General features: G+C 71.6%; 52 protein-coding genes (1 of these 52 cut by a window edge). 25 read left to right on the forward strand and 27 right to left on the reverse strand.

The annotated features are described in order from the left end of the window. Positions 1-105 precede the first annotated feature (105 nt). The 3 genes from ACGF3J_RS05875 (at position 106) to ACGF3J_RS05885 (ending at position 3,719) form a co-directional block, all read left to right on the forward strand. Positions 106-1,350: an Ig-like domain-containing protein gene (locus tag ACGF3J_RS05875; RefSeq protein WP_161329392.1), complete on the forward strand. Its 1,245-nt coding sequence runs from the start codon at positions 106-108 to the stop codon at positions 1,348-1,350. A 171-nt stretch (positions 1,351-1,521) separates the two neighbouring features. Beyond that, on the forward strand, positions 1,522-3,003 hold the full coding sequence (locus ACGF3J_RS05880) for an ABC transporter permease (protein ID WP_393853520.1): 1,482 nt from the start codon (positions 1,522-1,524) through the stop codon (positions 3,001-3,003). 32 nt (positions 3,004-3,035) lie between these two features. After that, positions 3,036-3,719 (forward strand): ABC transporter ATP-binding protein, encoded by a 684-nt coding sequence (locus tag ACGF3J_RS05885; protein WP_393853521.1) that lies wholly within the window; start codon positions 3,036-3,038, stop codon positions 3,717-3,719. Between the two features lie 36 nt (positions 3,720-3,755). Here the strand turns inward: ACGF3J_RS05885 and ACGF3J_RS05890 are convergent, their stop codons facing one another. Next, complete coding sequence (locus tag ACGF3J_RS05890) at positions 3,756-4,637, reverse strand: helix-turn-helix domain-containing protein (RefSeq protein ID WP_161329389.1); 882 nt, start codon at positions 4,635-4,637, stop codon at positions 3,756-3,758. A 168-nt stretch (positions 4,638-4,805) separates the two neighbouring features. Here ACGF3J_RS05890 and ACGF3J_RS05895 point away from each other — a divergent pair, with 168 nt between their 5' ends. Together ACGF3J_RS05895 and ACGF3J_RS05900 are read left to right on the forward strand one after the other, a co-directional pair. Further along, a complete protein-coding gene (locus ACGF3J_RS05895) occupies positions 4,806-5,846 on the forward strand; it encodes an NAD(P)-dependent alcohol dehydrogenase (protein ID WP_161329388.1) in 1,041 nt (346 codons plus the stop codon). Between the two features lie 116 nt (positions 5,847-5,962). Then, positions 5,963-6,790, forward strand: coding sequence for an SDR family oxidoreductase (locus tag ACGF3J_RS05900; RefSeq protein ID WP_393853522.1), 828 nt, complete (start codon positions 5,963-5,965; stop codon positions 6,788-6,790). 29 nt (positions 6,791-6,819) lie between these two features. On the opposite strand, the gene ACGF3J_RS05905 is transcribed toward ACGF3J_RS05900, so the two are convergent. After that, positions 6,820-7,839 (reverse strand): aldo/keto reductase, encoded by a 1,020-nt coding sequence (locus ACGF3J_RS05905; RefSeq protein WP_393853523.1) that lies wholly within the window; start codon positions 7,837-7,839, stop codon positions 6,820-6,822. A gap of 158 nt (positions 7,840-7,997) precedes the next feature. On the opposite strand from ACGF3J_RS05905, the gene ACGF3J_RS05910 reads away from it, so the two are divergent. Continuing rightward, on the forward strand, positions 7,998-8,609 hold the full coding sequence (locus tag ACGF3J_RS05910; RefSeq protein WP_161330639.1) for a TetR/AcrR family transcriptional regulator: 612 nt from the start codon (positions 7,998-8,000) through the stop codon (positions 8,607-8,609). A 39-nt stretch (positions 8,610-8,648) separates the two neighbouring features. On the opposite strand, the gene ACGF3J_RS05915 is transcribed toward ACGF3J_RS05910, so the two are convergent. Both ACGF3J_RS05915 and ACGF3J_RS05920 read right to left on the reverse strand, forming a co-directional pair. Beyond that, a complete protein-coding gene (locus ACGF3J_RS05915) occupies positions 8,649-9,926 on the reverse strand; it encodes a hypothetical protein (protein WP_393853524.1) in 1,278 nt (425 codons plus the stop codon). Positions 9,927-10,010: 84 nt separating this feature from the next. After that, entirely contained in the window at positions 10,011-10,679 is a 669-nt protein-coding gene (locus tag ACGF3J_RS05920) for a hypothetical protein (protein WP_393853698.1), read from the reverse strand. Between the two features lie 139 nt (positions 10,680-10,818). On the opposite strand from ACGF3J_RS05920, the gene msrA reads away from it, so the two are divergent. Next, positions 10,819-11,331: a peptide-methionine (S)-S-oxide reductase MsrA gene (gene msrA, locus ACGF3J_RS05925; protein WP_161330637.1), complete on the forward strand. Its 513-nt coding sequence runs from the start codon at positions 10,819-10,821 to the stop codon at positions 11,329-11,331. Positions 11,332-11,390: 59 nt separating this feature from the next. Here the strand turns inward: msrA and ACGF3J_RS05930 are convergent, their stop codons facing one another. After that, on the reverse strand, positions 11,391-12,509 hold the full coding sequence (locus ACGF3J_RS05930; protein ID WP_161330636.1) for a hypothetical protein: 1,119 nt from the start codon (positions 12,507-12,509) through the stop codon (positions 11,391-11,393). Positions 12,510-12,605: 96 nt separating this feature from the next. Here ACGF3J_RS05930 and ACGF3J_RS05935 point away from each other — a divergent pair, with 96 nt between their 5' ends. Further along, positions 12,606-13,760 (forward strand): cystathionine gamma-synthase, encoded by a 1,155-nt coding sequence (locus ACGF3J_RS05935; RefSeq protein WP_393853525.1) that lies wholly within the window; start codon positions 12,606-12,608, stop codon positions 13,758-13,760. Positions 13,761-13,775: 15 nt separating this feature from the next. Here ACGF3J_RS05935 and ACGF3J_RS05940 read toward each other — a convergent pair whose 3' ends face one another. The 3 genes from ACGF3J_RS05940 to ACGF3J_RS05950 form a co-directional block, all read right to left on the reverse strand. Then, entirely contained in the window at positions 13,776-14,033 is a 258-nt protein-coding gene (locus tag ACGF3J_RS05940; protein WP_386932319.1) for a hypothetical protein, read from the reverse strand. A 271-nt stretch (positions 14,034-14,304) separates the two neighbouring features. Then, positions 14,305-14,811 (reverse strand): sigma factor-like helix-turn-helix DNA-binding protein, encoded by a 507-nt coding sequence (locus tag ACGF3J_RS05945; RefSeq protein ID WP_161330633.1) that lies wholly within the window; start codon positions 14,809-14,811, stop codon positions 14,305-14,307. A 110-nt stretch (positions 14,812-14,921) separates the two neighbouring features. Further along, positions 14,922-15,428 (reverse strand): MarR family winged helix-turn-helix transcriptional regulator, encoded by a 507-nt coding sequence (locus tag ACGF3J_RS05950; protein ID WP_161330644.1) that lies wholly within the window; start codon positions 15,426-15,428, stop codon positions 14,922-14,924. Between the two features lie 162 nt (positions 15,429-15,590). On the opposite strand from ACGF3J_RS05950, the gene ilvA reads away from it, so the two are divergent. From ilvA to ACGF3J_RS05965, 3 genes are all read left to right on the forward strand, one after another. Next, the gene (gene ilvA / locus ACGF3J_RS05955; RefSeq protein ID WP_161330632.1) at positions 15,591-16,820 is read left to right on the forward strand and encodes a threonine ammonia-lyase; all 1,230 of its coding nucleotides are present in this window, start codon (positions 15,591-15,593) and stop codon (positions 16,818-16,820) included. 201 nt (positions 16,821-17,021) lie between these two features. Further along, positions 17,022-18,041 carry an ATP-binding cassette domain-containing protein gene (locus tag ACGF3J_RS05960; protein WP_393853526.1) on the forward strand — a complete coding sequence of 340 codons (1,020 nt, stop codon included), beginning with the start codon at positions 17,022-17,024 and terminating at the stop codon, positions 18,039-18,041. Next, positions 18,038-18,895, forward strand: coding sequence for an ABC transporter permease (locus tag ACGF3J_RS05965; protein ID WP_161330630.1), 858 nt, complete (start codon positions 18,038-18,040; stop codon positions 18,893-18,895). The genes ACGF3J_RS05960 and ACGF3J_RS05965 overlap by 4 nt, the downstream gene beginning before the upstream one ends. A gap of 55 nt (positions 18,896-18,950) precedes the next feature. Here the strand turns inward: ACGF3J_RS05965 and greA are convergent, their stop codons facing one another. Continuing rightward, positions 18,951-19,448 (reverse strand): transcription elongation factor GreA, encoded by a 498-nt coding sequence (greA, locus tag ACGF3J_RS05970; protein WP_125492249.1) that lies wholly within the window; start codon positions 19,446-19,448, stop codon positions 18,951-18,953. 180 nt (positions 19,449-19,628) lie between these two features. Then, positions 19,629-20,027 (reverse strand): DUF4307 domain-containing protein, encoded by a 399-nt coding sequence (locus tag ACGF3J_RS05975; protein WP_161330629.1) that lies wholly within the window; start codon positions 20,025-20,027, stop codon positions 19,629-19,631. 146 nt (positions 20,028-20,173) lie between these two features. Here ACGF3J_RS05975 and mca point away from each other — a divergent pair, with 146 nt between their 5' ends. Next, the gene (mca, locus tag ACGF3J_RS05980) at positions 20,174-21,034 is read left to right on the forward strand and encodes a mycothiol conjugate amidase Mca (protein WP_161330642.1); all 861 of its coding nucleotides are present in this window, start codon (positions 20,174-20,176) and stop codon (positions 21,032-21,034) included. 1 nt (position 21,035) lies between these two features. Beyond that, on the forward strand, positions 21,036-21,266 hold the full coding sequence (locus tag ACGF3J_RS05985) for a hypothetical protein (protein WP_393853527.1): 231 nt from the start codon (positions 21,036-21,038) through the stop codon (positions 21,264-21,266). A 26-nt stretch (positions 21,267-21,292) separates the two neighbouring features. On the opposite strand, the gene ACGF3J_RS05990 is transcribed toward ACGF3J_RS05985, so the two are convergent. Next, positions 21,293-24,502, reverse strand: coding sequence for a tetratricopeptide repeat protein (locus ACGF3J_RS05990; protein WP_393853528.1), 3,210 nt, complete (start codon positions 24,500-24,502; stop codon positions 21,293-21,295). Between the two features lie 197 nt (positions 24,503-24,699). Then, a complete protein-coding gene (locus ACGF3J_RS05995; RefSeq protein WP_161330627.1) occupies positions 24,700-25,182 on the reverse strand; it encodes a hypothetical protein in 483 nt (160 codons plus the stop codon). A 352-nt stretch (positions 25,183-25,534) separates the two neighbouring features. On the opposite strand from ACGF3J_RS05995, the gene ACGF3J_RS06000 reads away from it, so the two are divergent. Then, the gene (locus tag ACGF3J_RS06000) at positions 25,535-26,098 is read left to right on the forward strand and encodes a 2'-5' RNA ligase family protein (RefSeq protein ID WP_161330626.1); all 564 of its coding nucleotides are present in this window, start codon (positions 25,535-25,537) and stop codon (positions 26,096-26,098) included. A 133-nt stretch (positions 26,099-26,231) separates the two neighbouring features. Here the strand turns inward: ACGF3J_RS06000 and ACGF3J_RS06005 are convergent, their stop codons facing one another. Beyond that, the gene (locus ACGF3J_RS06005; RefSeq protein ID WP_161330625.1) at positions 26,232-27,410 is read right to left on the reverse strand and encodes a glutamate--cysteine ligase; all 1,179 of its coding nucleotides are present in this window, start codon (positions 27,408-27,410) and stop codon (positions 26,232-26,234) included. Between the two features lie 70 nt (positions 27,411-27,480). Here ACGF3J_RS06005 and ACGF3J_RS06010 point away from each other — a divergent pair, with 70 nt between their 5' ends. The 3 genes from ACGF3J_RS06010 to ACGF3J_RS06020 all read left to right on the forward strand — a co-directional run bounded on the left by ACGF3J_RS06010 (position 27,481) and on the right by ACGF3J_RS06020 (position 32,385). After that, the gene (locus ACGF3J_RS06010) at positions 27,481-28,866 is read left to right on the forward strand and encodes a tryptophan 7-halogenase (RefSeq protein WP_161330624.1); all 1,386 of its coding nucleotides are present in this window, start codon (positions 27,481-27,483) and stop codon (positions 28,864-28,866) included. Positions 28,867-28,986: 120 nt separating this feature from the next. Beyond that, positions 28,987-31,014: a thioredoxin domain-containing protein gene (locus ACGF3J_RS06015; protein WP_393853529.1), complete on the forward strand. Its 2,028-nt coding sequence runs from the start codon at positions 28,987-28,989 to the stop codon at positions 31,012-31,014. A 177-nt stretch (positions 31,015-31,191) separates the two neighbouring features. Further along, complete coding sequence (locus tag ACGF3J_RS06020) at positions 31,192-32,385, forward strand: glycosyltransferase (RefSeq protein ID WP_393853530.1); 1,194 nt, start codon at positions 31,192-31,194, stop codon at positions 32,383-32,385. Here the strand turns inward: ACGF3J_RS06020 and ACGF3J_RS06025 are convergent. Together ACGF3J_RS06025 and ACGF3J_RS06030 are read right to left on the reverse strand one after the other, a co-directional pair. Further along, complete coding sequence (locus ACGF3J_RS06025; RefSeq protein WP_393853531.1) at positions 32,382-33,116, reverse strand: Mut7-C RNAse domain-containing protein; 735 nt, start codon at positions 33,114-33,116, stop codon at positions 32,382-32,384. The genes ACGF3J_RS06020 and ACGF3J_RS06025 overlap by 4 nt on opposite strands. 29 nt (positions 33,117-33,145) lie before the next feature. Next, the gene (locus ACGF3J_RS06030; protein WP_161330620.1) at positions 33,146-33,850 is read right to left on the reverse strand and encodes a hemolysin III family protein; all 705 of its coding nucleotides are present in this window, start codon (positions 33,848-33,850) and stop codon (positions 33,146-33,148) included. A gap of 286 nt (positions 33,851-34,136) precedes the next feature. On the opposite strand from ACGF3J_RS06030, the gene ACGF3J_RS06035 reads away from it, so the two are divergent. After that, complete coding sequence (locus ACGF3J_RS06035) at positions 34,137-35,957, forward strand: phosphoenolpyruvate carboxykinase (GTP) (RefSeq protein WP_161330619.1); 1,821 nt, start codon at positions 34,137-34,139, stop codon at positions 35,955-35,957. A gap of 193 nt (positions 35,958-36,150) precedes the next feature. Here the strand turns inward: ACGF3J_RS06035 and ACGF3J_RS06040 are convergent, their stop codons facing one another. The 8 genes from ACGF3J_RS06040 to ACGF3J_RS06075 form a co-directional block, all read right to left on the reverse strand. After that, the gene (locus ACGF3J_RS06040; protein WP_161330618.1) at positions 36,151-36,768 is read right to left on the reverse strand and encodes a hypothetical protein; all 618 of its coding nucleotides are present in this window, start codon (positions 36,766-36,768) and stop codon (positions 36,151-36,153) included. Then, positions 36,755-38,314: a VWA domain-containing protein gene (locus tag ACGF3J_RS06045; protein WP_161330617.1), complete on the reverse strand. Its 1,560-nt coding sequence runs from the start codon at positions 38,312-38,314 to the stop codon at positions 36,755-36,757. The genes ACGF3J_RS06040 and ACGF3J_RS06045 overlap by 14 nt, the downstream gene beginning before the upstream one ends. Further along, positions 38,311-39,531 carry a toxic anion resistance protein gene (locus ACGF3J_RS06050; RefSeq protein ID WP_161330616.1) on the reverse strand — a complete coding sequence of 407 codons (1,221 nt, stop codon included), beginning with the start codon at positions 39,529-39,531 and terminating at the stop codon, positions 38,311-38,313. Before ACGF3J_RS06050 ends, ACGF3J_RS06045 begins: the two co-directional genes overlap by 4 nt. Next, positions 39,528-40,607, reverse strand: coding sequence for a hypothetical protein (locus ACGF3J_RS06055; protein WP_393853532.1), 1,080 nt, complete (start codon positions 40,605-40,607; stop codon positions 39,528-39,530). The genes ACGF3J_RS06050 and ACGF3J_RS06055 overlap by 4 nt, the downstream gene beginning before the upstream one ends. A 180-nt stretch (positions 40,608-40,787) precedes the next feature. Further along, positions 40,788-41,210 carry a hypothetical protein gene (locus ACGF3J_RS06060; RefSeq protein ID WP_393853533.1) on the reverse strand — a complete coding sequence of 141 codons (423 nt, stop codon included), beginning with the start codon at positions 41,208-41,210 and terminating at the stop codon, positions 40,788-40,790. Positions 41,211-41,317: 107 nt separating this feature from the next. Then, positions 41,318-42,529 carry a pyridoxal phosphate-dependent aminotransferase gene (locus ACGF3J_RS06065; RefSeq protein ID WP_386932302.1) on the reverse strand — a complete coding sequence of 404 codons (1,212 nt, stop codon included), beginning with the start codon at positions 42,527-42,529 and terminating at the stop codon, positions 41,318-41,320. Between the two features lie 83 nt (positions 42,530-42,612). Then, the gene (locus ACGF3J_RS06070; RefSeq protein ID WP_393853534.1) at positions 42,613-44,223 is read right to left on the reverse strand and encodes an amidohydrolase family protein; all 1,611 of its coding nucleotides are present in this window, start codon (positions 44,221-44,223) and stop codon (positions 42,613-42,615) included. Between the two features lie 30 nt (positions 44,224-44,253). Next, positions 44,254-45,549 carry an amino acid deaminase gene (locus tag ACGF3J_RS06075; protein WP_393853535.1) on the reverse strand — a complete coding sequence of 432 codons (1,296 nt, stop codon included), beginning with the start codon at positions 45,547-45,549 and terminating at the stop codon, positions 44,254-44,256. 173 nt (positions 45,550-45,722) lie between these two features. On the opposite strand from ACGF3J_RS06075, the gene ACGF3J_RS06080 reads away from it, so the two are divergent. The 7 genes from ACGF3J_RS06080 (at position 45,723) to ACGF3J_RS06110 (ending at position 52,680) form a co-directional block, all read left to right on the forward strand. Further along, positions 45,723-46,772: a sugar kinase gene (locus ACGF3J_RS06080; protein WP_393853536.1), complete on the forward strand. Its 1,050-nt coding sequence runs from the start codon at positions 45,723-45,725 to the stop codon at positions 46,770-46,772. Next, a complete protein-coding gene (locus tag ACGF3J_RS06085) occupies positions 46,769-47,533 on the forward strand; it encodes an IclR family transcriptional regulator (protein ID WP_161330593.1) in 765 nt (254 codons plus the stop codon). The genes ACGF3J_RS06080 and ACGF3J_RS06085 overlap by 4 nt, the downstream gene beginning before the upstream one ends. Next, positions 47,530-47,940 carry a RidA family protein gene (locus ACGF3J_RS06090; RefSeq protein ID WP_064729579.1) on the forward strand — a complete coding sequence of 137 codons (411 nt, stop codon included), beginning with the start codon at positions 47,530-47,532 and terminating at the stop codon, positions 47,938-47,940. The genes ACGF3J_RS06085 and ACGF3J_RS06090 overlap by 4 nt, the downstream gene beginning before the upstream one ends. Positions 47,941-48,072: 132 nt before the next feature. After that, a complete protein-coding gene (locus ACGF3J_RS06095; RefSeq protein ID WP_393853537.1) occupies positions 48,073-49,551 on the forward strand; it encodes a GntP family permease in 1,479 nt (492 codons plus the stop codon). Positions 49,552-49,627: 76 nt separating this feature from the next. Beyond that, the gene (locus ACGF3J_RS06100) at positions 49,628-50,287 is read left to right on the forward strand and encodes a hypothetical protein (RefSeq protein WP_346346307.1); all 660 of its coding nucleotides are present in this window, start codon (positions 49,628-49,630) and stop codon (positions 50,285-50,287) included. Between the two features lie 67 nt (positions 50,288-50,354). Further along, positions 50,355-51,677 (forward strand): Nramp family divalent metal transporter, encoded by a 1,323-nt coding sequence (locus ACGF3J_RS06105; RefSeq protein ID WP_161332064.1) that lies wholly within the window; start codon positions 50,355-50,357, stop codon positions 51,675-51,677. 271 nt (positions 51,678-51,948) lie between these two features. After that, on the forward strand, positions 51,949-52,680 hold the full coding sequence (locus ACGF3J_RS06110; protein WP_161332063.1) for a hypothetical protein: 732 nt from the start codon (positions 51,949-51,951) through the stop codon (positions 52,678-52,680). Positions 52,681-52,721: 41 nt separating this feature from the next. Here the strand turns inward: ACGF3J_RS06110 and ACGF3J_RS06115 are convergent, their stop codons facing one another. The 4 genes from ACGF3J_RS06115 to ACGF3J_RS06130 form a co-directional block, all read right to left on the reverse strand. Continuing rightward, the gene (locus ACGF3J_RS06115) at positions 52,722-53,723 is read right to left on the reverse strand and encodes a hypothetical protein (protein WP_161332062.1); all 1,002 of its coding nucleotides are present in this window, start codon (positions 53,721-53,723) and stop codon (positions 52,722-52,724) included. Positions 53,724-54,023: 300 nt separating this feature from the next. Continuing rightward, positions 54,024-55,274: a hypothetical protein gene (locus tag ACGF3J_RS06120; RefSeq protein ID WP_393853538.1), complete on the reverse strand. Its 1,251-nt coding sequence runs from the start codon at positions 55,272-55,274 to the stop codon at positions 54,024-54,026. A 56-nt stretch (positions 55,275-55,330) separates the two neighbouring features. Then, positions 55,331-55,840 (reverse strand): SigE family RNA polymerase sigma factor, encoded by a 510-nt coding sequence (locus ACGF3J_RS06125; protein WP_161332145.1) that lies wholly within the window; start codon positions 55,838-55,840, stop codon positions 55,331-55,333. Between the two features lie 188 nt (positions 55,841-56,028). Beyond that, positions 56,029-56,148, reverse strand: the 3' end of a protein-coding gene (locus ACGF3J_RS06130; RefSeq protein WP_161332144.1) for a glycosyl hydrolase family 18 protein. It continues 1,596 nt past the right edge of the window; only the last 120 of its 1,716 coding nucleotides appear in the window; the start codon falls outside the window, past its right edge — the gene reads right to left on this strand; it ends in the stop codon at positions 56,029-56,031.

Consider the following 56,148-nt stretch of genomic DNA (forward strand, 5'->3'; position numbering starts at 1 on the left):
CACACCCGCGAGCGATGTGGAACGGGACGAACCGGTCGTAGCGTTGAAAGTTATTGACGGGGTATCTCGGGGTTTCGGGAATCGGCAACGATGGAGAAGCGTGTGATGACGGACGGTAAGCGGCGCAAGGGCCTGGCGGCCGCGTCCGCACTGCTCGGCGGTGTGCTGGTGCTCTCTGCATGTTCCAGCGGCGACGCCGACACCTCCGGTGGGGACGGGAAGACCTCGCAGGCCGAGGTGGACGAGGCGGCGGCCAAGAAGACGTCCGAGGCCCAGATCAAGATCACCCCGAAGGGCGGCTCGGACGGCGCCTCCATCAACAACGGCACCGGCGTCACCGTGAGCAAGGGCACGCTCACGGAGGTGAAGATGACCGCCTCCGACGGCACCGCCGTCGAGGGCGCGATATCCGCCGACAAGACCAGCTGGAAGCCCAGCGGTCAGCTGGAGCGGGCCACCAAGTACCAGATCACGGCGACCGCCGAGGACTCCGACGGCCGCGCCGCCCACGAGAACGCCTCGTTCACCACGGTCTCCCCGGAGAACAGCTTCATCGGCACCTTCACGCCGGACGACGGCAAGACCGTCGGCGTCGGGATGCCCGTGTCGATCAACTTCGACAAGGAGATCACCGACAAGGCCGCCGTCCAGAAGGGCATCACGGTCAACAGCAGCAGCGGCCAGGAGGTCGCCTGCCACTGGTTCAGCACCCAGCGCATGGACTGCCGCCCGGAGAAGTACTGGACGGAGAACTCGACCGTCACCCTCAAGCTGGCGCTCGACGGGGTCGAGGGCGCCGACGGCGTCTACGGCGTGCAGCAGAAGACGGTCACCTTCAAGATCGGCCGCAACCAGGTCTCGTACGTCGACGCCAAGACCAAGCAGATGAAGGTCACGCAGGACGGCAAGACCGTCAAGACCATCCCGATCTCCGCCGGTTCGCCCGACAACAAGACCTACGAGGGCGAGATGGTGATCTCCGAGAAGTTCAAGGAGACCCGGATGGACGGCTCGACCGTCGGCTTCACCGACGACGACGGCAAGGGCGAGTACGACATCAAGGACGTGCCCCACGCCATGCGGCTTAGCACCTCCGGCACCTTCATCCACGGCAACTACTGGGGCAAGGGCATCTTCGGCCAGGCCAACACCAGCCACGGCTGCGTGGGTCTGGAGGACGCCAAGGGCGCCAACGACCCGAACACGCCGGGCTCGTGGTTCTTCAACAACTCGATCATCGGTGACGTGGTCGTCGTCCAGAACACCGGCGACAAGACCGTCGCCCCGGACAACGGCCTCAACGGCTGGAACATGGACTGGGCCCAGTGGAAGGCCGGTTCGGCCGTCTGACCCGAGCCCGTCCGGCCGGACCAGCCCAACGCGGCGCGGTCCACCACCACTTCACCCAGGCGCCCGTCGCCCCCTCACCGGGGCGGCGGGCGTCCGGCGTCTCCCCGGCTTCTCATCCTCCTCTTACGCGGGCCTTATCCCTTCATCACGAGCCGTCCCTACTTTGCGGCCATGTTCTTCACCTACCTGAGGCGCGAGCTGCGCCGCCGCAGAAAGGCGGCCCTCGTCGTCGCCTCCGGCCTGGCGCTGGGCATCGCGCTGGTCATCGTCGTCGACTCCGTCTCCTCCGGCATGGGCCGGGCCCAGGACAAGGTCCTGCAGTCCCTGTACGGGCTGGGCACGGACATGACGGTCACCAAGGCCGCGGAGCCCTCGTCCGGCACCACCGCGGAACGCCCCCGCTTCCGCTTCGACGCCCAGGAGGACGGCTCCGAGGAGGAGCAGAGCACCGACCGCGTCATGGTGCAGGGGTTCCAGACGCTGGCGGACTCCACCGTCGGCAAGGTCGCCGGCCAGAGCGGTGTCGCCGACGCCGTGGGCGGACTGAGCCTCCAGGTCGTCAAGGTGAGCGGCGAGTTCACCCGGGGCCAGTTCCAGCAGGAGGGCGGCTCCGGCGGCCAGGGCCAGGGTGAGGGCCAAGGGCAGGGCGGCGGTCCGGGCGGCGGGCAGTCCCCGCAGGGCCGGGTCCAGGGCGGCGGCGCCGACTTCGACGTCAACAGCTACTCCGTCTACGGCACCGACGTCACCGAGCCCGCCCTCGGACCGCTGACCTCCTCCACCATCACCAGCGGCCGCACCTTCAAGGAGTCGGAGACCGACGCCGCGGTCGCCGTCGCCGACTCCGCCTACGCCAAGGAGAAGAAGCTCAAGACCGGCAGCACGGTCACCGTGAAGGGCGTGAAGTTCGAGGTCGTCGGGATCGCCACCGCCGACAGCGGCGACGCCGCGGCCAACCTCTACGTACCGCTCCAGCGGGCGCAGACCCTGGGCGACGCCGAGGACAAGGTCACCACGATCTACGTCCAGGCGGCCGACTCGCAGAAGATCGACGGCGTCAAGTCCGCCATCCAGAAGAACGTCCCGGACACCACCGTCACCACCTCCGCCGACCTCGCCGACACCGTCTCCGGCTCCCTGTCCACGGCCTCCTCCCTCGCCGCCGGTGTCGGCAAGTGGCTGTCGATCGTGGTGCTGGCCGCCGCCTTCCTCGTCGCCGGCCTGCTCACCTCCTCGGCGGTCTCCCGCCGGGTCTGCGAGTTCGGCACGCTGAAGGCGCTGGGGTGGCGCTCGGGCCGGGTCACCCGGCAGGTGGTCGGCGAGGCCGTCGTCAACGGCCTGGTCGGCGGCGTCCTCGGCATCGCGCTGGGCCTCGCGGGCGCGTACGCCGTGACGGCCGTCAGCCCGACGCTCCAGGCCCAGCTCGGCGGCGGCGGGGGCGCGGGCGGTCCCGGCGGCTTCGGCGGCGGCATGGGCGGTCCCGCCCGGCAGAGCGCCGCGAAGACCCTGGACATCGCGCTCACCGCACCCGTCAGCGTGACCACCATCGCCCTCGCGGTCGCCCTCGCCGTGGCGGGCGGCCTGGTCGCCGGTGGCTTCGGCGGCTGGCGTGCCTCCCGGCTGCGCCCGGCGGACGCGCTGCGCCGCGTCGAGTAGCTCCACCTTCCCCGTACTCCAGGAGTCCCACCATGTACGAACTCACCGGCGTCACCAAGCGCTACACCCGCGGCAAGGACGCCGTGACCGCCCTCGACGGCGTCGACCTGACCATCGCCGACGGCGACCGCCTGGTCATCCAGGGCCCCACCGGGGGCGGCAAGTCCACCCTGCTCCAGATGCTGGGCGCCCTCGACCGGCCCAGCTCCGGCCGGGTCGTCCTCGAAGGCACCGACCTGGCCGCGCTGCCCGAGGCCCGGCTGACCCGGGTGCGCAGCGAGAGCATCGGCTTCGTCTTCCAGTCCTTCAACCTGATCCCGACCCTCACCGCGCAGGAGAACGTCGAGACCGCGCTGGTCCCGCTCGGCGTCAAGGCCAAGGAGCGGCGCGAGCAGGCCGCCGAGGCGCTGGCCTCCGTCGGCCTCGGCGAACGGCTCGCCCACCTCCCCGGCGAGATGTCCGGCGGCCAGCAGCAGCGCGTCGCCATCGCCCGCGCGCTGGTGAAGCAGCCGAAGGTGCTCCTCGCCGACGAACCCACCGGAAACCTCGACGAGTCGACGCGCGACGAGATCATGGACGTACTCGACCGCATGTGGAAGGAGCTGGGCCTGACCTTCGTGATGGTCACCCACGACACGGCGATCGCGAAGAAGGCCCCACGGGTGGCGACGATCCGCAAGGGCCGGATCACCGTGCGGGAGAACGCCTCGGCGTGACGGGAGGGGCGTACGGCGGGCGGTTCGGAGCGGTGGTCACGTCCGGACCGACGCCGCCGCGTCCGTCCCCCAGCTCGCGAGCAGCCGCAGCGCGTCCGCCGAGGGGGAGCCCGGTTCGGCGTGGTACGTGACGAAGGCCTGTTCGTCGTCGTCGACCAGGCGGAAGGTCTCGAAGGACAGGGTGAGGTCACCGACCAGCGGGTGCCGCATCCGCTTGACGCCGTAGCTCTTCTCCTTGACGTCGTGCGTGGCCCACAGCCGCCGGAACTCCTCGCTCTTCACGGACAACTCGCCCACCAGCGCGGACAGCCGCGGGTCGTCCGGGTGCCGGCCCGCGTCCATGCGCAGGAAGCTGACCATGTCGTACGCCTTCTGGTCCCAGTCCACGAACAGCTCGCGGTACTCCGGGTTCAGGAAGACCAGCCGCGCCCAGTTCCGCTCCGGGGCCGGCAGCTTGCCCCAGTCGCCGAAGAGAGCGGCGGCCATCCGGTTCCAGGCGAGGATCTCGGAGCGGCGGCCCGACACGTACGCCGGTACCGCCTCGATCGACTCGAGGAGCTGGAGCAGCGCCACCCGCACCGGGGCCTGCTGTGCACGCGCCGCCGTCGACGCCCGCCTGCGCTGCTGCTTCGGCTTCGCGAGGTGCGTCAGGTGGGCCTGCTCGGCATCGGTCAGCCGCAGCGCCCGGGCGATCGCGTCCAGGACCTCCGACGACACGTTCTGGCCGTTGCCCTGCTCGAGACGGGTGTAGTACGCCACCGACACCCCGGCCAGCTGCGCCAGCTCCTCCCGACGCAGGCCGGGGACCCGGCGGTGCCTGCCGAACGACTCCAGGCCCACGTCCTCCGGCTTCAGCCGGGCCCGCCGGGTGCGCAGGAACTCGCTCAGTTCGGCTCGCCGGTCAAGCTGTCCATCCATGGTGTCCAGTATCGCCCGACGTATTCCCGGTCGTACGCCCATGAGCCTGTCCCCGTCAGTGGTACGCACGCTGGACGTACGCAAAAGCGTGGTCTGGGTGACTGCGCGGGCCGCAGGCAGGGTGGAGGTATCACCAGACGAAGACGAGAGAATCCCGGAGAACCCGGCATGACCACTGTCGCCGCGTACGCAGCACCCGCCGCCAAGGCCCCGCTGGAGCGCACCACCATCGAGCGGCGCGAGGTGCGGGAACACGACGTCCTGATCGACATCAAGTTCGCCGGCATCTGCCACTCCGACATCCACCAGGTCCAGGAGGGCTGGGGCGAGGCCATCTTTCCGATGGTCCCCGGCCATGAGATCGCGGGCGTCGTCTCCGAGGTCGGCCCCGGCGTCACGAAGTTCGCCGTCGGCGACCGGGTGGGCGTCGGCTGCATGGTCGACTCCTGCCGCGAGTGCGAGAACTGCAAGGCCGGCCGCGAGCAGTACTGCACGGGCGGCAACGTGATGACGTACAACGGCATCGGCAAGGACGGCGAGGTCACCTACGGTGGCTACTCGCAGAAGGTCGTCGTCGACGAGAACTTCGTCCTCGGCATCCCCGAGGGCATCTCCCTGGACGAGGCCGCGCCCCTGCTGTGCGCCGGCATCACCACGTACTCGCCGCTCAGGCGCTGGAACGCGGGCCCCGGCAAGAAGGTCGCCGTCGTCGGACTGGGCGGTCTCGGCCACATGGCCGTCAAGCTCGCGCACGCCCTGGGCGCCGAGGTGACCGTGCTGTCCCAGTCGCTGCGCAAGAAGGACGACGGCCTGAAGCTGGGCGCCGACCACTACTACGCCACCAGCGACCCGGCCACCTTCGAGGAACTGGCCGGCAGCTTCGACCTGATCGTCTCCACCGTCTCCGCCCCGCTCGACCTCGGCGCCTACCTGGGCCTGCTGAAGACGGAGGGCACGCTGGCCAACGTCGGCGCGCCCGAGGAGCCGGTCTCCCTCAACCTGTTCGCGCTGCTCGGCGGCGGCAAGTCCCTCTCCGGGTCCATGATCGGCGGCATCGCCGAGACGCAGGAGATGCTGGACTTCTGCGCGGCGCACAGCATCGGCGCGGAGATCGAGCTGATCGCCGCGTCCGAGGTCAACGAGGCGTACGAGCGGGTGCAGTCGAGTGACGTGCGGTACCGGTTCGTGATCGACACGGCGACCATCTGACCGGTCAGCCGATGCATTGACAGGGCCGGGGAAGATTTCTTCCCCGGCCCTGTCACATCTTTGTCCCGCCCCGGGTCATAGCGCCACGACACCCAAGGCAGACCCCGGGAGCAGACATGACGTACCCCTCAGCCCCGTCCCCCTCCACCCCCGCGAACCCCACCACCCCCATCCTGGTCACCGGCGGTACCGGCACCCTCGGCGGGCACGTCGTCCCGCTGCTGCGGGCAGCCGGTCACCAGGTGCGGATCCTCACCCGGCGGCCCCCCTCCGCCGCGGACGACGGCGTCGAGTACGTCACCGGCGACCTCCTGACCGGTGCGGGCGTCGACGCCGCGGTCGGCGGTGTGCACACCGTCCTGCACCTGGCGGGCGGCCCGAAGGGCGACGACGAGGCGACCCGCACCCTGGTGCGCGCCGCGGCGCGGGCCGGCGTACGGCACCTCGTGTACATCTCGGTCGTGGGCGCCGACACCGTGCCGCTGGCCTGGCTGCGCACCAAGCTGGAGTCGGAGCGGGCGATCGCCGGCTCGGGCATCGGCTGGACGGTGCTGCGGGCGGCCCAGTTCCACGAGCTGACCCTGACGATGGTCGAGAAGATGTCCAGGCTGCCGGTGCTCCCGGCCCCGGGCGGACTGCGCCTCCAGCCCGTCGCCGCCCGCGAGGTCGCCGAACGCCTGGCGGAACTGACCCTGGCGGAGCCGTCCGGCCGGGTCCCCGACATGACCGGCCCCGAGGTCCACGACCTGGCCTCGCTGGCGGGCTCCTACCGCGAGGTCCACGGCCGCCGTCGGCGCCCGAGGCTGCCGGTGCGCATTCCCGGCAAGGCGGGGCGCGCGTACCGCTCCGGCGCCAACCTCACCTTGGCGGGGGCCCTGGTGTCCAAGCTGACCTGGGCGGAGTTCCTGACGGAACGGGCGGAACCGGTCGGCCGCGGCCGGTGACGGCTCCCCGGCGCCGCTCGCCTCGCCGGTCAGCGGCGCCGCAGCGAGGAGTCGAGGAGCGCGGGCGTGGCGTCGAACTTCTCGTGCGCCGCCAGATCCGTGCCGGGCGCGACGATCTCGTCGATCGCGTCGAGGACGTCGTCGGAGAGCACGGTGTCCGCGGCGGCGAGCTGCGCGCGCAGGTGGTCCAGGGTCCGGGGCCCGACGAGCGCGGCGGTGACGGCCGGATGGGCGGTCACGAAACCGAGCGCGAGCTGGATCATGGTGAGTCCGGCCTCGTCCGCGACCGCGGCCAGCTTCTCGACGGCGTCGATGCGGGCCCGGTTGGCGGGCAGCGAGGTGTCGAACCGCTCCGGCAGGACCGACGAACGGTGCGTCGCGATCTCCCGTCCCGCCCGGACCGCCCCCGACAGCCATCCCGAGGCCAGCGGGCTCCACACCAGCACCCCGAGCCCGTACCGCTCGGTCACGGGCAGCACGTGGCTCTCGACCCCGCGCTGGAGGACGGAGTAACTGGGCTGCTCGGTGACGTACCGGCCCAGGTGGTGCTCGCGGGCGGCCCACTGCGCCTCGACGATGCGGTACGCGGGGAAGGTCGAGGAGCCGAAGTAGCGGATCTTCCCCGCGCGCTGGAGGTCGGTGAGGGCGGACAGCGTCTCCTCGTCGCTGGTGGCCGGGTCCCAGCGGTGTATCTGGTAGAGGTCGACGTGGTCGACGCCGAGCCGGCGCAGGCTGTTGTCCAGCTCGGTGACCAGCCAGCGGCGCGAGGCGCCCTTGTGGTTGGGTTCGTCGCTCATCGGCATGTACGCCTTCGTGGCCAGCACGATGTCCTCACGGCGGCCGGCGATGGCCTTGCCGACCATCTCCTCCGACTCGCCGCCGCTGTACCAGTCGGCGGTGTCGATGAGGTTGATCCCCGCCTCCAGGGCGGCGTCGACGAGGGCGGTGGCGTCCACCTGGGTGGTGCGTCCGATGCTGCCGAAGTTCATGGCGCCGAGCGCGAGCGAGCTGACCTGCACGCCGGTGCGGCCCAAGGTGCGGTACTGCATGACGAATTTCCTCCGGACGGGGAGATCGGGGCATGACTTGGTGGCGGGTCCGCTGCTCTGGCATCATGGATAGCCAAGTGGAACCCTGTCCCGTTTAACGATACGGAACGGTGTCCCGTTTAGCAACGCCGTTCGGCGTCGGCGGAGGGAATGGCACGGTGAAGGACGGCCAAGAGGCCACGAGGGACGGCTCGGGCGCCGCGGGGAACGCGGCCCGCCCCAAGCGTGCGGACGCGCGGCGCAACGAGAAGACGCTGCTCGACGCGGCCGCCGCGGTGTTCGTCCGGGCGGGCGTGGAGGCCCCCGTCCGCGACATCGCGGCCGAGGCCGGCGTCGGAACGGCCACGATCTACCGCCACTTCCCGACCCGGGCCGACCTGATCATCGGCGTCTACCGGCACCAGGTGGAGGCGTGCGCCGAGGCGGGCCCCGCCCTGCTGGCGAGCGCCCCGACGGCGTACGACGCGCTCGCGCGCTGGATCGACCTCTTCGTCGACTTCCTGGTCACCAAACACGGCCTGGCCGGGGTCCTCCAGTCCGACAACGCGGGTTTCGAGGCCCTGCACACGTACTTCCTCGATCGCCTGGTCCCGGTGTGCACCGACCTCCTGGCCGCCGCGACCGCCGCCGGAGAGATCCACTCCGACGTACGCGCCCTCGCCCTCATGCGCGGCGTCGGCAACCTCTGCATCGGCGCGGAGAACGACCCGCGCTACGACGCGCGACAGCTGGTGGGGCTGCTGATCGGGGGGTTGCGGGGGCGGGGCTGAGGCGGGGGCTTCGGCGGGGCGGCACGGCGACGTGTCCGATCAGCCGAGCAGGTCGACGACGTCGCAGTAGTCGTCGTAGGCCTCGCCGTACTGTTTGGCCGCGACAAGGAACATGGAACGGTCGGTCAAGGCTCGTCCTACCTCCGCCAAGCTCTCCTCCCCACCTGCCACGTCGGCCAAGCGGCGCGCGAAGGCCACGCCCTCGTTGAAGAGCGGGCGGAGCGGCTTCAGGATGTCCTGGTTGTGCTGCTCGCAGTAAAGGGCTGAGCGAATGGTGAACCTGCGGTGCAAGAACAACAAGGCGGCAAGATGTTCGCGCGAATCTGTCGTGGCGGCCGTTTTCAGATCGGCGACCTCGGCTTCGAGGCCTGGCAGACCGTCGAAGTACGCTTTCTTGACGTCGGGTGACCAGTCGAGCAACGAAAAGCCGAACGGCGGTGCCGGCGCACTCGGACGCGGCACGGGCTCCGCCGAGCGGCCCGACAGTGCGTACAGAGTGGTCCACCACGACAGGATGTTGCTCCAGGTCTTGCGTTCCCCGGTTCTGTCCAGCTCGTAGAGGACGGCAAGAACCTCTCGCCGGATTCGATGCGCCTCGACGTGGTGCCCCGCCGCACCCAGCATGCCTGCCTGGTGGACCAACTGCCAGGCCAGGATGGCCAGGGCACTGCTGTCCTGGTCGACTTCGAGACGAGTGGTGTCCACTGTGTCCGCGAACGCTTCCAGTGCTCTGTCGTGCTGTCCGGCGGCATTTAGTTCGGCCGCCCATTCCAGCATGGTCCAGAACGAGACCTCCTCCGAGCCCTCCGGGCGAGTGGCCCGCATCAAGTCGCCGTAGAGCGCTGCGGCCTCCTGGTGCCTCCCGCTCTCGGCCAGTGCGATGGCGAGCGGCCCGTGCCCGTACAGAGGACTGAGCACTTGACCGTGCTCGAAACCCCACCGCCCGGCCGCGGCCATCTCCTCGCAGATGCCGAACACCTCGGCCCGCCGTCCAACGGCATACAACGCGGTCCGGTACGCGGACAGGGCTCTTACAAGCAGCTCGGTCCTTCTGGGTTCGCCCGCATCGATACGTCGTGCGGCGGCGGCCGCCTCCTCGTGGTGCGCCAACCGCGCCTCCGGTCGGCTTCGTACCTCTGGCGCATATCCATACGAAAGCAGCGCCTGGGTCAGCTTCGGCAGATAGGCCAGCGGACTTACCGACGCAAGAATCCGATAGGCCTCGACCTGTTTCCCGAACCCCGGTGTGCTCGATCCCAGCAGGAGCGCGCGCGCCCGCAGCACCGCATTCTCATCGACCGTTTCCACGTGATCCATGACGGGAATTGTGAGAGCCGGTAATGAAGTCGGACAAGGCTGCTGACCTGTGCCCTTGCTCCTACGAAAGCGGCCGTTGGGCTGTCATGATGGAGACGGCGTCGGGACGATGCCGTCGCTGTGTTCAGCACCGCGGGTCCACAGCGACACGTCACTGCTCGTCGCGACCGCGATGGTCTCCCCCGAGGGAGAGAAGCCGAAGGCTCGCAGTTCGGAGTAGTCGGAGTGGAAAATGTGCCACCACTGCTCTCCGTGCGGGCCGGAGTGCGGAAGCCCGCCGTCGGCGGAGAGCAGCACACGGTCGTTGGGCCATGCAGGGGCGACGGCCTCCAGGGTCCAGCCGTCCTCGGTCGTGGTGTGGAGCCCTCCGCCGAAGAGTCCTGCGATGTGTACGCGGCTGTCGGCGATCGGTCCCAGTCCGGGGCAGGTCAGGTCGGCCGCCTCGTCGGGTGTGTCGTGCTCGGGGTCGCGGTCCCTGGCGATCTTCTCGCCGGTGACGGCGTCGAAGAGACCGTGCCCGTCCCGTGAGACGACCATGACCAGGTCATGGCCACTCTCGGGATGAGACGCGAAGCCGATGCCGAGCAGCCCACCGACTGGGACTCCGTACGCGTACTCGAAGACGGGCCGCCAGGGCGCGGGCGCGGGAACGACAGGGGCGGCGAGCAGGCGGTCTCGCAGCGCCCGCTGGTAGGCGGAGAGCCCCGGTTCACTGTCTGGCTGCTCCACTGGACTCGCCTTCTTGATCCGCATCGTCACGCGTTCATGATCTCGCTCCCGGCGACTGCGGAATCGCTGGGTGCCCTAAGGCGTTGCACTGGTAGGGCAAGGGTGGCCTGTGTGTGAGCCGGGTGGCCCGAGTGATCTAGATGACTGGTATTGGAGGGCCACCATGGCTGCGCAGACACAGAGGGCCGTGCTCGCGGGCGGATGCTTCTGGGGGATGGAGGAGCTGATCCGCCGGCTTCCCGGCGTCACCGGCACCCGGGTCGGCTACACCGGGGGAGACGTTCCGAACGCGACGTATCGCAACCACGGCACCCACGCCGAGGCCATCGAGATCCTCTACGACCCGGAGCAGACCGACTACCGCGCGCTGCTGGAGTTCTTCTTCCAGATCCACGACCCGAGCACCAAGAACCGTCAGGGCAACGACATCGGTCTCAGCTACCGCTCGGCGATCTACTACGTCGACGACGAGCAGAAGCGGATCGCCGAGGACACGATCGCGGACGTGGACGCCTCCGGCCTGTGGCCCGGCAAGGTCGTCACCGAGGTGGAGCCGGTCGGGCCCTTCTGGGAGGCCGAGCCGGAGCACCAGGACTACCTCCAGCGGTACCCGGAGGGGTACACCTGCCACTTCCCGCGGCCGGGCTGGAAGCTGCCGGTGCGTGCCGACCAGTGACCTGATCGCGACCGGATGAACGCCCGGCCCCCGACGACGTCGGGGGCCGGGCGCGCCCGTCACTGGGGGAGGGTCGCCGGGCTGCCGCCGTTCGCCTCGTAACCCGCCACCGCGAGTGCGCGGTAGACCGCGAACTCCGCCGCCGGGTCGCTGGACAGGGTCCAGGGCAGGGCGCCGACGTGGCCGTCGATCACTATCAGCTGGTTCATGGCCTCGGCCCAGCGCTCACCGCGGACCAGGAAGAAGACCAGCAGGTGGCGGACGTGAGCCTGCATCGGGTCGTCCGGGCGGGCCGAGTGCACCGCGTGCAGGGCGCCGTGGACGGCCTTGGTGACGACCTCGCTCTGGTAGAAACCGCTGACCAGGTTGACCTCGGGCATGTGCTCGAAGACCGCGAAGAGCGGCATCGCCGCCAGGAGGGAACCGCGCGGGGCGCGGGCCGCGGCCGCCTCCGCGAAGGAGTACGCCAGGTCGCGCGAGCCGTGCCACTTCTCGCACCAGTAGTGCAGGGCCGCCAGGTGCGCGCCCATGTGGTTCGGGGCGCGGTCGAGGATCTTCAGCCAGAGCTGTTCGAAGTCCTCGCGCGAATAGCCGAGGCCACGGGCCACCGACAGCTCGACGATGTACGGGATCGGGTCCCCGGGGGCCAGCAGCGCCGCCTCCGAGCAGGCCGACTTCGCCTCCTCCATGATGATCCGGAAGTCGTCCGTGCCCGGCGTCGCCGTCCGCCAGGCCTGCTGCACCAGGAACTCGGCGTGCACCGCCGCCCCGCCCGCGTCCTTCGGCGCCTCGGCCCGCCACACCCGCAGCCACTGCCCGCCCGGCGTGTCCCCGACACCGCCCGGCCGCTGCCGCAGCTCCAGCGACGCGGCACCCGCGAAGGCCTGCACCCGCTGCCAGCGCCGCTCGCTCTCCGCCTCCGTGCCCGCGAGGAGCTGCTGCGCCCCCCGGTAGTCCTGTGTGCGCTGCACCAGGTCCAGGACTTCCAGCAGGTCCTGGTCGGGTCCCGGCATGCGGATGTCCAGCTCCTCCTCCAGGGCGAAGCCGTAGTTCGCGGGGTCCGCGGCGTCCGGGTGGCCGGGGGACACCAGACCGACCGCGCCTCGCCGGCGCCGCAGAACGGGGAGCAGCACCACGCACAGCATGGCCAGTGCCATCAGGACCCAGAGAATCTCCATGTCTCAAGCGAACCAGACGCCGCCGACAATTGGCCAACCTGTCCCCCGCCCTGTGGAAAACGCGCGAAGCCCGTCGCGCCGCTACCCTCGGTGCCCATGAGCGACAGGCACATCAGTCAGCACTTCGAGACGCTCGCGATTCACGCGGGCAACACCGCCGATCCCCTGACGGGCGCGGTCGTCCCGCCGATCTATCAGGTGTCGACCTACAAGCAGGACGGCGTCGGCGGACTGCGCGGCGGCTACGAGTACAGCCGCAGCGCCAACCCGACCCGTACGGCCCTGGAGGAGAACCTCGCGGCCCTGGAGGGCGGCCGCCGCGGTCTCGCTTTCGCGTCCGGACTGGCGGCCGAGGACTGCCTGTTGCGCGCGCTGCTGCGGCCCGGCGACCACGTGGTGATCCCGAACGACGCGTACGGCGGCACGTTCCGGCTCTTCGCCAAGGTCGCCACCCGGTGGGGCGTGGAATGGTCCGTGGCCGACACCAGCGACCCCGCCGCCGTGCGGGCCGCGATCACCCCGAAGACCAAGGCCGTGTGGGTGGAGACGCCCTCCAACCCGCTGCTCGGAATCACCGACATCGCCGCCGTCGCCCAGGTCGCCCGCGACGCCGGCGCCCGCCTCGTCGTCGACAACACCTTCGCCACGCCGTACCTCCAGCAGCCGCTGGCGCTCGGCGCGGACGTCGTCGTGCACTCGCTGACCAAGTACATGGGCGGCCACTCGGACGTCGTCGGCGGCGCGCTGATCGTCGACGACCCGGAGCTCGGCGAGGAGCTGGCGTTCCACCAGAACGCGATGGGCGCGGTCGCCGGGCCCTTCGACTCCTGGCTGGTGCTGCGCGGCACCAAGACCCTCGCCGTACGCATGGACCGGCACAGCGAGAACGCGGTCAAGGTCGCCGACATGCTCTCCCGGCACGGGCGCGTGACGAGCGTCCTGTACCCGGGCCTCCCGGAGCACCCGGGACACGAGATCGCCGCCAAGCAGATGAAGGCGTTCGGCGGCATGGTGTCGTTCCGCGTCGAGGGCGGCGAGCAGGCGGCCGTCGAGGTCTGCGACCGCGCGAAGGTGTTCACGCTCGGCGAGTCCCTGGGCGGCGTCGAGTCGCTGATCGAGCACCCCGGCCGGATGACGCACGCCTCCGCCGCGGGCTCGGCCCTGGAGGTGCCCGCCGACCTGGTGCGGCTGTCGGTCGGCATCGAGAACGTCGACGATCTGCTGGCGGACCTCCAGCAGGCCCTGGGCTAGTCCTGGTCCAGGGGCTCACCAGCCCTCCCAGCCCGTCACGGGTGGGGTCGTCTCCGACGGCGGCTCCACCCAGGGCTGCACGGTCAGCGCCCACACGGTGAACGCCACGACCGCGGCGCACAGCAGCAGCCACATCGCGCGGCGGGCGACGGCCCGGCGCCGCAGCATGCGGCCACCGCGCCGCACGGCGTCCGCGTACAGCTCCGGCGGCACGCGCGGCGGCGACTGCTCCATGATCCGCCGGGCGGCGTCCTCCCGCCGCGCGCGGTTCACCGCCCCCTCCTGACGCACCACACGCGCGTACCGGTGGCGGTCCCGCCGGACGCGTGGCACCCGCCAGGCCCGCCGGATGCCCCCCGCCCGCCGGATGGGCAGGCCGCGCTCGATCCGCCAGCCGCGCCCGATCCGCCGGTCACGCCGGACCCGCGGGAAGAGGCGGACGCACCCGGTCCACCCGCCCCGTTGGACCACCCTGCCCCGCCGGGCTCGCAGGCGGTTCCCGCCCCGCCGGGCTCGCACGCTGTTCCCGCCCCGCCACCGCCCCTCACGGCGTGACTGCCTTCGCCTTCGCCCCCACCGGGCGGGCCGGCGCGGCGGGCGGACGCAGCAGGGTGGCCGTCGCCCGGTCGCAGATGGTGCGTACGCGCTCCACGGGCAGGCCGAGCAGCGCCGCCGCCTGTTCCTCGGCGACACCCTCGTACAGCCGGAGGACCAGGATCAGGCGTTCCTGAGGGGTGAGCGCGCCCAGCGGGCCCACGGGTCGCCGCCGGGGCCGGACCAGGCCGCCGTGCCGGTGCCAGGCACCGCGGGCGAAGCGGGCCGCCAGATACTGCCGGGCCCGGTCGTACGGGTCCTCGCCGTGCAGCCGGTCCCAGGACGCGTACGTGTGGGCGAGGGACAGCGACAGCAGCCGCCGCGCGCGCGGGTTGGCGTCCGGTGCCTCCGCCGTCAGCAGGGTGGCGGCATGCAGCAGCCGCCCCGCCGCGCCCGCGACGAACGCCTCGAACTCCCGGGCCCGGCGGGCACCGTGGGACGCATGCCGTTCTCGCACCGCGCCTCCCGCCCAGACGGCGACGACCCCTGAGGTCTCATATCAGGCCAGGGATGCCCCGTCGGTCAAGAGTTCGGTCCGAACCGCGCGGTAAAGCCGTGGAAGGCGCCTCAGGAGCCCGACGGCGAGTCCTGCCCCGCCACGCCCGAAGGGGCCATACGGGCGGACAGGGCGCCGTTGAAGCGCGCGAGGAGCGCGCAGAACGCCTCGCGCTCCTCCGGGGCCCAGTCGTGGGTCAGCTCGGCCATCAGCTGACGCCGGGAGGAGCGGACCTCCTCCAGCCGAGACTCGCCGCGCGGGGACAGCTGGAGTACCACCGCGCGTCCGTCCTCGGGGTGGGACGTCCTCTTGACCAGGCCCGTGTCCACGAGCGGAGCCACCTGACGGGTGACCGTGGAGGAGTCGATCCCCATGCTCGCGGCCAGTGCCTTCACGCCCATCGGGCCCTCTTTGTCGAGGCGGTTGAGCAGCAGGTAGGCGGCGCGGTCCATGGAGTTGCGGACCTGCCCGACCCCGCCGAGCCGGGTCTGTTCGGCACGACGGGCGAAGAGCGCGACCTCGTGCTGGAGCGTCTCGAGAAGACCGGGGTCACCGGCGGTCGTCATGTCCATCGACATTTCAGGTGTTGTGGGCATGGCCGGGGGCTCACTTCGTGGAGGGCTGCTAATTGGGGGACAGGGTACGCGGCCGGGGGGCAGGGCGTACCGGCGCTGGGCAAAGCGGGTCTCGGAGGTTGGTCACAACGGCCTCGGGCCCCTGTGAACTGCGATGCTGGAGGCATGAGCTACAGCACGGCCGCCCTCGTCGGACCCGTCACCCTCGACGACGTGCGCGGAGCGCAGAAGATGCTCTCGGGTGTGGCGCGGGTGACGGCGATGGAGGGCAGCAGGCACCTGTCCCAGCTCGTCGGCTCGCCGGTGCACCTCAAGTGCGAGAACCTCCAGCGGACGGGCTCGTTCAAACTGCGCGGCGCCTACGTCCGGATCGCCGGGCTGCTCCCCGAGCAGCGGGCCGCCGGGGTCGTCGCGGCGAGCGCCGGGAACCACGCGCAGGGCGTGGCCCTGGCGTCGTCGCTGCTCGGGGTGCGTTCGACGGTGTTCATGCCGAAGGGCGCCCCGCTGCCGAAGATCAGCGCGACCCGGGACTACGGCGCCGAGGTGCGGCTGCACGGCCAGGTGGTCGACGAGACGCTGGCGGCGGCGCAGGAGTACGCGGAGCGGACCGGCGCGGTGTTCATCCACCCCTTCGACCACCCCGACGTCATCGCGGGCCAGGGGACGGTCGGGCTGGAGATCCTGGAGCAGTGCCCCGAGGTGCGGACCGTCGTGGTCGGGATCGGCGGGGGAGGGCTGGTGGCCGGCATCGCGGTCGCGGTGAAGGCGCTGCGGCCGGACGTGCGGATCGTGGGCGTGCAGGCGGAGGGCGCGGCGGCGTATCCGCCCTCGCTGGCCGCCGGGCGCCCGGTGGCGGTCGACCATCCGGTGACGATGGCCGACGGCATCAAGGTGGGGCGGCCCGGCGACGTGCCGTTCGGCATCGTCGGCGAGCTGGTGGACGAGGTCCGCACGGTCTCGGAGGACGAGCTGTCCACGGCTCTGCTGCTCTGCCTGGAGCGGGCCAAGCTCGTGGTGGAGCCGGCCGGGGCGAGTCCGGTGGCGGCGCTGCTCAGCGATCCCGGGTCGTTCGAGGGCCCCGTCGTGGCGGTGCTGTCCGGGGGCAACGTGGACCCCGTGCTGATGCAGGGCGTGCTGCGGCACGGCATGGCCGCGCAGGGCCGCTACCTGGCGGTCCGGCTGCGGCTGACGGACCGTCCCGGCGCCCTGGCCACGCTTCTCGGGGTGTTGTCAGTGGTCGACGCTAACGTCCTCGATGTGAGTCACGTACGGACCGATCCACGGCTCGGGCTCACGGAGGCGGAGGTCGAGCTGCACCTGGAGACGAAGGGCCCGGAGCACTGCGCCGAGGTCGGCGAGGCGCTGCGGGAGGCCGGCTACCCCGTCATCGGCTGAGGCGGATGCCGGGACTGGGGGATCCGAGGATCCCGGAACCGGGGATCCGTAGGGGTCGGCCAGCACTTCGTCACTCGTTCGTGTAAGCAGATTGTGAGACGCGATACATCGCGTTATGGTGTGTCGTAATTCGCTCGCCGAGTGCGGCGAAATCCATGAACCTAGGCTTTCCGAAGCATCCCCGACGACGTGGAGACTCATATGCCAGGCGCCATCTATGCCGAAGGCCTGGTCAAGACTTTCGGTGACGTAAGGGCTCTGGACGGCGTCGACCTGGACGTTCCCGAGGGCACGGTCCTGGGCCTGCTCGGGCCCAACGGCGCGGGCAAGACCACCGCCGTCCGCTGCCTCACGACGCTGCTGCGCCCCGACAGCGGCAGGGCCGTCGTCGCGGGCATCGACGTGCTCAAGCACCCCAACGACGTCCGGCGTTCCATCGGCCTCTCCGGCCAGTTCGCCGCGGTCGACGAGTACCTGACCGGCCGGGAGAACCTCCAGATGGTCGGGCAGCTCTACCAGATGCGGTCCAAGGCCGCGAAGGCCAGGGCCGTCGAGCTGCTGGAGCAGTTCCACCTGACGGACGCCGCCGACCGTCCCACGAAGACCTACTCCGGGGGCATGCGCCGCCGGCTCGACCTGGCGGCGGCCCTGGTGGTCTCCCCGCCCGTCATGTTCATGGACGAGCCGACCACCGGCCTCGACCCACGCAACCGCCAGGAGCTGTGGGAGGTCATCAAGCAGCTGGTCTCCGGCGGTACGACCCTGCTGCTGACCACGCAGTATCTGGAGGAGGCCGACCACCTCGCGCACGACATCGCGGTGGTCGACCACGGCCGCGTCATCGCCCGCGGCACCTCCGACCAGCTCAAGGCCTGCACCGGCGGAGAGCGCGTCGAGGTCGTCGTCCACGAGCGCGACCACATGGGGACGGCCGCCGAGGTGCTCGCCGGATTCGGCAAGGGCTCGACCACCGTCGAGGAGCACACCCGCAAGCTCACCGTCCCCGTCACCGGCGGCGCGAAGCTGCTCGCCGAGGTCATCCGCGAACTCGACGTCCGCGGCATCGAGATCGACGACATCGGCCTGCGCCGCCCCACCCTGGACGACGTCTTCCTCTCCCTCACCGGCCACGTGGCCGAGGTCGAGGCCGAGGACGAGGGCGGCGACCAGGACCCGACGGCCGACGCCGGCCACAAGGACAAGAAGGAGGCCGCCAAGTGAGCGCCGCCACCGAAGCCGCGCCGGCCGGGGCAAGCACCAACCCCGTCGGGGCATCCATCAGGGACTCCCTGGTCATCGCCCGGAGAAACCTGATCCGGATGACCCGGATCCCGGAGATGGTCCTTTTCGGGGTCATCCAGCCGGTGATGTTCGTGGTCCTCTTCACGTACGTCTTCGGCGGCTCCCTGCAGATCGGGAACACCACCGACGCGGGCGTCTACAAGGACTTCCTGATGGCCGGCATCTTCGCGCAGACCGTCACCTTCGCCACGGCGGGATCGGCCGCGGGCATCGCCGACGACATGCAGAAGGGGCTGGTCGACCGCTTCCGCTCCCTGCCGATGGCCCGCGGCGCGGTGCTCACCGGCCGGACCGTAGCCGACCTGGTGCAGACGGCGATCACCCTGCTCGTCCTCGCGATCGTCGCGCTGATCGTGGGCTGGCGCACCGGGTCCGCCGAGCCGACCAACGCCGGGCGGATCCTCGCGGGCTTCGGCCTGCTCCTGCTCCTGGGATACGCCTTCACCTGGATCGGAGCGCTGATCGGGCTCTCCGTACGCACCCCGGAGGCGGCGACCTCGGGCGGGATCATCTGGCTCTTCCCCGTGACGTTCGTGTCGAACGCCTTCGTGGATTCCAGCCAGATGACCCCCTGGCTCCGGCACATCGCCGAGTGGAACCCGTTCAGCGCCACCGTGCAGGCCTGCCGCGAACTGTTCGGCAACCCCGGCGTCGTCCAGTCGGACGCCTGGCCCATGCAGCATCCCGTCTGGGCGTCGGTGATGTGGTCCGTCCTGATCATCGCGGTCTTCCGGACCCTGTCGGTGCGCAAGTACCGCTCGGCCGCCTCATGACAAGGAGCCCCCGGCGTCACCAGGACACCGGGGGCTCGCCAGAAGGCAAGGCGGATCAGCCGTCGTACGGCTCGGCCTTGAGGATCTTCACGGAGGCCGGCTTGCCGTTGGGCAGCTCGTACTGCGCGTCCTCGCCGACCTTGTGGCCGATGACGCCCGAGCCCAGCGGGGACTGCGGCGAGTAGGTCTCGATGTCCGAGCTCGCGTACTCGCGCGAAGCGAGCAGGAAGGTCAGCGTGTCGTCCTCGTCGCCGTCGAACGCGATCGTGACGACCATGCCGGGGGCCACCGCGCCGTTCGCGGCCGGGGCCTCGCCCACCTTGGCGCTTTCGAGCAGCTGGGTCAGCTGGCGCACGCGGAGCTCCTGCTTGCCCTGCTCCTCCTTCGCCGCGTGGTACCCGCCGTTCTCACGGAGGTCACCCTCCTCACGGGCCGCGGCGATCTTGGCAGAGATCTCGGTGCGCGCAGGACCAGTAAGGTATTCAAGCTCCTCCTTGAGCTTGTTGTACGCCTCCTGGGTCAGCCAGGTGACGTTCTCGCTGGTCTGGGTCACGGGTGCTCCTCGTTGGTACTGGGAATACAAATCAACGCCCTACCCAGAAGGATGTTCCTTCACGGAAGGGCGAAACCACGAGCCTAACAATTCAGTGGCCAAAGGGGGAGGACATAAGCCGCTAGAATCCCGTCATCGCAGGTGGGAGCCCATGGATTCGCGCTGGCGTTCGCCGTCGGGTCACTCCGGGTGGCAGCCGAGCAGCTCGGCCGTCGTGCCCGCGGCCTTGGTCCGCAGCGTGACGACCTTGTCGATGCGGGTGGCGTCCCCGTCGAAGCGGAAGTCGGCGCGACCGACCTCGTCGCCGTCCTCCGCCTGGGAGCGCACCGTGCAGTAGCCGGTGACACCGGCGTCCTTGCGGACCTCCAGGTGCACCTGCACCGAGTCCTCGGCGAGCTCGAAGCCGATCAGCTCGCCACTGATCTTGTTCTGACCGACGTAGTGGTAGCCGAACCAGCCGATCACGGCGAGCAGGACGGCACCGAGCACCGCGCCGACGACCTTGAGCGTGCGGTCGGCCCGCTCGTCCGAGGAACGGCCGTAGCGGCCCTCGGGCCTTCGCGTCGTGGCCGTGCTCATGATCGTCCTCTCGGCAGGAGCCGGTCTTCCCGGGCCCCGGAATTATTCGGCTCCCGATTCGGTCACTATAGAAGCCTCCGATTGCGCCGATGCACACGGGCGCCGACTGACCCGAGGATTGAGTCTTGACTGACCAGCTGCGACTGATGGCCGTCCACGCCCACCCCGACGACGAGTCGAGCAAGGGCGCGGCCACCATGGCGAAGTACGTGTCCGAGGGGGTGGACGTGCTGGTGGTGACCTGCACGGGCGGGGAACGCGGCTCCATCCTCAACCCCAAGCTCCAGGGCGACCCGTACATCGAGGAGAACATCCACGAGGTGCGCCGGAAGGAGATGGACGAGGCCCGGGAGATCCTGGGCGTCAAGCAGGAGTGGCTCGGCTTCGTCGACTCCGGGCTGCCCGAGGGCGACCCGCTGCCGCCGCTGCCGGACGGCTGCTTCGCCCTGGAGGACGTCGACAAGGCGGCCGGTGAGCTGGTGCGGAAGATCCGCTCCTTCCGGCCCCAGGTGATCACCACCTACGACGAGAACGGCGGGTACCCGCACCCCGACCACATCATGACCCACAAGATCACGATGGTGGCGTTCGAGGGCGCGGCCGACACCGAGAAGTACCCGGAGGCCGAGTACGGCACGGCGTACCAGCCGGTGAAGGTGTACTACAACCAGGGCTTCAACCGCCCCCGCACCGAGGCGTTGCACCACGCGCTGCTGGACCGCGGTCTCGAGTCGCCCTACGGGGACTGGCTCAAGCGGTGGTCGGAGTTCGAGCGCAAGGAGCGCACGCTCACCACGCACGTGCCCTGCGCGGACTTCTTCGAGATCCGAGACAAGGCGCTGATCGCCCACGCCACGCAGATCGACCCCGACGGGGGCTGGTTCCGGGTGCCGATGGAGCTCCAGAGGGAGGTCTGGCCCACGGAGGAGTACGAGCTGGCGAAGTCCCTCGTCGATACCTCCCTCCCCGAGGACGACCTCTTCGCGGGCGTCCGGGACAATGCCTGACATGAGTGCAAGCGCAAGCCTGGCAATGACGCACCTCGTCACCCTCGCCGAACTCGACGAGGACAAGGTCACCCCCGGTGTCCTCGGCTTCATCGTCTTCGCGGTGATGGCCCTGGCGGTGTGGGCCCTGATGAAGTCCATGACCCGTCACATGGGCAAGGTCGACTTCAAGGAGGCCCCGGACCCCGAGACCCGGGCCGCCGACGGCGAGCAGGCGAAGCCCAGGCCCTAGCGACGGCCGGGGGGCGGCACCCCCGGTCACGAGCGGGCCGTCACCGCCACTCCCATGACCTCCCGGGCCTGGCGGTTCGGGACCATGCCCAGGCGCCAGGCCTGCCAGCCGGACTCCAGCTGGACGCCGCGTTCCAGGAGCAGCTGGTACGCGTCGACGTACTCGTCGAGCTTCGTGTCCCGTGCCGGGTGCCCGGCGCGGGACAGCTGGGCCAGCTCCTCCTGCGCCACCGCCGTGCCGATCTCCACCCCGCCCGGGGCCGCGTACGGCAGCAGCGTGCAGCGCAGGAAGCGGGCCCAGTCCTCGCCCCGCCGGTCGCCGTACGCGGCGAACAGGGCGGCGGCCTCGTCGCACAGCCCCAGTGCCTGCGGCGTACGGGCGTTGCCCGCGTCCACCACCGCCAGCTCCAGGCAGGTCCACGCCTCGCCGTGGCCGACGCCGATGCGCTGGAAGTCGGCGCGCGCGTCCACCAGGAGCTGCCGGGCGAAGCCGGAGTTGCGCAGCGAGCCGGTCTGCGCCGCGCGCTGGTCGCGGGTGACCCGCGCCGAGTGGTGCCGCGCGCAGGCCAGGCCGTACACGTCCCGCATCCGGGAGAACATGGTGCGCGAGCGTTCCAGCTCGCGCACCGACTGGTCCAGGTCGCCGGTCTCCTCCAGCGCCTGGCCCACGTAGTAGACCGTCCACGCCTCGCCGCGGGCGTCCTCGTTGTCCCGGTGCCGGGCCGCCGCGCGCCGCAGCTCGTCGACCGCCTCCCAGGCCTCCCCGTCCACCAGCCGGGCCCGCGCCAGCTGGGTCAGCGCCCAGGCCTCGCCGCGGGCGTCCTGGGTCCGGCCGTACAGCTCCAGGGCCGCACGCAGGTCCGACTCCGCGTGCGGCACGTCGCCCATGCGCAGGTGCAGCTGCCCGAGCTGGAAGTGGGCCCACGCCTGCCCGTGCAGCGACTCGCCCGCCCGGTGCAGCACCAGTGACTCGGTGAGCAGGTCCAGGGCCTCCGCGAGCCGGGCCCGGTCGCGCTGCACCGCCGCCAGCGCGTGCAGCGTCCACGCCCGGTCCGTGTCCAGCTCGGGCGGGGCCTGGAGGTCGAGGGCCTCCCGCAGCTTCGCCGCCGCGTCGGTCAGGTTGCCCTGGTGGTGCAGCGTGATGCCGAGCGAGCACAGGGCACGGGCCGCGCCCGCGTCGTGATGCGCCTCCCGGTACAGGTCGACCACGGAGGCCAGCGTGGTGCGCGCCTTGTCCAGCTCGCCGAGCTGCCGGGCCGCGATGCCGGTGCGCCACTGCACCGAGCGCACCAGCAGCCCCTGGTCCACGGACTGCGCCAGCTCGCTGATCTCGCCGAGCCGGTAGAGGTCGCCGCGCAGCAGGCAGTAGTCGCACAGCGCGCCCAGCAGGTTCAGCACCGCGCCCTGGTCGACGCCCTCCGCGTGCCTGAGCGCCACCGTGATGAAGCTCGACTCGTCGTCCAGCCAGCGCAGCGCCTCGTCCAGGGACGTGAAGCCGTACTGCCCGAACTGGTTGGAGCGGGTCGACATGTTGCCGTCGACCAGGCGCAGCACCGAGTCGGCCAGCTCGCCGTAGTTGGCGATCAGCCGCTCCTGCGCCGCCGTCCGCTCGCCGGGCTCCTCCTCGTCGGCGAGCCGGGCGCGGGCGAAGGCACGGACGACGTCGTGCAGCCGGTAGCGGCTGCCCCGGACGTGGTCGAGCAGGCCCGCCCGGGACAGCGCCGTCAGCTGCTTGGTCGCCTCGGTCTCGTCCGTGGCCAGTAGCGCGGCGGCGGCCGCGGCCCCCATCGAGGTGCGGCCCGCGAGCGCCAGCCGGCGCAGCAGCCGCCGGGCCTGCTCCGGCTGGTCGGTGTAGCGCAGCCACAGCGCGCGCTCGACCGGCTCCACCGGTCCGTACGCGCCCAGGTCGGCCGCCAGGGCGCGCGGCGAGCGCGGGCCGATCGACGACCCGGCGACCCGCAGCGCCAGCGGCAGCCCGCCGCACAGCTCCCGGATCCGGTCGCTGGAGTCGGCGTCGTACGGCCCCGTGGAGTCCTGTGCGGCGGCGCTCAGCAGTTCCTCGGCGCCCGCCGCGTCCAGCGCCTCGACGGGCAGCGCGTAGACGTGCGCGGGCAGGTCGGGCGGCAGCGCCAGCGGCTTCCGCGAGGTGACCAGCACCAGGCTGTCGGACCGCTCCGGCACCAGGGTGCGCACCTGCTCGGGGTCCGCGGCGTCGTCCAGGACCACGGTGACCGGTACGCCCGTCAGATGCTGGTGGTACAGCTCGCTCAGCCGCTTGACCTGCTGGTCCGCGGAGGAACGCTCGCGGAAGAGCAGCTGTTCGCGCGGCGCCCCGAGCCGGTTGAGCAGATGCAGCAGGGCGTCCCGGGTGTTGAGCGGCGCCTCGCCCCCCGACGCGGCGCCGTCGCCGCGCAGGTCGACCAGGCAGGCCCCGCGGAAGTAGTCGCGCAGGTCGTGGACGGCGCGCACCGCGAGCGTCGTTCGGCCGCTGCCGGGCGCCCCGTGCAGCACCACCACCGTCGGCTTCGTCTCGGTGCTCGCGCGGGCCGCCTGCACCCACTGCCGCAGCTGGGCCATCTCCCGGCGGCGGCCGGCGAACGCCTCGTCCGGCTCCGGCAGTTGACCGAACGACTGCTCCAGCGCGCTGCGCCCCCGGGCCGCCGCGCTCTTGTCGGCGCCCCGCAGTTTCGGGCCGGTCTTGGCCGGAGCGGTGGACGCGGCGAGCATCCGCTGCTGGTCCAGGAAGGGCCGGATGCCGCGCACCTCCAGGGCGGTGAGCCACTGCAGCCGCAACTGTTCGGGCCCGCCGGGCTGGCTGACGGCCCCGGCACGGTGGTGGGCGGCCGGCAGGTGGGACCCGACCACCTTCAGCACGGTCGCCGCGGCGCCGACGACGCCGACGGCCACGCCCGCGCCCACCGCGGTGCCGGTGCCGGTGCCGAGCGCCACGTCGGCCACCACCGCGGCGACCGCCGCGACGGCGGCGACCAGCAGGGGAGTGCCGGCGCCCTCACGGGCGTACCGCTGCCGGAACGTGAGCTGCCCGGCCGCCGCCTCGTCGAGGGCCTGGGTGTAGGCGTCGTACTCCTCGGCGGACGTGCCCGCCATCGCGTCCAGTGCCGCGCGGGCCCGGGAGAGCAGGACGTTCCCGTCCGTGCGTCCGCCCGAGCGGCGTACCTCCTCCTCCACGGCCCGCCTCAGCAGCCCCTCGGCCTCTGCACGATGACTGTCCCGCATGTCGCGCCCCCTCCGGCGGCATCCGCGTCCTCCCGGGTGCCCCGGCGACCCCAGGAGCCCCAGGGACCTCCCGGCCCCATCCCCGGGTCCTTCCCCGGTTGTGCGTGGGTCAAGTGTGCTGCGTTGGGGAGAGCCTGGGGAGGGGGCGGTTCGGGAGCGGGCCGCCGCCCGGCTTCCGGGCGGCGGCTTCCGGGCCGTCAGTCCGAGGTGACGGAGTAGAGGAACAGCCGCTCACCGTAGAGGTCGTGAAGCCAGAGGCGACGGTTCTCCTGTGCCTTGCGCAGACGCAGGTTGTCGAACCGGGAATCCTCGCCGGTGGCCGAACGGACGCTGACCTTGACGCGCTCGACGCACCAGGGCGGATTGCTGCCGGCCTTGGCGAAGCGGATGTAAGCGGGGGCGAGTTCGAGGTCCTCGGTGTCGAGCTGGGGCTTGCGGGGGTCGTTCCACTCCGCGTCCGACACGGGGACGTTGGTGAAGCCCGGTTCGCCGTCGTCGGAGCCGCCCTGTTCCCCGAGGACGAAGCAGGTCTTCGCTCCTTGGGCGAAGTAGTCGTTCCCGCTGCCGGGATCGAGGCAGAACTCACGGCCTGCGATGGACAGGTAGATCCAGCTGTCCGTACCGGCGCCCTGGACGTTGGCGGTCTCGATCCATACGCGGATCTGGGTGATGTCACTCATGGGTACTGCTCTTCCTGTTCGGGGACGGGGTGCCGCCCCGGTCGTTGAGGACGGGGTGTGTCCTCGCGGACGCCCGGTTGTGGAGGGCGTTCCGTACGGACGGTATCGCCGCAATCGCGATGAGTAATCGGACGAGTGCGGGGTGTGATGGTGTGCGGTGCCGGTGAGGTCGTACGACCGTCGTGCGCGTCCCGAGCCGTACGCGGGCGCGCGAGCGGCGTCCTCGTGGCGGGTCCCTGAACGCGCGGGCGGTGCGCTTCCTCGTTCGGGTGAAGCGACCCCCGGGTGCCGCATCGCGCGCCGCCCGGGAGGGCAGCCGGGACGGAGGTGAACCCGGCTACAAGGAGCAGCGATGGCGAACGATCGGGCGGTCAACGCGTTTCTCAGTCTCCGGCTCCCCCCACCCCTGGTCGACGCCCTCGTCGCCCTTCAGGAGGCGCAGCGGGAACGCGTCGATCCGCAGGACCCGGACCGGATGCACGTCACCCTGGGCTTCCTGCACGACGCCGACGCCGGACGGCTGGCCGACGCGGCCGCGCTGTTGAGCGACGGCGACTGGGCCGCCCCGCGCGTCCGGCTGACCGGCGAGGTGCGGCACGGGAGCTGGCGGCTGCAGAAGGACCCCGCGTACCGCTACGACGCCCGCTCCGTCCAGCGTCAGGAGCAGGTGCGGCTGGGGATCGAGCACACGCCGGAGCTGGCCACCCTGTACACCGGCACCGTGCGGCGTCTGGGCATCGAGGAGGACGACTTCTGGCCGCATCTCACCCTGGGGCTTGCGAAGTACGACTTCCCGACGGAGGAGGCCGAGTCCATGAACCTGCCCTCCGTGACGGGAGCGGCCTCCGGTGTCGAACTGCAGCAGGAGATGTCCGTCACCGAGTTCAGGGTCCTCGTCGCCAAGCCCTTGGTGTGAACGGCTGGGCGTACGCCCGCGCCGGCAGCGGCATGACCGGCCGCTCGCTCACGCCGTCCCGAACCGACCGGGCGACAGCCCGCCACCTTCCGCACCCACCTGGAGTGTGCCTGGGCCCGGGTGGACCCGGAGCTCACGTGGTCGGAGCAGAGGTGGCGGACTCGATCAGATGGTCCACGACGTCGGTGATCCTGTGTCGCTCCCGGTAGGCCCGCCGCTGCCGGTCGGCGCCGTTCCCACCCGTGTCCAGGCGGGTGCGCGCGTCTCTCAGGAGCATCGACTCCGCTCCGTCCAGGGTGGGCAGGACCGTTTCCCAGAGCCGGTCGAGATGGGATGCGGTGGGCTCCAGGCGGTTCGTGCGCAGGTCGAGGCTGTGGCCGGCCAGGCCGTCACGGGCCGCACGCCAGCATGCCGCCCGCAGCACCTCCGGCTCGGGACGTTGCGCCTCCTGGTCGCGTCCCGGCCCGGACAGCCAGTGGATGGCCAGTCCCCTGACGGCCGCGGCGAGCAGCAGGGTGTCGTGGACGGTGTGGCAGGCGTCGGCGACCCGGATCTCGAGGGTCGGCACGTGGTGGGAGGGGCGGATGTCCCAGTACAGGCCGCCGCGGTCCATCACCGATCCGGTGGCCATCAGGTTGCCGACGAGGTCCTCGAAATGGCCCGGCGACTCGAGGTACGGGGGTGGTCCGGCCACCGGCCAGCGCCACCGGGTCAGGGTGCGCCAGCTGGCGTATCCGGTGTCCTGGGCGTCCCAGTAGGGCGAGTTGGCGGTCAGGGCGATGAGCGCGGGCAGCCGGCAGCGCAGTTGGTTGCTCAGGCGGAGCGCGGTCGCCAGGTCGGGCACTCCGATGTGCACGTGGCACGCGCACGCGGTCTGCTCGTGGTCCAGGGCGCGGAAGGTGGCGGAGCTCCGGGCGTAGCGAGGGCCCGGGGTCAGCGGCGGAGGGGTGTGCTGGCCCAGGACGGGGGTGCCGCTGGAGACGGCGCGCAGGCCGAGCCTTCTCGCCGCCTCCGCCACCGCACGGCGCGCGGCGGACAGCTGATCGCCGAGATCGGTCAGGCTGGTGTGCGGGTCGGTACGGATCTCGACCTGGTAGCGCGTGAGTTCGGTGGTGACCCGGTCGCCCAGTTCGGCGGCCGTCAACGCGACGACCTTGTCGGCCCTCGCGCTCAGGTGCCGGGTGACCGGGTCGACCAGCAGATACTCCTCCTCGACCCCGACGGTCAGCGGTAGCGGTCCGTGCGCGCCCCGAGGGCGGGCGGCGCCGGCGGTCGCCCGAGCGGTGCCCTGTGGCCACTTGTCGCTCTTCATGGTGAACAGCCTGACACGTAGAGTGAGCTGAGACTCCGTTGATCGCCCATCGATCCGTCTGGGGGAGTGCGTGCGGGAGGAAACCCAGGTACTCGTCGTCGGCGGCGGACCAGCGGGATCGACCGCCGCCTCCTTCCTGGCCCGGCAGGGCATCGCGGTCACCCTGCTCGAGAAGGACCGATTCCCCCGTTACCACGTCGGCGAGTCCCTGCTGCCCTCCCTGTTGCCGCTGTTGGACGCCATGGGGGCACGCGAGGCCGTCGAACAGCACGGCTTCGTCCGCAAGACGGGGGCCTTCTACGGCTGGGGCGGCCAGCAGTGGTCGCTGGGGTTCGACGAGCCCGGCCGGCCCGCCCCCTACAGCTTCCAGGTCGTCCGTTCGCAGTTCGACGAGCTTCTGCTGCGGCACGCGCAGCGGCAGGGAGCCGACGTCCGCGAGGCCACCTCCGTACGGCGCGTCCATCTCACGGACGACACGGCGCGGTCGGCCACCTGGACCACCGCCGACGGACACCGCGGCGAGATCGCCTTCCAGCACCTCGTCGACGCCTCCGGCCGCGCCGGACTACTGGCCACCCGCCACCTCCGCAGTCGCCGGTTCCACGACGTCTTCCGCAACGTGGCGGCGTGGGGCTACTGGCGGGACGCCCCGCCCCTTCCCGAGGCGCCCCAGGGGGCGATCGGTGTCTTCTCCCTGCCGGACCACGGCTGGTTGTGGGCCATCCCGCTGCACGACGGCACCCTCAGCGTCGGCCTGGTCACCGACAAGCACTCCTTCAAGGAGGCACGACGGCACACCGGCTCCACCGAAGCGGCCTACCACCAGGCCCTCACCCAGTCCCCCCTGCTCGCCCGCGTCCTGCGCGGGGCACGCCTGGTCTCGGACCTGAAGGTCGAAAGCGACTACTCCTACGTCGCCCAGCGATTCAGCGGCCCCGGCTACTTCCTCGCCGGTGATGCCGCCTGCTTCCTGGATCCGCTGCTGTCGACCGGGGTCCACCTGGCCATGTACAGCGCCACCCTCAGTGCCGCCTGCACCGCCGGACTGCTGCGCGGAGACGTCGGGAGCGATGCCGCCCACACCTTCTACGACACCGCCTACCGCCACGCCTACGAACGCCTCCTCATCCTGGTCAGCGCCTTCTACCGCATCCACGACGGCCGCAACGCCTACTTCCAGCGGGCGCAGACCCTCAGCCACCGCGACCAGGACCGACTGCGGCTGCACGAGTCGTTCCTGAACATCGTCACCGGCCTCGACGACCTGCACGACGCACAGCAGGGCGCCGCCTCCCTGCTGCAGCGGCGACTCGCCCGGCCGCGCACCGGACGGCAGCACGGACTGGCGGGCCACGGCACCAGCGACATGATGCCCCTGCCCACCACCGCCGACCACGCCGCGGGAGGCCTCTACCTGGCTCTCGACCCCCACCCCCGACTCCTGTCCGCGCACTGACCGTTCACAGTGTGCCGACCCCGCCCCGACCGCTCGTGGCCGCCACGACCGAACGGTGCCTCCGCGGAAGTCGATCTCGCATGCTGGGCCAGACTCCCCGATCATGCGACGATGCCGGGTATGAATCGCCTGGCTGATTCCCAGTCGCCCTATCTGCTCCAGCACGCCGACAACCCGGTGGACTGGTGGCCATGGGGAGAGGAGGCGATGGCGGAGGCAAGACGGCGGGACGTGCCGGTGCTGCTGAGCGTCGGCTACTCCGCGTGCCACTGGTGCCACGTGATGGCGCACGAGTCCTTCGAGGACGAGGCCACCGCCGCGTACCTCAACTCGCACTTCGTCAGCGTCAAGGTCGACCGCGAGGAGCGGCCCGACGTGGACGCCGTCTACATGGAGGCCGTGCAGGCGGCGACCGGGCAGGGCGGCTGGCCCATGACCGTCTTCCTCACGCCGGACGCGGAGCCCTTCTACTTCGGCACCTACTTCCCGCCCGAGCCACGGCACGGCATGCCGTCCTTCCGCCAGGTGCTCCAGGGTGTCCAGCAGGCCTGGGCGGAGCGGCGGGACGAGGTCACCGAGGTCGCCGGGAAGATCGTGCGGGACCTCGCGGGACGGGAGATCTCCTACGGCGACGCGCAGGCGCCCGGCGAGGAGCAGCTCGGGCAGGCGCTGCTCGGGCTGACCCGGGAGTACGACGAGCAGCGCGGCGGCTTCGGCGGGGCGCCGAAGTTCCCGCCGTCCATGGCCGTCGAGTTCCTGCTGCGCCACCACGCCCGCACCGGCGCCGAGGGCGCGCTGCAGATGGCGCGGGACACCTGCGAGCGGATGGCCCGCGGCGGCATCTACGACCAGTTGGGCGGCGGCTTCGCCCGCTACTCCGTGGACCGCGAGTGGGTCGTGCCGCACTTCGAGAAGATGCTCTACGACAACGCGCTGCTGTGCCGCGTCTACGCCCACCTCTGGCGCGCCACCGGGTCCGACCTCGCCCGCCGGGTCGCCCTGGAGACCGCTGACTTCATGGTGCGCGAACTGCGCACCGCGGAGGGGGGATTCGCCTCGGCGCTCGACGCCGACAGCGACGACGGGACGGGCCGGCACATCGAGGGCGCGTACTACGTGTGGACGCCCGCGCAGCTCACCGAGGTGCTCGGCGCCGAGGACGCCGAACTCGCCGCCCAGTACTTCGGCGTGACCGACGAGGGCACCTTCGAGCATGGTGCGTCCGTGCTGCAACTGCCGCAGCAGGAGGGCGTCTTCGACGCCGCGCGGATCGCCTCGGTGCGGGCACGGCTGCTGGCCGCGCGGGACGGCCGGGCCGCCCCCGGCCGGGACGACAAGGTGGTCGCCGCCTGGAACGGCCTCGCGATCGCCGCGCTCGCCGAGACCGGCGCCTACTTCGAGCGCCCCGACCTGGTGGAGGCCGCCGTGGCCGCCGCCGACCTGCTGGTCCGGCTCCACTTCGACGAGCAGGTCAGGCTCACCCGCACCAGCAAGGACGGCCGGGCCGGCGCCAACGCCGGGGTGCTGGAGGACTACGCCGACGTGGCGGAGGGCTTCCTCGCGCTGGCCTCGGTCACCGGGGAGGGCGTCTGGCTGGACTTCGCCGGGTTCCTGCTGGACCACGTCCTGACCCGCTTCACGGACGCCACGGGCTCCCTGTACGACACCGCCTCCGACGCGGAGCACCTGATCCGCCGCCCGCAGGACCCCACCGACAACGCGACGCCGTCGGGCTGGAGCGCCGCCGCGAACGCCCTGCTCTCCTACGCCGCCCACACCGGTTCCGAGCCGCACCGCACCGCCGCCGAGCACGCCCTCGGCGTGGTGAAGGCGCTCGGCCCGCGGGTCCCGCGCTTCGTCGGCTGGGGGCTCGCCGCCGCCGAGGCACTGCTGGACGGGCCGCGCGAGGTCGCCGTCGTCGCACCGGACGCCGCCGATGCCGCCGCGCGCGGACTGCACCGTACGGCGCTGCTGGGCACGGCACCGGGCGCGGTCGTCGCCTTCGGCGCGGAGGGGAGCGACGAGTTCCCGCTGCTGGCCGATCGGCCGCTGGTCGGCGGGGCGGCGGCCGCGTACGTCTGCCGGAACTTCACCTGTGACGCGCCGACGACCGATCCGGAGCGGCTGCGGGCCGCGCTGAACGGCTGAGGCGGCCCGTGCGGGGGTAGACGAAGGGTGGCGGGCGGACGCGTGCGGGCCCGCGGCGGGGCGGGCCGATCCGCCCGACGTCGCGTCCGCCATGAACCTTTCGGCTCCGGCCGCCGTCTTCGGCATCGGTGCGGACCGCATGGAGATCCGCCGAACCCAGCCCTCCGGAGCCGCCCGATGAGCCACGAGTCCACCGTCCCCGGCGCGTTGGGCCGTCCGGCCGTACGTCCCGCGGAGCCGCCCGCGGTGCCGCCCGAGCCGGCCGCCGTCACCATCGTCGTACCGACCTTCAACGAGTCGGGGAACATACGGCAGCTGCTGCGGCGGACGGCCGAGTCGGTGCCGGCCCGGCTGCCCTGCGAGGTGGTCTTCGTGGACGACTCCACCGACGACACCCCGGACGTGATCCGCGCGGCGGCGCCCGACTGCCCCTTCCCGGTCACCGTGCTGCACCGGGACGAGCCGGTCGGCGGGCTCGGCGGCGCCGTGGTCGAGGGCATGCGGGCGGCCGGGGCGGACTGGATCGTCGTCATGGACGGCGACTGCCAGCACCCGCCCTCGCTCGTGCCGGAACTGGTCGCCACCGGCGAGCGGACGAAGGCCGGGCTCGTCGTCGCCTCCCGCTACACGCCGGGCGGCAGCCGCGCGGGCCTGGCCGGCGGCTACCGGGTGGCGGTCTCACGGGCGGCGACCTGGCTGACCAAGGCGCTCTTCCCCCGCCGGCTGCGTGGCATCAGCGACCCGATGAGCGGCTTCTTCGCGATCCGCCGCGCCGAGGTCACCGCCGACGCGCTCAAGCCGCTCGGCTACAAGATCCTGCTGGAACTGGCCGTCCGCGACCGCCCCGGTACGGTCGCGGAGGTGCCGTTCGTCTTCGAGGAGCGGTTCGCCGGGGAGTCCAAGTCCACCGCGCGGGAAGGGCTGCGCTTCCTGCGCCACCTGGTCGGGCTGCGCACCGCCGCGCCGCCGGCCCGCATGATCGTGTTCGGGCTGATCGGGCTGAGCGGCTTCGTGCCGAACCTGGCCGCCCTGTGGGCGCTGACGTCGGCCGGACTGCACTACCTGCCGGCCGAGATCGTCGCCAACCAGTTCGGCGTGGCCTGGAACTTCCTGCTGCTGGAGCGGCTGCTCTTCCACGACCGGCGGCGCCACCGGCACTGGGCCGACCGCACCCTGCGCTTCGCCCTGATCGCCAACGCCGACCTGGTGCTGCGCATCCCGCTGATCGCCCTGCTCGTCGCCCAGTTCGGCCTCGCCGTACTGCCGGCCACCGCCCTGGCCCTGGTCATCACCTTCGTCCTGCGCTTCGCCGGCACGGAGGCGCTCGTCTACCTCCCGCGACGGCGACGCGGCGACCGCCGCCCTCGCTAGGGCCCGTCCCGCCCGGCCTCCGTGAGGGCCCGTGCCACGATCGCCTCCAGCTGGTCGTGGTGGGCGCCCTTCCAGTACGCGCGGCCGCAGTCGCCGCACCGGGCGAAGACGTCGTACGACCGCTGCGTGCCGCCCTTGAGCTGGTCGGCCACCTCGGCCTTGGTGGCCGGCGCCAGGGGGCCGTTGCACGCGGTGCACCGGGTCCACGGGCGCAGCTCGGGCCGGAACCGGGCCAGGACCTCACGGAGCTGTTCCTCGGGGCGGGTGCTGTAGACGTAGGCGCCGGCCCACAGCTCGCGGCGGCGCAGCAGGCCCCGGTCGCGGCTGAGCATGACCCGCCGCTCGGCCGCCGAGAGGGAGGCGAGGGCCGGGTCGCCGGGGTCCGCCGACTGGTAAGCCGTGTCCACGCCGAGCAGCCGCAGCCGGCGGGCGAGCGTGCCGAGGTGGACGTCGAGCAGGAAGCGCAGGGGAGCGCCGGGTACCTCCTGGGGGTGCGCGACGGTCCTTACGCGCACCGACTCGCCGCCCGCCGGGACGTGTCCGGGCGGGACCTCGCGGCCGTCGACGAGGAGGGTCCCGACCTCCGTCAGCGGGACGCCGAGGGACTCGACGACGTGCCCGAGGGTGGAGACCCCGTCGGCGGTGGCGCGGGCGACCCCGGTGGGGCGGGCGCGCGGTACGAACAGGTGCAGTTCGGGAGGGAACTCGACGCGGATCTCGGGACCGTTCACCCGGTGACCTTCCTCGTGCCGTCGGCCGCTCAGTAGGCGACCAGCGAGATCCCCACGTAGTGGGCGATGAACGCGGCCAGCGTGAAGGAGTGGAAGACCTCGTGGAAGCCGAACCAGCGGGGGGACGGGTTGGGGCGCTTGAGGCCGTAGATCACGCCGCCGGCGCTGTAGAGCAGGCCGCCCGCGATCACCAGGACGAGGACGGCGATGCCGCCGGCCCGCATGAACTCGGGCAGGTAGAAGACGGCCGCCCAGCCCATGGCGAGGTAGCACGGGGTGTAGAGCCAGCGCGGGGCGCCGACCCAGAAGACGCGGAAGACGATGCCCGCGGCCGCGGCGGCCCAGATGCCCCAGAGCAGCCACTCGCCCTGGGCGCCGGGCAGCAGCAGCATCGTGAGCGGGGTGTAGGTGCCCGCGATGATCAGGAAGATGTTGGCGTGGTCCAGGCGCCGCAGCACGCCGTCCATGCGCGGGCTCCAGTTGCCCCGGTGGTAGAGCGCGCTGACGCCGAAGAGCAGACAGGCCGTCAGGATGTAGATCCCGCAGGCGACGCGGGCCTGGGTCGACTCGGCGAGGGCGGTGAGTACGAGGCCGGCGACCAGCACGGCCGGGAACATGGCCAGGTGCAGCCAGCCGCGCAGCTTCGGCTTGACCGGATGCGGCAGGGAGATCGCCACAGGGCCGCGGCCGTCGGCCGGCGTGTCCCTGGGCTCGTCGGGGACGGACGCAGTCATGAGCGCATCGTACCTACGGTTCCGTAAGTTACGTATCAGTACGGACGTATGACGAACGGCGAGTGGCCATCGTCTCACGGTGCCCCCTGCCCCGCACCCCCGCCGCGTGCACGTGGCGATCCTCACTCCGCTCAAGTGTGACGCCCTCTGGACAGATGGGCGCTCGCGTCGGATGATCAAATGAGTGCGGTCGACACCGGATGAGCACCCACGAGGTCAACGTCACGTGTCCGGGTCGCAGCCCCCAAGGGGCCTCCAACCACAAACCCCTCATCTAGGAGCAATCGTGGCGCGCGACATCGCTGCTCCCCCCGTCCCCACCAACCACCAGGAGCTGATCTCGTGGGTGAACGAGATCGCCGAACTGACCCAGCCGGACGACGTGGTCTGGTGTGACGGATCCGAGGCCGAGTACGAGCGCCTGTGCGGGGAGCTCGTGGCGAAGGGCACCTTCCGCAAACTCGACCCCATCAAGCGGCCGAACTCCTACTACGCCGCCTCCGACCCCACCGACGTCGCGCGCGTCGAGGACCGGACCTTCATCTGCTCCGCCAAGGAGGAGGACGCCGGCCCGACCAACCACTGGAAGGACCCCGCCGAGATGCGGGACATCTTCAGCGGTGAGAAGGGCCTGTTCCGCGGCTCGATGCGCGGCCGCACCATGTACGTCGTGCCCTTCTGCATGGGCCCCCTCGGCTCCCCGCTCTCCGCGCTCGGCGTGGAGATCACCGACTCCGCGTACGTCGCCGCCTCCATGCGCACGATGACCCGCATGGGACAGCCGGTCCTGGAGGAGCTGGGCGACGAGGGCTTCTTCGTCAAGGCCGTCCACACCCTCGGCGCCCCGCTGGCCGAGGGCGAGAAGGACGTGCCCTGGCCCTGCAACAGCACCAAGTACATCTCGCACTTCCCCGAGGACCGTGAGATCTGGTCCTACGGCTCCGGCTACGGCGGCAACGCCCTGCTCGGCAAGAAGTGCTACGCCCTGCGCATCGCCTCCGTCATGGCCCGCGACGAGGGCTGGCTGGCCGAGCACATGCTGGTGCTGAAGCTGACCCCGCCCACCGGCGAGCCCAAGTACGTCGCCGCCGCCTTCCCGTCCGCCTGCGGCAAGACCAACCTCGCCATGCTGGAGCCCACGATCTCCGGCTGGACGGTCGAGACGATCGGCGACGACATCGCCTGGATGCGCTTCGGCGAGGACGGCCGCCTGTACGCGATCAACCCCGAGGCCGGCTTCTTCGGCGTCGCGCCCGGCACCGGTGAGCACACCAACGCCAACGCGATGAAGACCCTGTGGGGCAACTCCGTCTTCACCAACGTCGCCCTGACCGACGACGGCGACGTGTGGTGGGAGGGCATGACCGAGGAGACGCCCGCCCACCTGACGGACTGGAAGGGCAACGACTGGACGCCCGAGTCCGGCACCCCGGCCGCCCACCCCAACGCCCGCTTCACCACGCCCGCCGCGCAGTGCCCGATCATCGCGCCGGAGTGGGAGGACCCCAAGGGCGTGCCGATCTCGGCGATCCTCTTCGGCGGGCGCCGCGCCACCGCCGTACCGCTGGTGACCGAGTCCTTCGACTGGAACCACGGCGTCTTCCTCGGCGCCAACGTGGCCTCCGAGAAGACCGCCGCCGCCGAGGGCAAGGTCGGCGAGCTGCGCCGCGACCCCTTCGCCATGCTGCCGTTCTGCGGCTACAACATGGGCGACTACATGGGGCACTGGATCGACGTGGCCAAGGACAAGGACCAGTCCAAGCTGCCGAAGATCTACTACGTCAACTGGTTCCGCAAGGACGACGAGGGCCGGTTCGTCTGGCCCGGCTTCGGTGAGAACGGCCGCGTCCTGAAGTGGATCGTGGAGCGTCTGGAGGGCCGCGCGGAGGGCGTCGAGACGCCGATCGGCGTGCTGCCGGCCAAGGGCTCCCTCGACACCGAGGGCCTCGACCTCCCCGAAGCCGACCTGGAGTTCCTGCTCAGCGTCGACAAGGAGGTGTGGCGCGAGGAGGCGGCGCTGGTGCCCGAGCACCTCAACACCTTCGGCGACCACACGCCCACCGAGCTGTGGGACCAGTACCGGGCCCTGGTGCAGCGCCTGGGCTGATCTTCCGCCTCCCCTGCTTCGCGGCCGGTTCGGCTTGCCCTGACCAGTGAAGTCGTCACGAAAGCCGGCCGCGATGGGGTCTCGCCCGCTCCTGTAGCTCGATGTCCCGGAGCCGGGCGGACACCCCGCACGGGCCGGGTCCCCGCACAACGGCGTGCGATGGACCCGGCCCTTTGGCGTCCCCCTCGGCCGGTCACCGCTCGGAGCGGTCCTCCAGATACCGGGTGTGCGCCTCCTGCCGCCTGGCCTCGGCCTCCCGCAGCCGGTCCGTCAGCCCCGCCGCCTCGTCCCGGAGCAGCGCCAGCTGGCGGTCCAGATGCGTCTCCGGCGGCTCCTGCCCGGGCGCGATCCGCGTCCACCACCGGGCGCGCACGTACGCGTCGACGGCCTCCGGCACGTCCTGCCGCACAGCCCGGGACACCGCGTGCACCCCGTCCGGGTCGGTCGCCAGCACCTCGGCGACCCAGCCGGGCTCCAGCAGCGCGTCCAGAAGCCCGGTCAGTTCGTCCAGCCGCTCCCGCACGCCCGGCGGCACTTCCACGTCCGACAGGTAGCGGCGCAGCCGCCCGAAGTCGCCGCGCACCTCCTCCAGCTGGGCCGACGGGCCCGGGAACGCGGGCGGCGCGGGCCGCTCGGGCGGGGCGAGCAGCGCGCCGGCGCCGTACAGCCCCGCGACGACCACCGGCCAGTACGGTCCCGCCGCGTCGGTGAAGGTCAGCACCACGCCGGCGAGTCCGCAGGCGCTGCCGGTCAGGTTCTTGCGGGACTCCAGGTAGCTCCAGAGCCCGCCGCCGCTCCTACTGGTAGCCACGGATCTCCTCGAAGGCCCCGTCCAGCGAGCCCTGGCCCGCGTCGAAGAGCCGCCCGCCGGTGAGTTCGGCGATGTGGGTCAGCTCCGCCCGGTCGGAGTCGCCGAAGAGCACCGGGAAGACCGGGATCTCCCGACGGTGGCCGGTCAGCGAGGCGTAGAACCGGTCGAAGTCGGCCGCGTCGGCGCCGGTGGTGTTCTCGCCGTCGGTCATCAGCACGATCGAGGTGAACGCGTCCCGTCCGGTGCCGAGACGGTCGTACGCCTTCTCCAGCGAGCTGTAGACGGCGGTGTCCCCCTCCGCGCCGAGCCGGCCGGCCTCCCGGCGGATGCCGTCCAGGCCGGGGCGCGGGTCGGCGGGGTCGACCACGTGGGTCGTCACCCGCTTGACCTCGGAGCCGAACGGCATCAGCGTCACCTCCTCGCGGTCGCGGAAGTCGCCGGTGAGGGCGGTGAGCGCGCTCTTCAGGCGGCGCAGCCGGTCGCCCTCCATCGAGCCGGAGGTGTCGAGCACGTACACCGTCCGCGACGGGCGCCGCAGTTCGTTCTCGTACGCGTCGAGCAGTCCGTCGGCGACCGACTTCGCCCCGGGGAAGGGCAGTTCGCGCCGCCGTCCGGTGTCCAGGCCGGGCGCCGGCGGCACCGAGGCGAGGACCGGGCGGCGGTGCGTGGTGGCGGTGATCTCCCGTTGGACCGCGGGTCCGCGCAGCGCCTCGGCGACGCGGCGGACGTCCTCGCGGGTGCCGGCGGCGGTCGAGGCGAGCGTGGAGAGCGGGTAGTCGGCGGTGACCACGCCGTCGGTGGGGCGGATCACGGTGAGGCCCGGGATGCCCTTGAGGACGGACTCGTAGTTGAGCAGCGCGTCCACGTTCCCACGCCGTTCGTACGCCGCCGCCAGCCAGCCCGACGAGCCGGAGGTGAGCTTCTGCCCTGTGAAGAACCGCTTCAGCCGCGGCGTCGCGCGCGCCACGTCGGCGTCCGTCAGCGCGGACTGCGCGCCGGAGAGCGCGGAGGCGACCGAGACGAGCGTGGCGAAACCGGAGTTGGAACGGGCGGGGTCGGTCATGCCGTACGTCAGCCGGCCCTCCGCGACGGCCCGCTCCACCTGGGACCAGGTGACCCGGTCGGGCCGCCCGCCCAGGATCCCCAGGGCCTCGTCCCGGACGCCGATGGCGACGGGGCTGGTCATCACCGGCGTCTCGGAGACGACCCGCTTCGCCGCCTCGGGGCGCAGCCGCAGCGCGTCGTTGGACGACAGCCACAGCGCGTCGTACTTCCCCTCCGTGCCGCCCTCGGCCAGCAGGTCCACGGCGTCGAGGGTGCCGATCGGGGTGAGCCGGACGGTGACGCCGGTCTGCTCGCGGACCCGGTCCAGGACCGGCCCCATGTCGCTGAGTTCACTGGAGGCGAGGACCCGCAGCGTGCCGGGTTCGGCGGTGCCCGGCACGCCGGGGGTGGGCACCGCGTCCGTGCGGTCCGGGCCGCCGCCGTCCGTGCAGGCGGTGAGGAGGGCGAGCGCGGCGAGGCAGCCGGCGAGGGCGCGTCTCATGCGAGGCCCCCCGTCCGGGTGTCCGGTGCGTTCCGGGAGCGGCTGCGGTCCAGGCGGGCGCCCGCGTCGCGCAGTTCCCCGGTCAGGGACTCCACCGTCGCCTCCATCGCCTCGGTGGCGCGGACCTTGTAGGTGTCGATGGCGTCGAGGGTGCGGTAGATCTCCTGGAAGGCGGTGCGCAGGGTCTCGGCCCCGACCGCCGGGTCGGCGGCGATGCGCTGGATCTCCCCGCTCTGCGTGGCGAGCATCTCCGCGTTGCCCCGGATCAGCTCCTCGGTGGTGCCGCGCAACGCGTCGACCTGCTCGACGACCTTCTTCTGGTGGTCCAGCGCGGAGGCCAGCATCACGGAGATCCGCAGCGCGGACACCGTCGTCGTGGCGGCCCGGTCCACGCCCTTGACCAGCTCCTCGTTGTTGCGGCGCACGACGTCCATGGCGAGGTAGCCCTGCGCGCACACCGCGAGCTGGGTGAGCAGGTCCTGGTGCTTCTGGCGGACCGGGAAGAGGACGTCGGCGCGCAGGGCGTCGGCGGCCTGCGGATCGGCGGCCTCCACGGCGGCGACGTGGCGCTGGACGGCCGTGTCCAGGGCCTCGGTGAGCACGACGTACTCCTGGAGCCTGCCCATGGTCTCCCACAGGCGGACCCGCTCGGTCTGCAACGCCGCGTTGTCCCGCAGCAGTTCGTCCTGCCCGCCGCGCAGCGCGCCCACCACGGCGTTCAGGGTGCCCTGCGCGGAGGCGTACTTGGCGACGTGGTCGCGCAGCCGGTTGCCGCCGGGCAGCCGGGACAGGAGCCGGCGCCCCTTGGAGGCGGGCAGGTCGCGCGGGTCCAGGTCCTCGACCACGCGCCGCAGCTCCACCAGCGAGCCGGCCACCCGGGCCTGGGCGTCGCCGCCCTTGCCGGGCAGGCTGCGCACGGTGCGCTCCAGCATGCGGTTGGACTGCGCGCTCGCGGTGCGCATCTCGGCGGCGCCGAGCCCGGTGATCTCGCCGACCCGGCCGGCGAACTCCGGCGACCGGGCGTCGAGCGCGGCGAGTTCCTCGACGTAGGCGGCGGCCTTGCGGGTCATCTCCTGCCGGGCCGCCTCGTCGACGGGCACGAGGCCGCCGGCGCGTTCCCGGGGGACGGGCGCGACGGGCTCGGGCGGGGTGAGGGTGAGGGTGAAGTCGTCTCCGGTGCCGTTCACTTGGCCGATCCCCCTGTGGTCCGCTGTCATCCGCGCGCCCGGCGGGCCATGTCGCGCAGCACCTCGTAGGTGGGCACGGGCGCCTGCCGGACGCCGGTCAGCTGCTGGTTGAGAAACGCGGTGTGGGCCTCGGTGGCCCGGGTGAACTCGCCGGTGGCGCCCTGCGGCCGGAAGCCGTGGCGCACGGCCAGGCGGCGCAGCTCCGGGTCACTGGTGAGCAGGTCGCCGAGCGCGCGGCCCTGTTCGGTCAGCGGCACCACCGTGTGGTCGCTGGTGGCGGTGGTGTCCGGGTAGAGGACGGTCATGTCGGCGACGCTGTCGCCGCCCTCCCGCAGCAGCGCGGAGACCTGCGACTCGTAGACCAGCACCAGCGGATCCCCGACCCCGCTGGTGAAGTCCCGGAACGCGGCGTCCGAGCTGGACTTCTGGGCGCCCTGCACCTGCACCAGGGTGCGCATCAGGGGTGCGGTCCGCTCCACGTCTGCGGTGCTCGCGACCACCCGGTTCCCGTTCGCCACGTAGGAGGCGGCGGCCAGGTACAGGGCGCCCGAGTTGGAGGTCTCCGGGTCGGTCGAGGCGATGTAGAGCGTTCCGGTCAGCTCGCCGTGCTCTCCGGCACCCTTGAGCTGCTGCCAGGTGCGGTCGGCGCGGGCCGCGTCGAGGAAGGCGCCCATCCGCAGGGTGCCGCCGCGGCTGCGGTCCAGCGTGGCGATCCCGTTGGCGGCGAGCACCCCGGCGGCGGCCCTGTGGGCGACCACGATCAGCGGCGAGTAGAAGGGCCGGGGCAGCGGCTCCCGCACGTCGTACTTCTCGGCGAGTTCGTCGGCCGGGGCCTGGCTGGACGGGAAGGCGAGGTCGTACTCCCCGAGGTCCAGCTCGTCCATGGCCCAGGACCCGGAGGTCTCGGTCCGTACGGTGTAGCCCTTGGCGGCGAGGGCCTGCACCACGTCGGGGTCGGCGAAGAACGCTGCCTTCTCCGATCCGATCACCGCGCGCACGGTCTTCGTTGCCGTGCCTTCGTCCTCGGTCTGCCGGCCCGCGACGACGGCTGCCACCACTCCGCCGATCAGCAGGACCGCGAGGATCACTCCCGTGATTCGTCTCACGCCCGGAGCATCCCTGCGGAATCCGACGTTCCACGGCGTCCCGGGTGAACGGGAGGTGACCGGGCCATACCGGTATGCAACGGGAACCGGCCACTCCGTCCCGGGTCCGGCTGAGGGCGCCCGGTCCGCGCGTCGCTGCGGTGCACGCGGACCGGGGCCGTCCGTGGGCGGCCGGGAGGCTCAGTGGGCGGCGAGCTCGCGCGGCTCCAGGGCCGCCGTGTGCGCGTCCATCCGCTCGGCGCTGAGGATCGCGGCCGCCGTGTCGGCACGGGAGGCCGCCACCACGAGGGCGCGGCCCGCCAGTGTGTGCGCGCGGCGGTGCAGGGCCGGCGGGTGCGGCTCGGGGTGGGCGGCGGTCACCGGCACGCGCACCGGCGCCCGGCCTCCGCGCAGCCGGGTCACCTGCTCGGCGAGCCGCTCGGCCGCGGCGTCCAGGTCGGCGGTGGGGGCCAGTGCGCGCAGCTCGTCCGTGACGGCGAGCAGGGCCGCGAGATGACCGGCGAGCTGGATGTCCAGCTCTTCCTCCCGGGACCGGTGGGGGAAGTCGGAGGTGGTGCCGGCCGTCGTGCTGTGGACCGACTTGCTGCGGATCGCTTCGTACATGGGACGGCCTCCTGATTGCTCCAGGAAGCCATCCTACATTAGATCCATTCTAAAGTTGAGGGTGTTCGGGATCTGGCCGGACTCCGGCCGTACCCGGCCGTCCGGGCTCAGGGCTGGCTGTAGCCCTCCAAGAAGTTCCCGATCCGGTCGACCGCCTCGCGCAGGTCGCCGGCCGTGGGCAGCGTCACCACCCGGAAGTGGTCCGGCTCGGGCCAGTTGAAGCCGGTGCCCTGGACGACCATGATCTTTTCCTGCCGCAGCAGGTCCAGGACCATCCGCCGGTCGTCCTTGATCTTGAAGACCTTGGGGTCGAGCCGTGGGAAGAGATACAGCGCTCCCTTCGGCTTCACGCAGGTCACGCCGGGAATGCTGGTCAGCGCCGCGTGCGCGGCGTCCCGCTGCTCGCGCAGCCGCCCGCCCGGCAGCACCAGTTCGTTGATGGTCTGCCGCCCGCTGAGCGCCGCGACCACGCCGTGCTGCCCCGGCATGTTGGCGCACAGCCGCATGTTCGCCAGCACCGTCAGGCCCTCGATGTAGGACTCGGCGTGCGCGCGCGGACCGGAGATCGACATCCAGCCGACCCGGTAGCCGGCCACCCGGTACGCCTTCGACATGCCGTTGAAGGTGAGGGTCAGCAGGTCGGGGGCGATCGCCGCGGTCGGGGTGTGCGTGGCCTCGTCGTACAGGATCTTGTCGTAGATCTCGTCGGAGCAGACCAGCAGGTTGTGGCGGCGCGCGATGTCGGTCAGGCCGCGCAGCACCGCCTCGTCGTAGACCGCGCCCGTGGGGTTGTTCGGGTTGATGATCACGAGCGCCTTGGTGCGGTCGGTGATCTTCCGTTCCACGTCGGCGAGGTCCGGCATCCAGTCGGACTGCTCGTCGCAGCGGTAGTGGACCGCCGTGCCGCCGGAGAGCGAGACGGCGGCCGTCCACAGGGGGTAGTCGGGCGCCGGGACGAGGACCTCGTCGCCGTCGTCGAGCAGCCCCTGCATCGCCATCACGATCAGCTCGGAGACGCCGTTGCCGATGAAGACGTGCTCGACGTCCGTCTCGATGCCGAGGGTCTGGTTGTGCATGACGACCGCGCGGCGGGCGGCCAGCAGACCCTTCGCGTCGCCGTAGCCGTGCGCCGTCGAGACGTTGCGGAGGATGTCCTCCAGGATCTCGGGCGGGCACTCGAAACCGAAGGCCGCCGGGTTGCCCGTGTTCAGCTTCAGGATGCGGTGCCCGGCCGCTTCCAGCCGCATCGCCTCCTCGAGCACCGGGCCCCGGATCTCGTAACAGACGTTGGCGAGCTTGGTCGACTGGATCACCTGCATGTCCGTGAGCTTACGACCCGGTTACGTTCCATGGGTCGTGTTATCCGCCACTTGAGACGTTCGGTATGGGCGGGTTTGGTCACTCACCGGGAACTCCGCCGCACCGAGCGCCCCGCCAGCACGTCCGTACGCCGTCCGTCCGCCATCACGAACCGTCCGTCGACCAGCACGTACGGGATGCCGGTCGGCAGCACGCGCGGGTTCTCGTAGGTGCTGCCCGCCGCGACCGTCGCCGGGTCGAACAGCACCAGGTCCGCGCGGTACCCCTCGCGGACCAGTCCCCGGTCCGGCAGCCGCAGCCGGGCGGCCGGGCGCGAGGTGAGGTGGGCGACGCACTCCTCGAGGGAGAGCACGCCCAGCTCGCGCACGTAGTGGCCCAGGTAGTGCGGGAAGGTGCCGTAGGCGCGCGGGTGGGGTTTGGTGCCCTGGAGGATGCCGTCCGAGCCGCCGGTGTGGACGCGGTGCCGCATGATCGCGCGCACGTTCTCCTCGTGACCGACGTGCTGGAGGATGGTCGGGGCCAGCCGGTCGGCCAGCAGCAGGTTCCTGGCGACCGTCCACGGGGCCTCGCCGCGCACGGTGGCCGACTCCATGACCGTGCGGCCGACGTACTCCCCGAGCGCCGGGTCGCTGGTGCCGGAGATCTCGATCCTGTCCCACTCGATGGGCACGCCGTGACAGCCGTCGGCGCCGATCTCCTCCATGTGGTGCCGGATGCGTTCGGCGGTGTCGTCGTCCGACAGCCGCTTCATGATCTGCTCCGGGCCGCCCTCGCTCGCCCAGCTCGGCAGCATCGCCACGAGGGTGGTGCAGCCGGGGGTGTAGGGATACGTGTCGAGCGTGATGTCGGCCCCGGCGGCCAGCGCCTCGTCGAGCAGCGTCAGCAGCTCGGGGGCCCTGCCCTTGTTGACGCCGAAGTTCATGGTGGCGTGCGCCAGGTGCAGCGGGCAGTCCGCCTCCCGGGTCAGCTCCACCATCTCCTCGTACGCCTGGAGCGCCCCGGCACCGTACGAGCGGTGGTGCGGGCAGTAGTAGCCGCCGTACTCGGCGACCACCCGGCACAGCTCGGTCAGCTCCGCGTCCTTCGCGTACATGCCCGGCGTGTACGTCAGCCCGGACGACATGCCGACCGCGCCCTGCTCCATGCCCTCGGCGACCAGCCGCCGCATGCGCTCCAGCTCGGCGTCGGTCGCGTCCCGGTCGTCCCAGCCGACCGCGAGGGCGCGGACCGTGCCCTGCGGGATCAGGTACGCCGCGTTCACCGCGATGCCCCGGTCGAGGCGGTCCAGGTACTCGCCCACCGACCGCCAGTCGAAGTCGATGTCGTCGCCGGGGCCGTTCCACCCGGCGATCGCGCGGCGCACCTCGCCGAGGGTGCGGTCGTCGACCGGCGCGTAGGAGAGCCCGTCCTGGCCGATGACCTCCAGGGTGACGCCCTGCGCGGCCTTGGCGCTGTGGTCGGGGTCCCGCAGCAGCGCCAGGTCGCTGTGGGCGTGCATGTCGATGAAGCCGGGGGAGAGGACCAGGCCCTCGGCATCCAGCTCGCGGCGCGCCTCGGGGCGCTGGCAGCCCGCGGCCGCCGCCTCCTTGACGATCGAGACGATGCGGCCGCCGTCGACCACGACGTCGGCGCGGTAGGAGGCGGCGCCGGAGCCGTCCACGACCTCCGCGTCCCGGATGACCAGCTCTTCCATGTCCCGGTCCCTTCCTGAAAGAACGTGCTTCTAGAAGAACGTGCGGATGTACTCGACGACCGTCCCGTCCGCCTCGGCGACCGGGATGAGCTGCCACTTGTCGAAGGACGTGCAGGGGTGGGACAGACCCAGGCCCAGCCAGTCCCCGACCGCCAGCTCCGCCTCCGGGGCGGTGCGCAGCCAGGCGTGCTGGTCGGACAGGCCGGTGACCGTGATGCCGGTGGCCGGGCGCTCGGGCCCGCCGTCCGCCGGACGCACCACCTGGGCGAACGGCAGGTCGAGGTCGTACGCCGCGTCCCGCTTGCCCGCGTTGGCGAAGGCCTGTTCGGGGGAGGGCCGGGAGACCACCTGGGTCCACAGCCGGAACGCGGGCTCCAGGGCGCCCTCGGCGGGGACGCGGTTGAAGGGGGTCACCTCCCGGTAGTGCCCGTCGTCGTGGGAGACGTAGGCGCCCGAGCGCAGCAGCTTCAGTACGGGCAGGGACAGGCCGGGGACCTCGGCGAACACGTCGGCCACCGCGTCGAACCAGGCGCTGCCGCCCGCGCTCAGCACGATCTCGTCCAGGCCGCCCGCGCCGAACCGTCCGGCCTTGTCGAAGTCCGCTGCCAGCGCGACCAGCCGCCGCAGCCAGGCGTGCACGCGCTCCGGGTCGGCGTCGGGCACCTCGCCCTCGTAGCCGGCGACCCCGGCCAGCCGCAGGGTCCGGGTGCCGGCCACCGCGTCCGCGACGGCCGCGCAGTCCGCCTCGGTGCGCGCCCCGGTCCGGGCCCCCTCACCGGCGGCCAGTTCGACCACGACGTCCACCGGCCGGGCGGCCCCCGCGCCGGTGAGCGCCGCGTCCATCAGCTCGACGCCGCGCACGGAGTCGACGTAGCAGACGAAGCGGAAGTCCGGGTCGGCGTCCAGCTCGGCGGCGATCCAGCGCAGGGCGGCGGCGTCGACCAGCTCGTTGGCGAGGAAGATCCGCCCGACACCGAAGGCGCGCGCCACCCGCACCTGGTGCGGCACGGCCAGGGTGATGCCCCAGGCGCCGTGCTCGATCTGGCGGTGGAAGAGCTGCGGCGCCATGGAGGTCTTGCCGTGCGGCGCGAAGGCGAGGCCGTGCCGGGCCGCGTACGTCTCCATCAGCGCGAGGTTGTGCTCCAGGCGCTCGGCGGAGAGGGTCAGCACGGGGGTGGCGAAGCCGTCGGTGAAGAGGTTCCGGCGCTGTCCGGCCAGCTCCGCGACGGTCAGGCCGTCGGCGTCCGGCGGGAGGCCCTTGAAGCGGTGGTCGACGTGCTCCTCGGCCAGACGGGCGAGGGCATCGGTGCCGGTGTCGAGGGCCATGGAGCCTCCATGAGGTGCGGTGTTGCATTCAGTGCAACGGTCATTGCGTATGTCGCTTACTGGTGTCTAACATCTCGGCCAACGCGGGGTCAACGGATCCCCCGGGACCCGCCGGACCCGCGGGAGCCGCAGACCCCGAAGACCCACAGAGCCGCAAGGGAGCCCTCACCATCGTGACCGCCACCGGACCCACCAGCACCGCCCCCGACGTCGTGGACGTCGTCGCGCTCGGCGAGTCCATGGTCACCTTCCTGCCCTCGCGGCCGGGACGCCTCGCCGACGTCCCCTCCTTCGACCGGGCCATCGGCGGCGCCGAGTCCAACGTGGCCTGCGTGCTCGCCGCCGCCGGGCACACCACGCGCTGGGCCGGCCGGGTCGGCGCCGACGGCTTCGGCGACCACCTCGTCGAGGCCATCGGCGCCTACGGTGTCGACGTCTCCCTCGTCCGCCGGGACCCCGACCGCCCGACCGGGATCTACTTCCGCACCGCCGGCGACCGTGCCACCGACGCCCACGAGGTCGCGTACTACCGGGCGGGCTCCGCGGCCTCCGCGATGTCCGTCGACACCATGGACCTCGACGCCCTCCGCTCCGGCCGCGTCCTGCACGTGTCCGGGATCACGCCCGCGCTCTCCGCCGACTGCCTCGGCCTGATGCGCGAACTCACCGCCCGGCACCCCGGCCGGGCCCGGGGCCCCCTCGTCTCGTTCGACGTCAACCATCGTCCGGGCCTGTGGCGGGAGTCCGCCAAGGCCCCCGAAGTACTGCTCGAACTGGCCCGCGGCGCCGACATCGTCTTCGTCGGCGAGGACGAGGCCTGGGACCTGGGCGGCCCCGAGGCCGTGCGCGCCGCGCTGCCCGAACCCGGCCTCCTCGTCGTCAAACAGGGCGCGACCGGCGCCACCGCCTTCCACGGCGACGACGTCACCACCGTCCCCGCCCTCACCGTCGACGTCGTCGCCGCGGTCGGCGCGGGCGACGCCTTCGCCGCCGGGTTCCTCTCCGCCACCCTGCGCGGACTGCCCGTGCGCGAGCGGCTTCGCCACGGCCACCTCATGGCCGCCGCCGCCCTCACCGTCCCCGGCGACCTCGCCACGCCCCCCGCCCGCGACCACGCCGACCGCCTCGCGGCCCTCGACGACGCGGCGTGGGGGAGACTGCGACTCGGCCCCGGCTGGACCCAGGCCGGCGACAGGGCCGACGAGGAGGCACCCACACCATGAGTCAGACCGTCGACCGCGCGCTCAGCATCCTGCCGCTGCTCGCCGAGGGCCCCGCGGACCTCGGCCGGGTCGCCGACCGCCTCGGCGTGCACAAGTCCACCGCGCTGCGCCTCCTGCGCACCCTGCACGACCACGGCTTCGTCTACCGCCAGTCCGACCAGCGCTACCGCCTCGGCGCCCGGCTCATCTCCCTCGCCCAGGAGGCGATGGAGAACCTGGACGTCCGCGAGATCGCCCACCCCCACCTCGTACGCCTCAACGAGCAGGTCGGACACACCGTCCACCTCGCCGTCCACGAGGAGGGCGAGGTCCTCTACATCGACAAGGTGGAGAGCCGCTACCCGGTCCGCATGTACTCCCGGATCGGCAAGCCCGTCGCCATCACCGTCGCCGCCGTGGCCAAACTGCTGCTCGCCGACCTCCCCGAGAACGAACGCCGAGCCGTGGTCGACCAGCTCGACTACCCCATGTACACGGCCCGTTCGACACCGAACGCCGACGGCTTCCTCAAGGAGCTGGCCAAGGTGCGCGAACAGGGCTGGGCCACCGACCTCGGTGGCCACGAGGAGTCCATCAACTGCGTCGCCGCCCCCATCAGGGGCGCCGACGGCAGGGTGGTCGCCGCGATGTCGGTCTCCGCGCCGAACGTCGTCGTCACCGCCGACGAACTCCTCACCCTGCTCCCGCTGGTGCGCCGTACGGCGGACGCCATCAGCGGCGAGTACTCCGGCAGGACCCCAGTCAAGGAAGTCACCACATGACCGACAAGATCGCCCTCACCCCGGCCACCCACACCACCCCGCCGGCGAAGTTCTCCCACGGCGTCCGCAAGGGCAACATCCTCCAGGTCGCCGGCCAGGTCGGCTTCCTCCCCCACGAGGAGGGCAAGGCCCCCACCCCGGCCGGCCCGACCCTGCGCGAGCAGACCCTCCAGACCCTCGCCAACGTCAAGGCGATCCTGGAGGAGGGCGGCTCCTCCTGGGACGACGTGATGATGATCCGCGTCTACCTCACGGACGTGGACCACTTCGCGGAGATGAACGAGATCTACAACGCGTACTTCGCCGAGCAGGGCCTCACCCAGCCGCCCGCCGCGCGCACCACGGTCTACGTCGGCCTGCCCGCCGGCCTCCTCATCGAGATCGACGCGCTCGCCGTCCTGGGCTGACCCCCTCCGGCCCCGGCCGCCCGCGCTCCGAACCGCCTGTCGCACGGCACGGCGCTCCCCGTCCCCAGGGAGCCGCCGTGCCGCGCCCCGCCCTGCCCGAAAGCACCATGTGTTTAGCCAGAGGACCCCCGAATGTCCCACGCGCCCCTCCAGCTCGCCGCCGCCGAGACCCCACCGCACACCGGCGGTCTGCTCACCCTGATCGACGGCACGGCGGGCCTGCTGACCGTCGCCGCGATCGGCATCGTGCTGCTGCTCTTCCTGATCATCAAGGTGCGGCTGCAGCCCTTCGTCGCGCTGCTCGCCGTCTCCATAGCCGTCGGCCTGCTGGCCGGCCTCTCGGTCACCGAACTCTTCGGCACCGTCCAGAAGTCCGACGCCGTCTCCACCATCGAGTCCGGCATGGGCGGCATCCTCGGACACGTCGCCATCATCATCGGCCTGGGCACCATGCTCGGCGCGATCCTCGAAGTCAGCGGCGGCGCACAGGTGCTGGCCTCCCGCCTGCTGGGCCTCTTCGGCGAGAAGCGCGCCCCCCTCGCGATGGGCCTCACCGGCCTCATCTTCGGCATCCCGGTCTTCTTCGACGTCGGCATCTTCGTCCTCGCGCCGATCGTCTACGCCGCCGCCAAGCGCTCCGGCAAGTCGGTGCTGATCTACTGCCTGCCGCTGCTGGCCGGCCTGTCGATGACCCACGCCTTCCTGCCGCCCCACCCCGGTCCGGTCGCCGCCGCCGGGCTGCTGAAGGTGGACCTCGGCTGGGTGATCCTCATGGGCATCGTCTGCGGCATCCCCGCCGTCCTCGCCGCCTGGGTGTTTTCCGCCTGGATCGGCCGCCGCATCTTCGTGCCCGTCCCGCAGGACATGGTCGAGGCCGCCGACGAGGCCAAGCAGGCGGTCCTCGAGGAGCAGCGGGCGTCCGGCGTCGAGCCGCACGAGAGCCCGGTCGCGCTCGGCACGGTCCTCGGCATCATCGGCACTCCGCTGGTGCTGATCCTCGCCGCGACCTTCTCCTCCATCGCCCTGGACCCGTCCACGCTCCGCTCGGTCATCGAGTTCTTCGGCAACCCGTTCGTGGCGCTGACCATCGCGCTCCTCCTCGCCTACTACCTGCTCGGCATCCGGCGCGGCTGGTCCCGCAAGTCCCTGGAGACCGTCTCGACGGCCTCGCTGAAGCCGGTCGGCAACATCCTGCTGGTCGTCGGCGCGGGCGGGGTGTTCGGTGCCGTCCTCAAGGGCAGCGGCGTCGCCCAGGCGCTCTCCGACACCTTCAACGACGTCGGCCTCCCGGTGCTCGTCCTGTCGTACCTGATCTCCCTGGTGCTGCGGGTCGCGCAGGGCTCGGCGACCGTGGCCATCGTCACGACGGCGGGCATCGTGGCTCCGCTGCTGGCGGAGGGCGACCACTCGCAGGCGTTCGTCGCGCTGGTCATCATGGCCATCTCGGCGGGCTCGATCTTCGCCTCGCACGTCAACGACGGCGGCTTCTGGATGGTCGCCAAGTACTTCGGCATCACCGAACGGGACACCCTGAAGACGTGGACCGTCCTGGAGAGCGTGCTGTCGCTGGCGGGCTTCGCGGTCGCGGCGGTTCTCAGCCTGTTCGTGTAGGCGCGTGTGTAGGCGTCTGATAACGAAGTCGGGGCCGACTGTGTCCGGCACAGGTTTGTCGACCATACTGCCCGCTGTGGAGCAGCGCAGAGGATCGAGCAGCCAGCCCCTGGAAGGCGCCGGATTCGACCCGGCATTCATCCCCGGGCTCACCGCGCCCGTGTCCGGTGGGCCCGAGGACGTGAGAGGCGAGAAGCCGGACGCGGACGCCGAGGCGGAGGCGGACCCGGAGACGGACGGCGTCGAGGACGCCGTACCGTCCGCCCGGGAGTCCGCCGAGGATCTGGCGGAACCGGAGGAGGAGGCCGCCCCGGTGGACGGCCCCGTCTTCGAGGCCGCCGACCGCCGCGCCCGGATCGTCGCCGACCACAAGGGCGTCCGCCTCTCCCTCGACGACCAGGCCTGCGAGTTCCGCTGGGACGAGGTCGGCGCCGTGGAGACCGAGACGGGACGCTTCGGGAAGCGGTTCACCGTCACGGTGCACACGCCGGACCGGCGCTGGTACCCGATCGAGATCGAGGCGGACTCCCGCGGCCGCTTCGCGGAGTGGGAGTCCGCCCTGGACGAGGTCCTGGACGCGTACTTCGAGGACGGCGAGGCGGCAGCGGCCACCGAGCCGGATGCGGAGACGGACGCCGAGCCGGACGCGGAGTCCGACGAGAAGCCCGGCGCGACCTCGCTCTCCAAGTCCGACGCCAAGCCCGAAGGAAAGTCCCCGGCGGACGCCGAGGAGTAAGCGCATCGGGTGAAGATCCGCGCACGCCCTCTTGTCCGACCGGCGGCCATGGGCTTTCTTGACCCTCATGGCGGACCTCACGGGCAACATCCGAGAATCAGGCGCGGCGGGCGGGACCGACTCGGCCCCGCGTAAGTCCAGTTGGCGCTACATCGGCCCCGGCATCGTCGTCGCGGCGACCGGGGTCGGCGCCGGCGACCTCGTGGCCACCCTGATCGCGGGCAGCAACTTCGGCTACACGCTGCTGTGGGCCGCGGTCATCGGCTGCCTGGTCAAGATCTCCCTGGCCGAGGCGTGCGGCCGGTGGCACCTGTCCACCGGGACCACGCTCTTCGAGGGCTGGGCCAGCCTCGGCCGCTGGACCACGTGGTTCTTCGCGATATACGCAGTGATCTGGGGCTTCGTCTACGGTGCGGCCGCGATGTCGTCCAGCGCGCTGCCGCTCCAGGCCCTCTTCCCGGACGTGATGGACCTCGAATGGTGGGGCATCGCCTGCGGTTTGGTGGGCCTGGTGTTCGTCTGGTTCAACAAGTACAACGTCTTCGAGAAGGTCATGACGGTCCTGGTGGGCGTCATGTTCGTCGTGACCGTCTACCTGGCCATCCGCGTCACGCCCAACCTCGGCGACGCCTTCGCCGGCCTCCTCCCGGTCATCCCGGACGAGAAGGACTCGATCCTCAACACCCTCGGTCTGATCGGCGGCGTGGGCGGCACCATCACGCTGGCCGCGTACGGCTACTGGGTCAACGCCAAGGGCTGGACCAACACCGGCTGGATGAAGGTCATGCGCCTGGACAACCGGGTCGCGTACACCACGACGGGCGTCTTCGTCATCGCCATGCTCTTCGTCGGCGCGGAACTGCTGCACTCGGCGAACATCGCGATCGCGAGCGGCGACAAGGGCCTGATCCAGCTCGGCGACGTCCTGGAGCAGGAGTACGGCACGGCCACGGGCAAGCTCTTCCTGATCGGCTTCTTCGCCACCTCCTTCACCTCGCTGATCGGTGTCTGGCACGGCGTGAGCCTGATGTTCGCCGACTTCCTGGCGCGCCTGCGGGGCGAGCGCGAGGCACGCGGCGACGAACTGGCCTCGGGCCGCCGCGAGCGCTCCTGGGCGTTCCGCGCGTACCTGCTCTGGCTCACCTTCCCGCCCATCGTCCTGCTCTTCCAGGACGAGCCCTTCCGCCTGATCATCATCTACGGCGTCCTGGGCGCCGCCTTCATGCCCTTCCTCGCCCTGACCCTCATGTGGCTCCTCAACTCCGCCCGCACTCCACGCGAGTGGCGCAACGGCTGGCTGAGCAACGGCATGCTGACCGTCGCGGGGCTGCTGTTCCTGGTCCTGTGCGTGAAGCAGGTGTGGGACCAGCCGTGGTCGGAGTTCTTCTAGGGGCGCAACGGGCTGTGGTCAATGCCCACGAGCACCGTCCGGCACACCCCGTAACTCCTTCCAAGACGCCGGGAACGGGGGGAGGATGGCCTCAACCACCCTCCTTGTGGAAGGACTTGCCGTGCACCACCGTGACGCACACCCCTCGCACGCGGCTGACCGGGCCCGCGCCCACTCGACGGCCGCCCGCCCGTCGGCCAGGACCGGCGGGCCCGCGACCGTCCTGCAGAGGCTGCAGCGCGATGCGGGGAACGAGGCTGTGGCTCGCGCGGTGACAGCTGCCAGGACGGACGGGCAGCGGCCCGAGGAGGCCGCCCCGCCGGTGCAGAGGGCGGCGGAGTGGAACATGCAGGCCGCGCCCACGGGCGAGTCGACAGGCTTCGGCGGGGCGCTCGACGACAGCGACGTCGCTCTGCTTGCCGAAGCAGCCCAGAAGGTCCAGGCCATCATGGACAAGGCGCAGGCCAGTGAGAAGAAGGTCCTGCTGTTCATCGGTGTGGGAACGGGCAACCCGGCGGAAGCGTGGGGCAACCCCACCTCCGGCGGCACCGGCGGAATCACCGACGAGAGCCAGCGCTCCCCCGGCTTCCTCTCGAAGGCCGGAGAGGGCTACACGGTGATCTCGGTCAACTTCAACGTCGGATCCAGCAAGGAGATCTCCCAGTCCGGCGACTCCGGCCCCGTCATCAATCTGACGGTACCCGCCCGGTTCCCGCTCGACGCGGACGGCAAGAAGAAGGCGAACGACGCCATGCAGCGCCTCCACCAAGCGGCCGGCAAGGCCACCCGTTTCGCCGTCATGAACGCCGTCACACAGGCCGACTACCAGCCCCTGATCGACCTGGTGAACGCAAAGAAGAAGGGCGAGTCCGCCTATCTCAAGTCGTATATGCAGAACGGTGAGACCAGCGCCTTCTCCCCGATGAACAAGAAGATGGGGATGCACCTCCAAGGCAGCGCGTTCGCGTCCATGGGCGACGTCTTCGCCGCGGACCAGGAGTAGTAGCCAGGCGCCCCGGGGGCGGGCACACTACCCGGTCACATTCAACGCTTGTTCCACTTGTGGCCCGCCCCCTGCCAGCCGGCCTTGTCGGGCGGGGACAACAATGCGCCGTTGTTTGTCGACCGGTGGAGATTCTGTGCCTCGCGGAGGGCGTCCGCGAGCTTTTTCCAGTCGATGGCCGCCGCGCTGCCGATCTCCCCGGCCTTCTCGAGATGGGCCGATCGAGGCGTCAGGGAACCACTCGCAGTCCTGTTGAAGTCGAAACCCGCTCCCGGATCATCTGTCCGATGCTCTCCCAGAGGGCCGAACTCCAAGTTCGCGGGTATGTTCTGCAGCACCTTCGTGAGCGACGCGGTGGACCCGTTGAGATCTCCACGAATCTCATCCACGAAATCGATGAACGGCCTTGCGGCGGGGTCGCCCTCCGCCTTCTTGGCCAGTTCGGCAAGCCAGCTTCGGGAGAGCTTGTGATGGAGCGAGGTGTCGCTTCCCCACTGGTTGTCCTTGTGTTGCCTCAGTTCTTTGTGAGCGGTACTGACCGAACCGGCGGCCCAGTCGCTGCTGCCGCCGCCGGTCACATCGAACTGCGGCCCGTACTGGCTCTTCTGGATTTCCTCGCTGATGTCCTCGTTGCAAGCGCCGCCGCGGATCTCCTCAAGGGAATAGACCAACTCCCCGCCCGCGTGGACCCCTGCGTCAGCCAGGATGTCTTCCACCGCGTTGGCGCTCAACTTCCCGAGGGGAGGGAATTGCTGAACGAGGTAGTCCAGGGCCTGCTCGTAGTCGCTCTTCGGTGCGGGCTCGCCGGCGGACTTCGAGTTCTTGGGAGCCTTCTTCTTGGAGACGCGCTGAATCGTGGTTCCCGCAGAGAGCGGGTGACCGGACTGGCCGAGCATCTGGGCGACTGCCGCATTGCCCGCGTCGGCCTGCAGCGCTGCCAGTCCCGTTGACCGTGCACTGGCCCGCACGGGAAGGGTGGCCCGGCTGCGAGGATGCTCAGCCTGTGTTCGTCCTGGGTCGCTGTGGAAGTGCCTGGTAGTCACGCATATTCCCTTCAGTGCACCATGGAACTGTCGTGCAGCGCTGCTGACTTGTCCAAGGCCTCCGCCGCCTTACGAGGAAGGCACTTTGTGCGTGCACACTACCGGGTCACGTCCCCGGCCTGTCGTCTCGACCGCCGGTCGTGGGGCGGTCGGCCACCACACTCCAGCCACCCTGACAATGTCCCAGCCCAGGACCGTCGGCGCCCGGAGAGAAAAGCGCCACCAAGGCTGTTCTTCCGGGCAGACGGCCATGCCCCGGGGATTGCTCTTTCGGCCCTTGGGAACCTCGCGGTCACCGCGCTATGGCAACGCGTCCCATTCCTCGCTGAGCGCGATCTTCCGCAGCTGCTCCATGGTCAATGCGGGGGCGTCCCGGGTGGCGTCCTCGTTCTGGTCGCCGGTGTTGAAGGCGCTGACGACCACGCGGAAACCCTCCGGTCCGGCGCGCAGGGTGTCGGCGGTCCACATCACGACGCCGGAGCCGCCCTTCTCGCCGGGGCTCTGCCGGGTGGCGACGCGGGTGCCGTCGGGCAGGGTCTCGCCGTCGCCGTACAGCTCGCCGGCGGCGCCGTCCATGCCGTGCTGCACGTTGATCTGGACGAGGCTCTCGCCCCGTCCGTCGTCCACGACGGCGTACGCGTACTCGGACTCCTGCCCGCCCCGCGCGACGACGTTCAGCTTCTCGGGGAGCAGCCGGGCGAGGGTGTCGGCGACGGCCTTCCCGGAGGCGGCTTGGGGCGGCTCGGCGCTCGGCGTGGCCGACGGCTTGCGGGTCTCCGGGATGGCGTCGGCGACCTGACGCCACACGCCGGCGGTGACGATCCCCCGCAACTTCGCGGTCGTCAGCGGGGGTTCGGCGCGGCTGACCGGGGCGCCCTTCTGGGCGGGGGAGTTCCACTCGGACAGGGTGACGTGGTGCCCCTCGGCGGTGACCAGGTCGGCGGTCCAGAGCTTGGTCTCCGCGCGGCGGTCCGGATACTCGTAGCCCCGGTACAGCCGGAGCAGCGAGCCGTCGGCCAGCCGGTCGGTGACGCAGTCGTCGTACTTCGTCAGGTTCTCGTCGGGGCACTTCCCCACGTCGCGGACCCGGTCGCTCCCCGGCCGGAGCCGCTCGACGCCCAGGGAGATTGCGGCGGCCCCGGCGCCGTCGTCGAACACGAGCGCCGCGGTCGGGCCGGGCCATTCGTGCGTCCCCCTGGCTTCCTCCCGGCTGGTCACGCCCTTGGGGAGCTGAGCCTTGAGTTCCCGCAGCAGGTCGTCGCCCGAGTAGGCGGTGGTGGCGGCGGTCGCAGTGCCGCTCGCGGCGACGCTGGACCGTGTGGGCCCGGCCGGTTCGTCCTGCGGCAGGACCAGAGCCCCGCCCACCCCGGCCAGGGCGACCCCGGCCACCCCGCCCGCCACGGCCGTCCTGCGCCGCAAGAGCACCCGCCGCCCCCGGGCCCGTCCGGCGGTGACGAGGGCCGCCCGATCGGTCTCGAAGCCGTCACCGGTGTCGCGCAGGGCGGCGCAGAGCCGGTCCTCGAACGCATCCCGGCCATGTTCCTGGGGCATGGCGAAACCACCCTTTCCACGAGGTGAGACGAACCGAACGGCAGCCGCCGCGGTTCTCAAGGTCTGGCGTACTCCGACAGGTCCTCGCCCAGCAGCTCCCGCAGCCGCCCGAGCGCCCGCGAGCACCGGGTCCGCACCGCCGCCGAACTGACGCCGAGTACGTCGGCGGTCTGCTCGACCGACCGGTCCTCCCAGTACCGCAGGACGACGACGGCCCGGTCCTTGGCGGGCAGCCGCGCGAGCGCGTCCAGCAGCGTCAGCCGCAGCGACGTGTCCCCGTCACCGGCGCCCGGCAGATCGGGGAAGACGTCCGTCGCCCGCTCCCCGCTGCTGCGCCGCCGCTGATGGGCGAGAAAGGTCCGCGTGAGCACGGTCTGCGCGTACGCGGCGGGGTTGTCCACCCGCGCCACCCGCCCCCACCGCAGGTACAGCCGGCCGAGGGCCTCCTGCACCAGGTCCTCGGCCAGATGCGTGTCCCCGGCGGTGAGCAGACAGGCGGACCGGTACAGATGCCCGGCCCGCGCCCTCGCGAACTCGGCGTACTCGTCCGCTCGCCGCTGCCTCATGAACACGTTCCCCCGGGCCCACTGCTGTCGTGAACTGTCTTCACCTCATCGATGCGGTGAGCACCGGGAAATGTTTCATACGAATCCCACAGCAGGCGGTCGCCCTCCCCGGCGGGCCGACCGCATGCGAAGGCCCCCGCCCGCGTCACCGCGGGCAGGGGCCGGAGCCGGATCAGGATCAGTCGCCCCTACGGGAGGTTGTCCACGTGCGGCCCCACCGCGTTCGACCACGCGTTGCCCGACGTCGCGTCCCAGTTCGTGGACCAGGTCATCGCGCCGCGCAGGGCGGGGTACGTCTTCGACGGCTT

Origin of the sequence: Streptomyces sp. NPDC048171 (assembly GCF_043202655.1) — a bacterium.
In the GTDB taxonomy this organism is placed as follows: domain Bacteria; phylum Actinomycetota; class Actinomycetes; order Streptomycetales; family Streptomycetaceae; genus Streptomyces.

Coding starts and splice junctions, on each gene's coding strand:
- ACGF3J_RS05875 (WP_161329392.1), top strand. CDS start 106: ATGACGGACGGTAAGCGGCGCAAGGGCCTGGCGGCCGCGTCCGCACTG.
- ACGF3J_RS05880 (WP_393853520.1), top strand. CDS start 1,522: ATGTTCTTCACCTACCTGAGGCGCGAGCTGCGCCGCCGCAGAAAGGCG.
- ACGF3J_RS05885 (WP_393853521.1), top strand. CDS start 3,036: ATGTACGAACTCACCGGCGTCACCAAGCGCTACACCCGCGGCAAGGAC.
- ACGF3J_RS05890 (WP_161329389.1), bottom strand. CDS start 4,637: ATGGATGGACAGCTTGACCGGCGAGCCGAACTGAGCGAGTTCCTGCGC.
- ACGF3J_RS05895 (WP_161329388.1), top strand. CDS start 4,806: ATGACCACTGTCGCCGCGTACGCAGCACCCGCCGCCAAGGCCCCGCTG.
- ACGF3J_RS05900 (WP_393853522.1), top strand. CDS start 5,963: ATGACGTACCCCTCAGCCCCGTCCCCCTCCACCCCCGCGAACCCCACC.
- ACGF3J_RS05905 (WP_393853523.1), bottom strand. CDS start 7,839: ATGCAGTACCGCACCTTGGGCCGCACCGGCGTGCAGGTCAGCTCGCTC.
- ACGF3J_RS05915 (WP_393853524.1), bottom strand. CDS start 9,926: ATGGATCACGTGGAAACGGTCGATGAGAATGCGGTGCTGCGGGCGCGC.
- ACGF3J_RS05920 (WP_393853698.1), bottom strand. CDS start 10,679: ATGCGGATCAAGAAGGCGAGTCCAGTGGAGCAGCCAGACAGTGAACCG.
- msrA (WP_161330637.1), top strand. CDS start 10,819: ATGGCTGCGCAGACACAGAGGGCCGTGCTCGCGGGCGGATGCTTCTGG.
- ACGF3J_RS05930 (WP_161330636.1), bottom strand. CDS start 12,509: ATGGAGATTCTCTGGGTCCTGATGGCACTGGCCATGCTGTGCGTGGTG.
- ACGF3J_RS05935 (WP_393853525.1), top strand. CDS start 12,606: ATGAGCGACAGGCACATCAGTCAGCACTTCGAGACGCTCGCGATTCAC.
- ACGF3J_RS05950 (WP_161330644.1), bottom strand. CDS start 15,428: ATGTCGATGGACATGACGACCGCCGGTGACCCCGGTCTTCTCGAGACG.
- ilvA (WP_161330632.1), top strand. CDS start 15,591: ATGAGCTACAGCACGGCCGCCCTCGTCGGACCCGTCACCCTCGACGAC.
- ACGF3J_RS05960 (WP_393853526.1), top strand. CDS start 17,022: ATGCCAGGCGCCATCTATGCCGAAGGCCTGGTCAAGACTTTCGGTGAC.
- ACGF3J_RS05975 (WP_161330629.1), bottom strand. CDS start 20,027: ATGAGCACGGCCACGACGCGAAGGCCCGAGGGCCGCTACGGCCGTTCC.
- mca (WP_161330642.1), top strand. CDS start 20,174: ATGGCCGTCCACGCCCACCCCGACGACGAGTCGAGCAAGGGCGCGGCC.
- ACGF3J_RS05985 (WP_393853527.1), top strand. CDS start 21,036: ATGAGTGCAAGCGCAAGCCTGGCAATGACGCACCTCGTCACCCTCGCC.
- ACGF3J_RS05990 (WP_393853528.1), bottom strand. CDS start 24,502: ATGCGGGACAGTCATCGTGCAGAGGCCGAGGGGCTGCTGAGGCGGGCC.
- ACGF3J_RS05995 (WP_161330627.1), bottom strand. CDS start 25,182: ATGAGTGACATCACCCAGATCCGCGTATGGATCGAGACCGCCAACGTC.
- ACGF3J_RS06000 (WP_161330626.1), top strand. CDS start 25,535: ATGGCGAACGATCGGGCGGTCAACGCGTTTCTCAGTCTCCGGCTCCCC.
- ACGF3J_RS06005 (WP_161330625.1), bottom strand. CDS start 27,410: ATGAAGAGCGACAAGTGGCCACAGGGCACCGCTCGGGCGACCGCCGGC.
- ACGF3J_RS06015 (WP_393853529.1), top strand. CDS start 28,987: ATGAATCGCCTGGCTGATTCCCAGTCGCCCTATCTGCTCCAGCACGCC.
- ACGF3J_RS06020 (WP_393853530.1), top strand. CDS start 31,192: ATGAGCCACGAGTCCACCGTCCCCGGCGCGTTGGGCCGTCCGGCCGTA.
- ACGF3J_RS06030 (WP_161330620.1), bottom strand. CDS start 33,850: ATGACTGCGTCCGTCCCCGACGAGCCCAGGGACACGCCGGCCGACGGC.
- ACGF3J_RS06045 (WP_161330617.1), bottom strand. CDS start 38,314: ATGAGACGCGCCCTCGCCGGCTGCCTCGCCGCGCTCGCCCTCCTCACC.
- ACGF3J_RS06050 (WP_161330616.1), bottom strand. CDS start 39,531: ATGACAGCGGACCACAGGGGGATCGGCCAAGTGAACGGCACCGGAGAC.
- ACGF3J_RS06060 (WP_393853533.1), bottom strand. CDS start 41,210: ATGTACGAAGCGATCCGCAGCAAGTCGGTCCACAGCACGACGGCCGGC.
- ACGF3J_RS06065 (WP_386932302.1), bottom strand. CDS start 42,529: ATGCAGGTGATCCAGTCGACCAAGCTCGCCAACGTCTGTTACGAGATC.
- ACGF3J_RS06070 (WP_393853534.1), bottom strand. CDS start 44,223: ATGGAAGAGCTGGTCATCCGGGACGCGGAGGTCGTGGACGGCTCCGGC.
- ACGF3J_RS06075 (WP_393853535.1), bottom strand. CDS start 45,549: ATGGCCCTCGACACCGGCACCGATGCCCTCGCCCGTCTGGCCGAGGAG.
- ACGF3J_RS06085 (WP_161330593.1), top strand. CDS start 46,769: ATGAGTCAGACCGTCGACCGCGCGCTCAGCATCCTGCCGCTGCTCGCC.
- ACGF3J_RS06090 (WP_064729579.1), top strand. CDS start 47,530: ATGACCGACAAGATCGCCCTCACCCCGGCCACCCACACCACCCCGCCG.
- ACGF3J_RS06095 (WP_393853537.1), top strand. CDS start 48,073: ATGTCCCACGCGCCCCTCCAGCTCGCCGCCGCCGAGACCCCACCGCAC.
- ACGF3J_RS06105 (WP_161332064.1), top strand. CDS start 50,355: ATGGCGGACCTCACGGGCAACATCCGAGAATCAGGCGCGGCGGGCGGG.
- ACGF3J_RS06120 (WP_393853538.1), bottom strand. CDS start 55,274: ATGCCCCAGGAACATGGCCGGGATGCGTTCGAGGACCGGCTCTGCGCC.
- ACGF3J_RS06125 (WP_161332145.1), bottom strand. CDS start 55,840: ATGAGGCAGCGGCGAGCGGACGAGTACGCCGAGTTCGCGAGGGCGCGG.